The sequence below is a fragment of the Sulfoacidibacillus ferrooxidans genome (assembly GCF_022606465.1).
GTDB classification, from domain to species: Bacteria; Bacillota; Bacilli; order Alicyclobacillales; family SLC66; genus Sulfoacidibacillus; species Sulfoacidibacillus ferrooxidans.
This window is the reverse complement of record NZ_JALBUF010000007.1, coordinates 1-57,671: the sequence shown is the minus strand read 5'-3', so window position 1 is coordinate 57,671 and position 57,671 is coordinate 1. Positions and strand designations below refer to the sequence as shown.

General features: G+C 40.7%; 60 protein-coding genes, 1 pseudogene and 2 riboswitches (1 of these 63 running past the window's edge). Of the genes and pseudogenes, 15 read left to right on the top strand and 46 right to left on the bottom strand.

Annotated features, from left to right (window positions below; translation table 11 throughout):
• Positions 1-1,737 carry the 5' portion of an urease subunit alpha gene (ureC, locus tag MM817_RS11090; RefSeq protein WP_241714938.1) on the bottom strand. 321 nt of this gene lie to the left of the window's left edge, so only the first 1,737 of its 2,058 coding nucleotides appear in the window; it begins with the start codon at positions 1,735-1,737; its stop codon lies beyond the left edge, outside the window.
• Positions 1,737-2,072 carry an urease subunit gamma gene (locus MM817_RS11085; RefSeq protein ID WP_241715186.1) on the bottom strand — a complete coding sequence of 112 codons (336 nt, stop codon included), beginning with the start codon at positions 2,070-2,072 and terminating at the stop codon, positions 1,737-1,739. The genes ureC and MM817_RS11085 overlap by 1 nt, the downstream gene beginning before the upstream one ends.
• Before the next feature lie 250 nt (positions 2,073-2,322).
• Here MM817_RS11085 and MM817_RS11080 point away from each other — a divergent pair, with 250 nt between their 5' ends.
• Entirely contained in the window at positions 2,323-2,508 is a 186-nt protein-coding gene (locus tag MM817_RS11080; RefSeq protein ID WP_241714936.1) for a hypothetical protein, read from the top strand.
• A 200-nt stretch (positions 2,509-2,708) separates the two neighbouring features.
• Here MM817_RS11080 and MM817_RS11075 read toward each other — a convergent pair whose 3' ends face one another.
• The 4 genes from MM817_RS11075 to MM817_RS11060 all read right to left on the bottom strand — a co-directional run bounded on the left by MM817_RS11075 (position 2,709) and on the right by MM817_RS11060 (position 9,542).
• Positions 2,709-3,911: an MFS transporter gene (locus MM817_RS11075; RefSeq protein WP_241714934.1), complete on the bottom strand. Its 1,203-nt coding sequence runs from the start codon at positions 3,909-3,911 to the stop codon at positions 2,709-2,711.
• A 163-nt stretch (positions 3,912-4,074) separates the two neighbouring features.
• Positions 4,075-5,676: an APC family permease gene (locus MM817_RS11070; protein WP_241714932.1), complete on the bottom strand. Its 1,602-nt coding sequence runs from the start codon at positions 5,674-5,676 to the stop codon at positions 4,075-4,077.
• A 229-nt stretch (positions 5,677-5,905) separates the two neighbouring features.
• Positions 5,906-8,110, bottom strand: a complete 2,205-nt coding sequence (locus MM817_RS11065; protein ID WP_241714922.1) for an EAL domain-containing protein — start codon at positions 8,108-8,110, stop codon at positions 5,906-5,908.
• Between the two features lie 191 nt (positions 8,111-8,301).
• Positions 8,302-8,386: riboswitch (cyclic di-GMP riboswitch) on the bottom strand.
• Positions 8,387-8,624: 238 nt separating this feature from the next.
• Positions 8,625-9,542 carry a hypothetical protein gene (locus tag MM817_RS11060; RefSeq protein ID WP_241714921.1) on the bottom strand — a complete coding sequence of 306 codons (918 nt, stop codon included), beginning with the start codon at positions 9,540-9,542 and terminating at the stop codon, positions 8,625-8,627.
• A gap of 47 nt (positions 9,543-9,589) precedes the next feature.
• A riboswitch (cyclic di-GMP riboswitch) is annotated at positions 9,590-9,674 on the bottom strand.
• 182 nt (positions 9,675-9,856) lie between these two features.
• Between MM817_RS11060 and MM817_RS11055 the strand changes: the two genes are divergently transcribed.
• Positions 9,857-10,414 (top strand): hypothetical protein, encoded by a 558-nt coding sequence (locus MM817_RS11055; protein ID WP_241714919.1) that lies wholly within the window; start codon positions 9,857-9,859, stop codon positions 10,412-10,414.
• Between the two features lie 91 nt (positions 10,415-10,505).
• Here MM817_RS11055 and MM817_RS17410 read toward each other — a convergent pair whose 3' ends face one another.
• Entirely contained in the window at positions 10,506-10,730 is a 225-nt protein-coding gene (locus MM817_RS17410; protein WP_419723387.1) for a substrate-binding domain-containing protein, read from the bottom strand.
• Between MM817_RS17410 and MM817_RS11050 the strand changes: the two genes are divergently transcribed.
• Positions 10,720-10,938 (top strand): hypothetical protein, encoded by a 219-nt coding sequence (locus MM817_RS11050; RefSeq protein WP_241714917.1) that lies wholly within the window; start codon positions 10,720-10,722, stop codon positions 10,936-10,938. The genes MM817_RS17410 and MM817_RS11050 overlap by 11 nt on opposite strands.
• A 56-nt stretch (positions 10,939-10,994) precedes the next feature.
• Here MM817_RS11050 and MM817_RS11045 read toward each other — a convergent pair whose 3' ends face one another.
• The 14 genes from MM817_RS11045 to trhA form a co-directional block, all read right to left on the bottom strand.
• Complete coding sequence (locus MM817_RS11045; protein WP_241714915.1) at positions 10,995-12,326, bottom strand: MFS transporter; 1,332 nt, start codon at positions 12,324-12,326, stop codon at positions 10,995-10,997.
• On the bottom strand, positions 12,304-13,035 hold the full coding sequence (locus tag MM817_RS11040; RefSeq protein ID WP_241714913.1) for an ArsR/SmtB family transcription factor: 732 nt from the start codon (positions 13,033-13,035) through the stop codon (positions 12,304-12,306). The genes MM817_RS11045 and MM817_RS11040 overlap by 23 nt, the downstream gene beginning before the upstream one ends.
• A gap of 159 nt (positions 13,036-13,194) precedes the next feature.
• Positions 13,195-15,045, bottom strand: coding sequence for an ABC transporter ATP-binding protein (locus MM817_RS11035; RefSeq protein WP_241714911.1), 1,851 nt, complete (start codon positions 15,043-15,045; stop codon positions 13,195-13,197).
• Between the two features lie 109 nt (positions 15,046-15,154).
• A complete protein-coding gene (locus MM817_RS11030) occupies positions 15,155-16,381 on the bottom strand; it encodes an MFS transporter (RefSeq protein WP_241714909.1) in 1,227 nt (408 codons plus the stop codon).
• Between the two features lie 54 nt (positions 16,382-16,435).
• The gene (locus tag MM817_RS11025) at positions 16,436-16,819 is read right to left on the bottom strand and encodes a nuclear transport factor 2 family protein (protein ID WP_241714907.1); all 384 of its coding nucleotides are present in this window, start codon (positions 16,817-16,819) and stop codon (positions 16,436-16,438) included.
• A 16-nt stretch (positions 16,820-16,835) separates the two neighbouring features.
• Positions 16,836-17,084, bottom strand: coding sequence for a hypothetical protein (locus tag MM817_RS11020; RefSeq protein WP_241714905.1), 249 nt, complete (start codon positions 17,082-17,084; stop codon positions 16,836-16,838).
• 144 nt (positions 17,085-17,228) lie between these two features.
• Complete coding sequence (locus MM817_RS11015) at positions 17,229-18,749, bottom strand: class I adenylate-forming enzyme family protein (RefSeq protein WP_241714904.1); 1,521 nt, start codon at positions 18,747-18,749, stop codon at positions 17,229-17,231.
• Between the two features lie 122 nt (positions 18,750-18,871).
• The gene (locus MM817_RS11010; protein WP_241714902.1) at positions 18,872-19,726 is read right to left on the bottom strand and encodes a 3-hydroxyacyl-CoA dehydrogenase family protein; all 855 of its coding nucleotides are present in this window, start codon (positions 19,724-19,726) and stop codon (positions 18,872-18,874) included.
• Between the two features lie 46 nt (positions 19,727-19,772).
• Entirely contained in the window at positions 19,773-20,564 is a 792-nt protein-coding gene (locus MM817_RS11005) for an enoyl-CoA hydratase-related protein (protein WP_241714900.1), read from the bottom strand.
• Between the two features lie 32 nt (positions 20,565-20,596).
• Complete coding sequence (locus MM817_RS11000; protein ID WP_241714898.1) at positions 20,597-21,013, bottom strand: MerR family transcriptional regulator; 417 nt, start codon at positions 21,011-21,013, stop codon at positions 20,597-20,599.
• Positions 21,014-21,220: 207 nt separating this feature from the next.
• Positions 21,221-21,472 (bottom strand): AbrB/MazE/SpoVT family DNA-binding domain-containing protein, encoded by a 252-nt coding sequence (locus tag MM817_RS10995; RefSeq protein WP_241714888.1) that lies wholly within the window; start codon positions 21,470-21,472, stop codon positions 21,221-21,223.
• Between the two features lie 131 nt (positions 21,473-21,603).
• Positions 21,604-21,810, bottom strand: a complete 207-nt coding sequence (locus MM817_RS10990) for a copper ion binding protein (RefSeq protein WP_241714886.1) — start codon at positions 21,808-21,810, stop codon at positions 21,604-21,606.
• Positions 21,811-21,917: 107 nt separating this feature from the next.
• The gene (locus tag MM817_RS10985; RefSeq protein WP_241714884.1) at positions 21,918-22,349 is read right to left on the bottom strand and encodes a hypothetical protein; all 432 of its coding nucleotides are present in this window, start codon (positions 22,347-22,349) and stop codon (positions 21,918-21,920) included.
• A 391-nt stretch (positions 22,350-22,740) separates the two neighbouring features.
• Positions 22,741-23,388: a PAQR family membrane homeostasis protein TrhA gene (gene trhA, locus MM817_RS10980; RefSeq protein ID WP_241715184.1), complete on the bottom strand. Its 648-nt coding sequence runs from the start codon at positions 23,386-23,388 to the stop codon at positions 22,741-22,743.
• A 161-nt stretch (positions 23,389-23,549) separates the two neighbouring features.
• Here trhA and MM817_RS10975 point away from each other — a divergent pair, with 161 nt between their 5' ends.
• The 6 genes from MM817_RS10975 to MM817_RS10950 all read left to right on the top strand — a co-directional run bounded on the left by MM817_RS10975 (position 23,550) and on the right by MM817_RS10950 (position 28,944).
• Positions 23,550-24,515 carry a metal ABC transporter solute-binding protein, Zn/Mn family gene (locus MM817_RS10975; protein ID WP_241714882.1) on the top strand — a complete coding sequence of 322 codons (966 nt, stop codon included), beginning with the start codon at positions 23,550-23,552 and terminating at the stop codon, positions 24,513-24,515.
• Positions 24,516-24,520: 5 nt separating this feature from the next.
• Positions 24,521-25,327 (top strand): metal ABC transporter ATP-binding protein, encoded by an 807-nt coding sequence (locus tag MM817_RS10970; RefSeq protein WP_241714880.1) that lies wholly within the window; start codon positions 24,521-24,523, stop codon positions 25,325-25,327.
• A gap of 4 nt (positions 25,328-25,331) precedes the next feature.
• The gene (locus tag MM817_RS10965; RefSeq protein ID WP_241714879.1) at positions 25,332-26,225 is read left to right on the top strand and encodes a metal ABC transporter permease; all 894 of its coding nucleotides are present in this window, start codon (positions 25,332-25,334) and stop codon (positions 26,223-26,225) included.
• Between the two features lies 1 nt (position 26,226).
• Positions 26,227-27,111, top strand: coding sequence for a metal ABC transporter permease (locus MM817_RS10960; protein WP_241714877.1), 885 nt, complete (start codon positions 26,227-26,229; stop codon positions 27,109-27,111).
• 96 nt (positions 27,112-27,207) lie between these two features.
• Positions 27,208-27,807, top strand: coding sequence for a hypothetical protein (locus MM817_RS10955; RefSeq protein ID WP_241714875.1), 600 nt, complete (start codon positions 27,208-27,210; stop codon positions 27,805-27,807).
• Between the two features lie 153 nt (positions 27,808-27,960).
• Entirely contained in the window at positions 27,961-28,944 is a 984-nt protein-coding gene (locus MM817_RS10950) for an ABC transporter ATP-binding protein (protein ID WP_241714873.1), read from the top strand.
• Here MM817_RS10950 and MM817_RS10945 read toward each other — a convergent pair.
• From MM817_RS10945 to moaC, 11 genes and pseudogenes are all read right to left on the bottom strand, one after another.
• Complete coding sequence (locus MM817_RS10945) at positions 28,898-29,605, bottom strand: PIG-L family deacetylase (protein WP_241714870.1); 708 nt, start codon at positions 29,603-29,605, stop codon at positions 28,898-28,900. The genes MM817_RS10950 and MM817_RS10945 overlap by 47 nt on opposite strands.
• A gap of 49 nt (positions 29,606-29,654) precedes the next feature.
• Complete coding sequence (locus MM817_RS10940; RefSeq protein WP_241714868.1) at positions 29,655-29,969, bottom strand: DUF1806 family protein; 315 nt, start codon at positions 29,967-29,969, stop codon at positions 29,655-29,657.
• A 5-nt stretch (positions 29,970-29,974) separates the two neighbouring features.
• Positions 29,975-30,901, bottom strand: coding sequence for a lipoyl synthase (gene lipA / locus MM817_RS10935; RefSeq protein ID WP_241714866.1), 927 nt, complete (start codon positions 30,899-30,901; stop codon positions 29,975-29,977).
• 32 nt (positions 30,902-30,933) lie between these two features.
• Positions 30,934-32,277 carry a dihydrolipoamide acetyltransferase family protein gene (locus MM817_RS10930; protein ID WP_241714864.1) on the bottom strand — a complete coding sequence of 448 codons (1,344 nt, stop codon included), beginning with the start codon at positions 32,275-32,277 and terminating at the stop codon, positions 30,934-30,936.
• Positions 32,278-32,319: 42 nt separating this feature from the next.
• The gene (locus tag MM817_RS10925) at positions 32,320-33,303 is read right to left on the bottom strand and encodes an alpha-ketoacid dehydrogenase subunit beta (protein WP_241714862.1); all 984 of its coding nucleotides are present in this window, start codon (positions 33,301-33,303) and stop codon (positions 32,320-32,322) included.
• Positions 33,304-33,315: 12 nt separating this feature from the next.
• The gene (locus MM817_RS10920) at positions 33,316-34,308 is read right to left on the bottom strand and encodes a thiamine pyrophosphate-dependent dehydrogenase E1 component subunit alpha (protein ID WP_241715182.1); all 993 of its coding nucleotides are present in this window, start codon (positions 34,306-34,308) and stop codon (positions 33,316-33,318) included.
• 48 nt (positions 34,309-34,356) lie between these two features.
• Positions 34,357-35,778 (bottom strand): dihydrolipoyl dehydrogenase, encoded by a 1,422-nt coding sequence (gene lpdA / locus MM817_RS10915; protein ID WP_241714860.1) that lies wholly within the window; start codon positions 35,776-35,778, stop codon positions 34,357-34,359.
• Between the two features lie 23 nt (positions 35,779-35,801).
• Positions 35,802-36,896, bottom strand: a complete 1,095-nt coding sequence (locus MM817_RS10910) for a Leu/Phe/Val dehydrogenase (protein WP_241714858.1) — start codon at positions 36,894-36,896, stop codon at positions 35,802-35,804.
• Positions 36,897-37,150: 254 nt separating this feature from the next.
• Positions 37,151-38,536: pseudogene (locus MM817_RS10905) on the bottom strand (sigma-54 interaction domain-containing protein); the annotation flags it as partial.
• A gap of 5 nt (positions 38,537-38,541) precedes the next feature.
• Positions 38,542-39,048, bottom strand: coding sequence for a MogA/MoaB family molybdenum cofactor biosynthesis protein (locus MM817_RS10900; protein WP_241714856.1), 507 nt, complete (start codon positions 39,046-39,048; stop codon positions 38,542-38,544).
• A 58-nt stretch (positions 39,049-39,106) separates the two neighbouring features.
• Positions 39,107-39,610 carry a cyclic pyranopterin monophosphate synthase MoaC gene (gene moaC, locus MM817_RS10895; RefSeq protein ID WP_241714854.1) on the bottom strand — a complete coding sequence of 168 codons (504 nt, stop codon included), beginning with the start codon at positions 39,608-39,610 and terminating at the stop codon, positions 39,107-39,109.
• Between the two features lie 152 nt (positions 39,611-39,762).
• On the opposite strand from moaC, the gene MM817_RS10890 reads away from it, so the two are divergent.
• Positions 39,763-40,473 (top strand): molybdenum cofactor biosynthesis protein, encoded by a 711-nt coding sequence (locus tag MM817_RS10890; protein WP_241714853.1) that lies wholly within the window; start codon positions 39,763-39,765, stop codon positions 40,471-40,473.
• A gap of 45 nt (positions 40,474-40,518) precedes the next feature.
• Here the strand turns inward: MM817_RS10890 and MM817_RS10885 are convergent, their stop codons facing one another.
• Together MM817_RS10885 and MM817_RS10880 are read right to left on the bottom strand one after the other, a co-directional pair.
• Positions 40,519-40,698, bottom strand: a complete 180-nt coding sequence (locus MM817_RS10885) for a hypothetical protein (RefSeq protein ID WP_241714851.1) — start codon at positions 40,696-40,698, stop codon at positions 40,519-40,521.
• A gap of 68 nt (positions 40,699-40,766) precedes the next feature.
• On the bottom strand, positions 40,767-42,098 hold the full coding sequence (locus tag MM817_RS10880) for a hypothetical protein (RefSeq protein WP_241714842.1): 1,332 nt from the start codon (positions 42,096-42,098) through the stop codon (positions 40,767-40,769).
• 185 nt (positions 42,099-42,283) lie between these two features.
• On the opposite strand from MM817_RS10880, the gene MM817_RS10875 reads away from it, so the two are divergent.
• On the top strand, positions 42,284-43,612 hold the full coding sequence (locus MM817_RS10875) for a glycosyl hydrolase family 18 protein (protein ID WP_241714841.1): 1,329 nt from the start codon (positions 42,284-42,286) through the stop codon (positions 43,610-43,612).
• Here the strand turns inward: MM817_RS10875 and MM817_RS10870 are convergent.
• The 8 genes from MM817_RS10870 to MM817_RS10835 form a co-directional block, all read right to left on the bottom strand.
• Positions 43,598-44,932 carry a hypothetical protein gene (locus MM817_RS10870; RefSeq protein WP_241714830.1) on the bottom strand — a complete coding sequence of 445 codons (1,335 nt, stop codon included), beginning with the start codon at positions 44,930-44,932 and terminating at the stop codon, positions 43,598-43,600. The genes MM817_RS10875 and MM817_RS10870 overlap by 15 nt on opposite strands.
• Positions 44,933-44,985: 53 nt before the next feature.
• Positions 44,986-45,645 carry a metal-dependent transcriptional regulator gene (locus tag MM817_RS10865; RefSeq protein ID WP_241714828.1) on the bottom strand — a complete coding sequence of 220 codons (660 nt, stop codon included), beginning with the start codon at positions 45,643-45,645 and terminating at the stop codon, positions 44,986-44,988.
• 123 nt (positions 45,646-45,768) lie between these two features.
• The gene (locus MM817_RS10860; RefSeq protein WP_241714826.1) at positions 45,769-46,809 is read right to left on the bottom strand and encodes an iron-containing redox enzyme family protein; all 1,041 of its coding nucleotides are present in this window, start codon (positions 46,807-46,809) and stop codon (positions 45,769-45,771) included.
• Between the two features lie 55 nt (positions 46,810-46,864).
• The gene (locus tag MM817_RS10855; protein WP_272879928.1) at positions 46,865-47,827 is read right to left on the bottom strand and encodes an HAD family hydrolase; all 963 of its coding nucleotides are present in this window, start codon (positions 47,825-47,827) and stop codon (positions 46,865-46,867) included.
• Positions 47,828-47,865: 38 nt separating this feature from the next.
• Complete coding sequence (locus MM817_RS10850; protein WP_241714822.1) at positions 47,866-48,507, bottom strand: imidazoleglycerol-phosphate dehydratase; 642 nt, start codon at positions 48,505-48,507, stop codon at positions 47,866-47,868.
• Positions 48,508-48,563: 56 nt separating this feature from the next.
• Positions 48,564-49,883: a histidinol dehydrogenase gene (hisD, locus tag MM817_RS10845; RefSeq protein ID WP_241714820.1), complete on the bottom strand. Its 1,320-nt coding sequence runs from the start codon at positions 49,881-49,883 to the stop codon at positions 48,564-48,566.
• A 97-nt stretch (positions 49,884-49,980) separates the two neighbouring features.
• Positions 49,981-50,382, bottom strand: coding sequence for a hotdog fold thioesterase (locus tag MM817_RS10840; protein WP_241714818.1), 402 nt, complete (start codon positions 50,380-50,382; stop codon positions 49,981-49,983).
• Positions 50,379-51,266 (bottom strand): selenium metabolism-associated LysR family transcriptional regulator, encoded by an 888-nt coding sequence (locus MM817_RS10835; RefSeq protein WP_241714817.1) that lies wholly within the window; start codon positions 51,264-51,266, stop codon positions 50,379-50,381. The genes MM817_RS10840 and MM817_RS10835 overlap by 4 nt, the downstream gene beginning before the upstream one ends.
• A 141-nt stretch (positions 51,267-51,407) precedes the next feature.
• On the opposite strand from MM817_RS10835, the gene MM817_RS10830 reads away from it, so the two are divergent.
• Together MM817_RS10830 and MM817_RS10825 are read left to right on the top strand one after the other, a co-directional pair.
• Positions 51,408-52,166 (top strand): SDR family NAD(P)-dependent oxidoreductase, encoded by a 759-nt coding sequence (locus MM817_RS10830; RefSeq protein ID WP_241714815.1) that lies wholly within the window; start codon positions 51,408-51,410, stop codon positions 52,164-52,166.
• 63 nt (positions 52,167-52,229) lie between these two features.
• On the top strand, positions 52,230-53,507 hold the full coding sequence (locus MM817_RS10825) for a glycoside hydrolase family 18 protein (RefSeq protein WP_241714813.1): 1,278 nt from the start codon (positions 52,230-52,232) through the stop codon (positions 53,505-53,507).
• Positions 53,508-53,595: 88 nt separating this feature from the next.
• Here MM817_RS10825 and MM817_RS10820 read toward each other — a convergent pair whose 3' ends face one another.
• Positions 53,596-54,354, bottom strand: coding sequence for an anti-sigma factor (locus MM817_RS10820; RefSeq protein WP_241714811.1), 759 nt, complete (start codon positions 54,352-54,354; stop codon positions 53,596-53,598).
• Positions 54,351-54,914, bottom strand: coding sequence for an RNA polymerase sigma factor (locus MM817_RS10815; protein WP_241714808.1), 564 nt, complete (start codon positions 54,912-54,914; stop codon positions 54,351-54,353). The genes MM817_RS10820 and MM817_RS10815 overlap by 4 nt, the downstream gene beginning before the upstream one ends.
• A 163-nt stretch (positions 54,915-55,077) precedes the next feature.
• Between MM817_RS10815 and MM817_RS10810 the strand changes: the two genes are divergently transcribed.
• Together MM817_RS10810 and MM817_RS10805 are read left to right on the top strand one after the other, a co-directional pair.
• Positions 55,078-55,833 (top strand): ferritin-like domain-containing protein, encoded by a 756-nt coding sequence (locus tag MM817_RS10810; RefSeq protein ID WP_241712823.1) that lies wholly within the window; start codon positions 55,078-55,080, stop codon positions 55,831-55,833.
• Positions 55,834-55,875: 42 nt separating this feature from the next.
• A complete protein-coding gene (locus tag MM817_RS10805) occupies positions 55,876-56,175 on the top strand; it encodes a twin-arginine translocase TatA/TatE family subunit (RefSeq protein ID WP_419723386.1) in 300 nt (99 codons plus the stop codon).
• A 138-nt stretch (positions 56,176-56,313) separates the two neighbouring features.
• Here MM817_RS10805 and MM817_RS10800 read toward each other — a convergent pair whose 3' ends face one another.
• Together MM817_RS10800 and MM817_RS10795 are read right to left on the bottom strand one after the other, a co-directional pair.
• Positions 56,314-57,015, bottom strand: coding sequence for a Type 1 glutamine amidotransferase-like domain-containing protein (locus tag MM817_RS10800; RefSeq protein WP_241714806.1), 702 nt, complete (start codon positions 57,013-57,015; stop codon positions 56,314-56,316).
• Between the two features lie 84 nt (positions 57,016-57,099).
• Positions 57,100-57,540, bottom strand: a complete 441-nt coding sequence (locus MM817_RS10795) for a MaoC/PaaZ C-terminal domain-containing protein (RefSeq protein ID WP_241714804.1) — start codon at positions 57,538-57,540, stop codon at positions 57,100-57,102.
• Between the last annotated feature and the right edge of the window lie 131 nt (positions 57,541-57,671).

Below are 57,671 nucleotides of genomic sequence, written 5' to 3'. Positions count from 1 at the left end.
GGGATCACCCATGACAGAATGAGCGATAATCCCTCCTTTGAGAATCATTTCGGGTTTTACTCCGAAGAAGGCAGGCTTCCATAGTACAAGATCAGCCCATTTTCCAACTTCTAATGATCCCACATACTCTGAAATACCGTGCGTAATGGCTGGATTAATCGTGTATTTGGCTATGTAACGCTTTACTCGAAAGTTATCATGAGCCACGTTGTCTTGCTCTAAAAATCCTCTTTGTATTTTCATCTTGTGTGCAGTTTGCCACGTTCTTGTAATTACTTCACCTACACGTCCCATGGCTTGTGAATCAGAACTAATCATACTGAGTACACCAAGATCATGTAGAACATCTTCAGCGGCAATCGTCTCAGGACGGATACGAGAATCAGCAAATGCAACGTCTTCTGGAATGCGACTATCCAAATGATGGCATACCATTAACATATCCAAGTGCTCATCAATGGTGTTTACAGTGAGTGGCCTTGTTGGATTGGTGGAAGAGGGAAGAACATTCGCCTCTCCTGCAAGTCGCATGATATCAGGCGCATGTCCACCGCCTGCACCTTCCGTGTGATAGGTATGAATAACTCGTCCTCCGATTGCTCGTTTTGTCTCTTCAACAAAACCTGCTTCATTCAAAGTATCAGTATGAATAGCTACTTGAATGTCATATTGATCGGCTACCTGTAAGCACATATCAATGGTTGAAGGAGTCGTTCCCCAATCTTCATGAAGTTTTAACCCAATCGCACCAGCACGTATTTGTTCTACTAAAACTTCTTCGTTTGAAGCATTCCCCTTTCCTAAAAAACCAATATTCATCGGGAAAGCTTCCGCTGCTTCTAACATTCTTTCGATGTAAAACGCACCTGGTGTGCAGGTAGTTGCATTGGTACCAGTCGATGGCCCAGTACCTCCACCAATCATCGTAGTTATACCTGAAGTCAAAGCAGTTTCAATTTGTTGCGGACTAATAAAATGAATATGTGCATCAATTCCACCCGCCGTTACAATGAGACCTTCTCCAGCAATAATATCCGTTGCAGCACCAATAATTAGATGAGGAGAAACTCCGCTCATTGTATCAGGGTTACCAGCCTTACCAATCCCAATGATTTTCCCATCACGAATACCAATATCCGCCTTTATAATTCCCCAATGGTCGATGATGATCGCATTAGTAATGACGACATCTGGTGTTCCATCAGCTCGCTTAGCCCTCGCAGATTGTCCCATGCCATCACGAATGACTTTCCCTCCACCAAACTTGCATTCATCTCCATACACTGCATAATCTCGTTCAATTTGAATCCATAGTTCTGTATCGCCTAAACGAATGCGATCACCAGTAGTCGGACCATACATAGCAGCATATGTTTCTCGCGAAACGGAAACCCCATTTGAGATTGGGTTATTCGAACGGGACAATCTTTCTTTAACAGAATGATTGGTCATTCCCCTATGACCGAATATCAACTGCTCACCACCATATTCAGTGAGCGACACAGGTTTTTCCTCTCCAGGTTCAAACCTTATGGCAGTACCTGCAGGAATATTGAGGCGCATGCCGATAGCCATGTCACGTTCAAAAATGAGCATGGGGTTTACCTCATAAAAATGATAATGTGATCCTATCTGGACCGGACGATCTCCTGTATTCGTTACGTAAACTGTGGTTGTGTGTCGTCCTTGATTAATCAAAATTGGATCGGATCGCAAATCATAAGCACCTGGCTTCATCACTGATCCTCTCTTTCATCTGCATGTCTCTTCGGACGAATTGGATGATGCACTGTAACTAACTTAGTTCCATCTGCAAAAGTTGCTTCCACTTGAATCTCTTCGATCATATCCGAAATTCCTTCTTGTACATCTTCTTCATTAATAATAGTAGCTCCGTACTGCATTAACTCAACAACAGACTTTCCATCGCGTGCTCCTTCTAGTATTTCATAAGAAATCAACGCGATTGTTTCAGGATAATTTAGTTTCAATCCACGTTCTTTTCGACGACGACTAAGATCAGCTGCTACAACTAATAAGAGTTTGTCTTGTTCCCGTTCTGTAAGATGCATGTCATTCATCCATTCACTCATGAGCCATATGGAGGTTAGTCGTTAAGACTACTCATGTTGTATTGTTTATATTTTAACTATTTATAACAATCTTTTTAGTGTTCTGTCAACACGAAATGTAAAAAAACATTACATGAAAAGTCCTCAAACAATAAACGTCATACCTTGACCATCTCGCTAATTATTAACAGATCTATGTCATTATAGTTGACATGCTTAATTTTAAGTTTTATATGTGGTATGGTTATTTTTGAACGTCGGCATTGCACTAGGTCTTATGGAATTTGGAGTATTTGGATTTTTAAACATGATCCTTGGATTTTATTCTAACGTGGCAGTGGCGTGGGTTGGTTCCGTTGTAGCAGATCTTGTCATTAAATTAGCCCTTCTTATATTGAATTTAAAAGAGCACATCTCTATCGTTTTAATCCAGTAGGATTTGGATCTATGTTAATAGCTTCTTTGATTTCAATTATTGAAGAAACGATCACATGTTTCAGCTGTTGTTTTGCTTATGAAGTTCTTGATATGAGTAGCTGTCCGTTTCATCAGGGACATATTTGTTCCCTATGTTGCAGCCTAGATGTTCATTGTCATGATATGTGTAAGAGTAGCGACAAATAAAATTTCCTTATTTTATAAACCAGCGCCTACTCCGTATACTGCTTCATATTCAGCGATAGAACGAGTTTGAAAAAACGGTATAAGCAACATGGCTAAACTAGATAGAATGATCAACAACAGAAAAGCGCCATCCTTCACTTCATGCACATACAATGCTACTATTAGAACTGAACTTCGTGCAAGTACTAAAGGGATTTCCAACCACATGCCCATCTTAGTTCGCCATATGATATCTCCTTGCATAAGGACTCGATAGCGTTGACGACTAGAAGACGCGGAAAAAAACAGGCTACCTAACCTCATGAATAAAACCACCAATATCCCCAAAGTCAGTTGGTCATAAAGCGCCATTATATAACTAGAAAAAATAAGTAAAACACCTATAATTAACCATTTGTTTTGACTGATATGATATCGTCGATATAAGAATAATCCGCCTAAAGAAACAATCGAATAACCAACATTTAAAAGTGCTACCATACCAACCTGGTTAGTAATATTAAAAATAAATACCATTGAAAACAGGGCTAAAAATTGATTGATGAATCCAGATGAAAAGATGGCTCCGATTGACCATTTTGTTCCTGGCTTAGAAAAAGTCTTTTTAAATCCAATATCCTGATACAAAGACTGATGCATAGATACATTGGGTAACCTCAAAGTAGACAGTAACCCCAATATCACAAAAATAAGCATAAATAAAAACGCTACATGAAACGTAAGTTCAAAAATAATTAATGATGAAAATAAAGGGACAAGAATGGTTACGGCTTGAGCAATTACTGTGTTGACAGAGAAATAATCGGCATATTGCTCTGATTTTAAAAAACGGTACAATGCAGAGTTATTGGCTGACCAAAATAACCCTTGTGTGATCCCAGACATGGCTCCAACGAAAATAATCATCCATTCTTTTGCTTGACCGTGTGATAGATATAGAGCAAAGAAAGAGAAACCAGCAAATATGCAACTCATCACTAAGACAAAACGAATGCTTCGTTGATATAAAAAATAGGATCCAACGAGATAAGAAACAAATAATAGAGCTACACTGGAAAGATTAAATAAACTTACACTGAAAATATTTTGCCCTTGGTTCCACAAAAATAGGTTGATAAAAATACTAGTGAAATTAAAAATGATTGACATCATCATATTTATAATGATAAGAGCCCAGACTCCTTTCGGTAGAATAATACCTTTAAAACCAAACATGTGTACCCTCACTTTTCTTCAACATTTCCACGAATCATGAACTATAGTACATGCAATAGATAGTGTTGTCGAATCATTTAACGGATGTATGAATGACTTCATACAAAAATACCCGAGGTTATTACCCTCGGGTTGCAAAAGAAATGTTGTAAAAGATTACTTACTAAATAGCCCCAGCCTGTTTTGTTTGTTCGATATTTTCAAGTGCCTCCTCAACATCAGCTGTATGATAGCCACTATGCACTCCCCAATAATAAAATCCAAACGATACTATTGCTACAGTCACCATATCCCAAGGATAGTGAATCCAATTTTGCAATTCTCCTAGTTTTGTCGATCCTGCATAAGTAAATGCCAGCATTGCAAGTAAGTATATGATGAGCCAAATACCAGCTTTCATAGATTGCCCATCGGGCCTACGAATATGATCAGGCATGATGAGTGAGAAAATAGCGTACAAGATAACCCCAATGAGTATAGCAACCAAGAGCTTAGAATCAGTTGCCCAACCTGTCCAGTAAATAATTAAAGATCCAATCACAAAAGCCAAAGGAGCAATAATTGATGAACCTTTTAATCGATAAGGACGTTGTGCGGTAGGCGTAGTTTTCCTAAAAACAGCTAACGATACAGGACCAATGATATAAGTAAATACTGTGGCGGAGGAAACTAAACCGACAAGCGATTGCCATGATGGAAATGGAAGCAGGAAAATGAGCCCTAGTACAAAAGCAGTTACTAATGAAATAACAGGAATTCCTGTTTTGGCGTCAATTTTAGCCAATGGTTTCGGGAAATATCCATTGTTCGCTAACGCATAGAGAACTCGTGTAGTGGAAGCAATATAGACGTTACCCGTACCTGCAGGTGAAATAATAGCATCAGCATAAAGCAACACTGCAAGCCAGCCCAAATTCAAACTAACAGCTAACTGAGCAAAAGGCGCATTAAATGAAAGCGATGGCCAACCTTTCATTAAATCTTTAGGAGCAATACCTGCAATGAATACGAGTTGGAGCAACACATAAAGGCCAATTCCTATAAAAATAGAAATGAGAAGAGCTAGTGGAACATCGCGTTGGGGATTGCGAGCTTCTCCTGATAAATCAACTGCTTGCCTAAAGCCTAAATAAGCAAAAATAACTCCCGAAGTAGCCACGGCAACTAAAATTCCAGAAGTTCCTTCCGGTGAAAATCCTCCAACCTGTGAGAAATTGCCCCAATGAAGCCCGGAAAATAGAAAAATAATAATCGTAGCAGCAGGCATAATGAATTTCACAAAGGTAATCGATGTATTTACTTTAGCAAAATAGCGAACTCCAAAATAATTGACTAAGAAAAATCCAAACATGAGAATAGCCGCCAATAAAAGCCCCATAGATGTTAATAAACTAGTTTGCGCATTCCAAAGTCCTGGTAACCAGTGTGATGCGTACTGCATGACACCTTCAGCTTCAACTGCCGGAACGGAAGAGTAAGCAATCCAAGCAGCCCATCCCATGATAAAGCTAGTGACATGTCCATGACTATAATGCGGATAACGCGCTATAGACCCGGATTCCGGTAACATCCCTCCTAATTCTGCATAAACCAGACCAATTAAAAGAACTGCAATACCCCCAATAATCCATGAAACAATAGAGGCCGGACCTGCATCTTGCGCTGCATAGAGCGCACCAAAAAGCCACCCTGAACCAATAATGCCGCCAAGAGATGCCATAATTAAATCTAGTAATGATAAATCTTTTTTAAAACCAGCATTCATCCAATGTATTCCCCTTTCTATTATACATGTCATTATAACGTTATATTTAATGACATGTATATATTATATAACATAATAAGTTATGTAATATAACATAATGAAAATAAAATTTAATTTTTACTCCGTTATTTAATTTCAATAAAATACAACTACTTTTTGCATGAGACACTTCACATGCAAAAAGTAGTTGCTCTTCATTACCTATGCAATCAAAAGAAGATTACTTTGGTTACATATAAGACGTAAAAAATGTTTCAATATTTTCAGTAAAAAATTTCATCTCACCTATTTTGTCTTTCTTTATTTTTAATTGAATGGTTAATTCGTTTAAATCTTGTATTAAATGTTCACGACTACTTTCAGACATAATAAATTGAATACCATACTGAAAAATTCCTCCTGCTAATTCATTGCTCCACACAATTTTCCCATCGCAGTCCACGTACCTATTCACCACACAAACTTTAAATCGAAGAACAACTTCACTAATCGACGCAAAGCGTAAATTAGAGATAAAAGAAAGTCCTCCTGCACCAATATCGTGAATTAACACTTCTGAATAACCAATGTGCAATAAACGTCCTCTAATTGAGGATACTGTCATCGTTGCAATTATGGGATAATTCGGGGTCACTCTAAAATATTGTCTTCGATTCACTTGGTCATTGTAGTTGCTGACTTCTGTTACTTTCATCACTTCGTTGATTAAAAGTTGATCAAATTGATCCGCTGGCAATGGTCGACTAAACAGATAACCTTGAATTTCATCGCACTGTTCTTCACGCAATAAATCCCATTCATGAGATGATTCAACACCTTCTGCAATAACACTAAGATTTAATCCATGAGCAAGTTTAATAATGGAACGAACAATCTCTAACGTAGTCGAATTATCTGATATTTTTTGAATAAAAGACTTATCAATTTTTAATCCGTCTAATTCTAGTTGATTCAACCAACTTAATGATGAGTAACCTGTCCCAAAATCATCAAAAAGTACTTGAATTCCCATTGCCCGTAATTCCTTCACAGCATGGTATACAACTAACCCGCTTGGCAACAGACTAGATTCTGTAATTTCAATTTCCAAAAAATTCACATCAACTTTTGTTTCTTGTACAATTCGCTTGACTGTATCCACAATATCACTATGCAAAAACTGGTGAATAGAAAAGTTGACAGAGAGTCTTACATGCAATCCTTTATCCAACCATTCTTTTAATTTGAAACAAGCAGTTCTCAATACCCATTCACCAAGAGGAGTTATCAGTCCATTTTCTTCTGCAATAGATATGAAGTCGTCTGGGGATACAAGTCCCCATTCTTCATGCTCCCAACGAATCAATGCTTCTGCTCCTACAATACGACCATTTCGTCCATCGACACGTGGTTGATAATAGAGAACAAACTGGTTTTTTTGCATTGCATTACGAAAGTCATTTGATAGAAAAAACCGTTTATATGATTGTGTATTTAAAGACGCTGTATAAAAATTATACGTGTTTTTATTACTTTCTTTTGTTCTAGAGAGTGCCATTCCTGCATTTTTAAACAATGTGTCACTATCTTGTCCATCATCTGGATATAGAGAGATGCCAATGCTTGCTGTAACAAACAGATTGAACTCATCAATTTCAAATGATGATTTAAAGGATTCCGTAATCTTATCCGCTGTTTCTAAGACAAAAGTTGCATGGGTATAATCTATTAAAATAAATGAAAATTCATCCCCACTTAACCGATAAAAATAGATGTCATTTGAAACAGCAGCGCGTAGTCGATGAGTCAATGCCTTTAATAATTTATCTCCAATCATATGCCCCAATGTGTCATTAATCTTTTTGAAATGGTCTATATCTAAACGCATAACTGCCATATTGACATTTGTTTCTTTCACGCGATGAACCATAAGTTGTAAGTCTTCTACAAATTTTTTTCTGTTTGGCAAACCCGTTATATAATCATAGTAAGATTGATGCACCATCAAATTTTGTACACGTTTAATATCTGTTACATCTCGTAAAGTAGCGATAACCATCCCAGGTTCATCACTTAACTGTCTAAATGTAATGGAACAATGACACCATTCTCCGTTCTGGTGCTTCATACGTACATCGATGCTTACATATGTTTCAGATAATTGATGAACTTCACGCATCTTCTCTTGCAAACTCTCTACATCATCAGCATGTACGATATCCCACATTGAAAACCGCAAATCACTCAGCCGATAACCTAATACATTTCGAATCGAAGAACTAATGTAAGTGATTTCAAGGGTATTTGAAAAAATCGCAAATACATCAGATGAACTATCTATCATCTTCATTAATCTCTTTTCATCAAGAGAGGGTTCATTGATGATGTCAGATAAATCTTGAGTAGCTACTACCTGTTGTCCATTGACATGAGAAGCTTCATATTGGCTTGACATAAAGTACTCTTTTATTTTTTTAATCATGGAAAAAGTACACCTCCATTATGATCTTCTACTCAGTTTGACGATTAATGATATCTAAACTTACTTTGCACCCCCTTTTATACCTTGCTATCGTACCAATTAAATAGTATCGAAAAAGGCGATCTCTATTAATAAGAGAGTCGCCTTTGCACGATAAAAGTGTAAGTGGCAACCCGGCGATCATAGGTTTATACCCGTAGACCCGTAGCTTTGCGTCCCAGTGTTTCCACTGGTTTGCCTTGAGACACAATCATTTTATATATTCAGTGATATTTAAGAAGTAGTCAATGTGAATGCTTATCTAGCACTCTCCAATACATATATTTTAATTCGTTATTCGACATATTTCAAGGTTTTTCGACATATTTATGGAAGTAAGCCTAGAGATCCAACAAAAATACGAGGTAAAAGATTTTGTGAGACCTTCTCAACAAATTCTTTTACCTCGTATGAGAGTAAAGATTACAATGATCAATTCAGCAAATAATTAGGAGTTTGTATTTGCACTTGAACTTCCTGTTACTGTGACAGTTGCTGTGCCTGATGTACTTGACGTTCCCGTTGTATCACTAGTACCAGTAGAACCTGCTGCGCTTGTAGTACTAGCTGTAGATGTCCCGCTATCTGTTGAAGTACTGCTTGTAGATGTTGAAGTTTGATCTGCTTCGTTTAATTTTTGTGTCCAATGATCCAGCGTATCAATATAATGTTGTGCTTTTTGCTTGAATTGGTGAAGGCGACCATCTAATAAATGACTAAATGCGTGACTAGGGATAGGTAAGTTCACATTTAATTGCGAGAAAGAAGAAATGAATTGCTCCATTTGTCCATACTGTTCACCTGCACGAAAAGTTGCTTTTTCACTGAACCATATCATAGCGGATAAATGGTGCGACTGATCTTGATAATCTTTTTGATCATTTTTCATTTTTTTTGCATCATGCGAAATGTGATCTAATGCCTTTAACACTTGGGATGGAGAGGCCCCATTTTGCATAGATGTAATTAAACTTTGCAATGCAGCAATTATGCTGACATCTCCTTGCGACATACTTGTAGTGCTAGAACTATCTGTACTTTGATCATCACTTGTGGTGGTTGACGACGTTAATGAACCACTAGCCAATGCAGCTTTTGCCTGAGACAACGCTGTGTCATATTGCTGTTTAGCTGTAGCCACTTGAGCCTCATAGTTTGTCACCATCTGCAATGCAGTTGTTTCAGACATTTGATCTTGATTCTGATCATCAGATTTTGAAAATGAGAAAGAGGTTGAGAAGTGTCCATGATTATCTTGATTTCCATGTTGACCATGTGAATCAGCAAATGCGGCAATAGGACTCATCAGTAATCCAGTCATCGTTAATGCCATAAATGCAAACGTAGCTTTTTGCGGTTTTTTCATTTTAAAATCCCCCTTTTATCTTTTGAAACCAATATAAAACAAGCTCTTTCGGCGGTTCAGCCACCATAGTCTTGCGACTTTAGGTCTGGAACTTTGCGGCCCTGATTTTCATCAGGTGTGCCATTATCGTGATGCTTGTTATTTAAAATATACTTATCAAAATATGATAGATTTGTCTATTCATTTTTTTCACTCCTTTCCGATCTAAGATTCTCACTACTTTCTATCAAATAGTGAGTCTATTTTTGTTTTACAAGGAATATGTACCTATTACTAAGTTAATTCACTTTAAGTAGAAATGTAGGTGTAGTGAAATGCCCATCGGTTTTGCTCTTTTATTAACAAGTGTTCAACTTGTAGTTCAAGCGATGCTAGGACAGGTTTACCCAGATTGGACACTCACAAATACAGAGCACAGAATTACTCAAACCCTTGATGAAGAATTCTCCTCCTACCAACTTGGTCCAATCGCAGTAGATGTCCCCAAAACATGGGTAAAGACAGAAATGGGCGGTTACGGTGACTGGATTGGCACTACTTTTATCAATCCAAAACACCCGCTTGAAAGAGAAATTATTGTTGAATCTGATTGTGTAGGTTGCATTACTCATATGCAACAGCATCCTGAGTGGCTAATAAATTTACTGCCCAGTCAGAATCTAACACATATTCATAGATTACGAGACAAACATGCTGTGACGTTTGCTTTAGTTGCTTCTAACATAGACCCTTATACAGGTGCCGGAATTCTTGCCTTGACGACTAATAATACAGGATATGGGTATGTGGAAATCTTTCTGCCCACTACAGACCACAAAACCATGTCACAAGTGATTACTAGTTTCCATATAACTTCAAGCTCTTTCGTCTAAAAAGAAAAATTGCTTTCACAATATCATATATTCGAAGGTTATCTTCATTTTATGGGGGGATTCTCAACTTTTTTTGTGTGTAAATCGCAAATTAGTTAGGTGATGTACATGTTCCCCTTTTAATCAAGGTAGTATCTACTATAATAACTTGTGGAGCATAGGTTTTATCTTTAATCATATGTAACAACTCTTCTGCCGCTCGCTCCCCCATCACTTCCATGTCCTGTTTAACTGTCGTTAATGGGGGATTTTGAGAAGATGCTACATTTACAAATACCTCCGCATTAGGATATTTAAATAACGGTATGCTTGACATGGAGGTGCATAATGCAGACAATGCAAAAGTTGGTCAGCAATCCTTTCAAACGAGTCTTGCACCAGGTCAATCAATTACAGAAACATATCAATGGATTGCACCTAGTACACCTGGCACATACTCAGTACAACTAGGTGTATTTAGCGGAGGCTATTCGACTAATTATTATTGGAATTCTACAGCAGGAACAATTACCGTAAATAGTTGAAAAGCACCTCTGTTGATCTTCGCTTTACATGTAGAATCGTCCTGAGCCCTGTTGGTTCAGGACGATTCTACATCGTTTTGAAGATATTTATTTTTCCAAACAGGGTGTTCTTCCATATTCCGAAAATCACGAATTAGATAGAGTGAGCAAAATAAGAGAGTGATAAGTATTCCGCTACCCAACAACAACTCTCTTACATTTATCCATTTTGCTTCTATGATAAAAGAAGATACCGTATAGCTAACCGGAACAAGCCCCATTGACATGAGAGTCAATACTGACATCGTACGTCCCAATTTATTTGCTGGTACGATTGTTTGAATATAGTTGATCAATGGGATATTTACGATAGCAATGGCTATACCCATCAAAATCATAAGCAAAATCCCACCCCACGGTGCATAAACAAACCCAATTCCAGCCATCGCACTTCCCATGAATGCACCTAACCCAGCTAACCAAATGAACTTCCCGCGAAAACCTTTCATCATAACAACAAGTAAGCCACCCAAAACAGCTCCCAAGCCAAAACCTGATTCGTACAGACCATACGTACCTCCAGACCACCCAAAACTTTTGATCAATATGGGGATACCAATATTGATCGGTCCCATAAATAACAAGTTAATCATCAGTGAGATCAACATGAGTGTGGCAAGAATACGTGAAGACCAAACAAAGAGTGTGCCCTCTCTAATTTCTGACCACATAGATGAAGGTGACTCTATTATTTGATTTTCTAATGAAGATACATGGTCTACATATCTACGTAGTTTTAAAAAAGAAAGTAATGTAGTGCTAAGTAGATAGATCATTGAGATTCCAACAAACATCATCTGATAATCCAGGAACAATAAGAGTCCGGCAGCAAGTAATGGACCTAGCACAGTGCTCAGTTGTTGTACCGTCTGAATGAGACTATTTGCTTTTTCAAATACTTGTGTAGGAACAGCACTCGGTACAATCGAACTACTTGCAGGGTAGAAAAACGCATCAATTATACCAAAAGACACAGCGATCCAATCGATCAGCCAAAGTTCTGGTTTTCGATGTACACCTACGATTAAAAACGCAAAGAGAATAAGGAGTACAGCTCGTATAAACAATGACATCATCAAGATCCGTTTGCGATCGATACGATCAGCCAGTGCACCACCGACTAGCATAAATATGATGCGAGGGATAGATGCTGCAGTCAAAGTCGTACCCAAAGCCACTTCAGAACCTGTTATATTTAAAACATACCACCCCAAGATGATGAAATAGGCGCCATCACCAATTGTAGAGAACCACGTTCCAAACATAAGACTCAAAAAGTTTTTATCCTTAAACAGATAAAATCGTTTATGTAATACTTCAACAGCATCATGACTCGTCTCTTGAATCACTCGGTGTAGCCTCCAGTATTATAGTCGTGTCATCTTTCGTATGATGCACATGTTGTGTATCAGCTTGTTCTGCACTAGCATTATCTACAGGAATCTGCGGTACATCTGATAAAAACCCAACAGATGTCATGAAGAAACACTTTTCTGTACCGGTGTTCTCATCTCTCCTATCGCCATTTTGTATTTCATTTTGACTATCCAGAAGACTCAGCTCATGCATAACCGACATATATTTTTTATGCCATGCAAGTAAGTCTTCCTTTTTGGCATTAATTTCCCATATACCATGGATCAGGGGTTGATCGTTTACATGATTACCAGATGGATCTATAGAAAAAAATTGCTCACTCGTCTCATATACTCTAGAAAGTGCAATTCTCAGTTGATTAGCCATGACTTCTTGTATCAGAGATGGATCAAACTGAATCGAAGGAAGTAATTCTTCACTCACTTCGTAATCAATTGCAATAGCGCGATAAAATTTTTGTATAATTCCATTTTTCTCTTCCGTATACTCCACTTTTATAAATCCATTGTCTTCTAACTCATGCAGGTGATAATGAATTTTAGATGCTGCAATTTGAAGTTGATCACCTAATTGTTTTCCTGTTGCCGCTTGAGAAATTAACATTGTTAGCAATCGAATACGAAGAGGATCACTAATTGCTTTTAATTGTTCAAGAGTTTCAATAATAAAATATCGTTTCATATGCTATTCTCCTATTAAACATCTATCGATGTTATAATTTAAATAAACGTTCAAATAAATTTAAACATAATTATATACTATACCCACATGAATGAAATAACAACTACAAAGCGAAAAAGCGATCGTTATCATGATTTCATAGATATAAAAATGTACACATCAGGTGTTTGCAAATTGCGCTTCGTAAAGTGAGCGATACAGCAAGCTATTTTCAAGTAGTGCGGCATGTGTCCCTTGTGCAACAATAGTTCCTTCATCAATTACGATAATATAGTTAGCTGAGAGCACTGTTGAAAGACGATGTGCAATGACAATCGATGTTCTTCCACGCAATAGCTCCAAAAGTGCTGTCTGGATTTTTCGCTCCACAAGAGTATCCAGTGCGCTAGTCGCTTCATCTAAAAGCACAATTTTGGGTTCTCGTAAAAGCACACGTGCAATCGCTAAGCGTTGCCTTTCACCACCAGAAAGTCGATATCCACGTTCACCAACAACCGTATCATATCCCTCAGGTAAGTTATCAATAGTCTCGTGAATCTGAGCCGCCATACATGCGGTAATCATTTCCGCACGCGTGGCATTTGGCTTAGCAATTAATAAATTTTCATGAATGGTATCATGAAAGAAAAAAGGATCTTGAGGCACAAGTCCCATGTGTGCTCGTAGCGATGTCAGTGTGAATTCTCGAATATCTATCCCATCAATCATCACTTCACCACATAATGGATCATAAAAACGAGAGATGAGGTTTAAAATCGTTGTTTTTCCTGCACCACTAGGTCCAACTAGCGCGACCATTTGTCCAGGGTCTACAGTAAAATCAATATTTTTTAATACAAGAAGTCCTGTTTCAGTTTGAGTAGAATATCGATGTGACACACCATGCAATTCGATTTTTCCGGAAATAAATGCAGGATTCAATTGATTGGATCCATCGTGAATTTCAGGTTCAATATCAAGCAATCCAAAAATGCGGCGATAGAGGGCAATAGAGGAAAGTATGCTCACATGCAGTTGTGCCAATTGACTCAGTGGATTATATAATCGACCTAAAAGTGTTGTAAATGCAACAACTGTTCCTAGTGCAATGAGGTGGTGAATGACAAGCCATCCCCCGTATCCAAACAATAAAGCAGGTCCGATGGCTGAAAACATCCCTAGCCACATAAATAACCAACGTCCAACTAAGATTCTTCTCACTTGTAAATCACGTAATTCTTGGCTTGTTTGATGAAAGCGTGTAGCTTCTGCTTGTTCCCTGGTAAAAATACGAGTCAATAACGCACCACTCACACCAAATTGTTCGGTTAGTTGAATGGTTAATTGTGATAATTTATGCTGAATATTGCCTTGTATGTTTTGTCGTAACCGACCTACTCGTTGTGTTGGGAAAACAAATGCAGGAACAACAACGAGCGACAACACAGCCATTTGCCAATTCATACTAAACATGAGTAATAACGTGGCAGTTATAACGAGCACATTGCTGACTAAGCCAACAAGTGTTGTTGTAATTACATTTTGAATTGCAGTGACATCGTTCATCACTCTCGAAACTAGATCTCCTGATTGTCGAGTTGAAAAAAAACTGATTGATTGGCGTTGAATATGATTGAAAAGCATAAGTCGATAATCTGCCATGACATCTTGAGCTATAACATTAGATAACCAAGTTTGCCATACACCAAGCAGTCCTGTTACAACTGTTGTCAATATAAGCATGAGTGTATATAAAATTAGCAAGTGCACATTGGCGTGAGCAATGCCAACATCAATCATTTGTTCTGTGAGCCAAGCAGGAAGAACACTACCTGCGGCAATTGCCAATAAAAGTAGAGAAACAAATACAGCTTGTAATCGATAAGGTGTTAGTGCAAATAGAGCTCTTCGAACAATAGCCCAATCTAAATGTTCGTTCTTTGCAAGTTCATGCATTTTAGATCGGTTATGTCCACCACCAGATCCATTGCCGGACATTGGACCTAGACCTCCACCTACATGCATTCCCATATATGCGCGCTCCCCCTCAATTCATTGACATAACACATGTATGTTAAGACTAATGACTTACGTTCTACTGAGGGGGGAGTAGATAATTTTTAAAAATCATTCGTAACCATCATTCTAACTCCATACCTTTTGTCTCTTTGTAAAGTAGTGCAAATACACTAATTAAAACAGATGCTATAGCTACTGAATAAGTCATAGACCAAGCTAATCCACCTACATAAGGAGCTACGGAGGAAACTATTAATGGTACAATGGCTCCCCCAAGTGCCGCTCCAAAATGATAAGTAGTTCCTTGACCAGTTGATCGAACACTTGTACGAAAGTGTTCTGCAATATAAGTAGGAATTGCCGCCCATACTCCCCCGATAGAAAATAAACCTATGAGAAAAGTAAACACAATACGCAATGTATCATTTGTAATATCTAAAAATAAAAATGAACAAAAAAGTGTAGCAATTCCTGAAATCACAATGACCCATTTACGTCCAATCAAATCAGAAACATAGCCACCTATTACGTTACCAATAATGCCTGCTACGTTTAATAAAATAATGGTATCTGCTACTACTGCGGTATCAAAATGACCATTTTTCGTTAATAATGTAGCATAAAAAACATTAATAGGATATGTAACTGAAAATGCAAGTACAGAAATAATAGCTGCATGAATTGTACTCCATGTATGGCCTTGATTAAATAGTTGTGAAATAGGTACTTTTTTGCTTGTTTGCTCTGCCCTTTCATTTTTCCAACGAGTAGATTCTGGAAGCTGCCACCAAATATAAATGGCGACTAAAACCGCTGGAATACACGCTACATAGAATAAGCCGTGCCATCCGAGAAACCCATACCAATTGCGATAAATAAGAGCTGCAAAAATAAAACCAAATGAGAAACCAGACTGCATGATACCAGATGCAATCCCTCGCCATTTTGTAGGCATTAATTCCATTAACATAGGCGTTCCATTTGCATACATTGCGCCCATACCAATACCGTAAAAAATTCGAACGACATACAATAGAGTAAAATCAATCGAAAATCCAGTTAAAAATTCGAAAACCGCAAACCAAAATATTGATAAAACTAGACTGGCTTTACGACCCCAATAATCGCCAAGGAGGCCCCCAAAAAATCCACCTCCCAAACGCGCAAAAGTTGTTGCTGATGCAACGCCTGCAGCCAATGTTAAAGGAACATGGTAGTCTTTCATAATATCTACGAGTACAAAAGTAAGAATAGAGAAGTCCATAGCATCAAATGCCCATGCTAAGCCAATACTAATTAACGCCTTAATCCCATTGCGGGAAGCTTCTAAATCACGTTTAGTTTCCACCGCGTCTTTCAATTCCTTCCTATATTAATATTATTGAACTTTTAGCAGGAATTTTTATACTTCTGTTCCATCAAAAAAAGTATATCTTTGTTGCACCTTGTCCCCAGACATGATAAATATATCAGAAAATTTCGTGCTTACATTCCTTCCATTCTTTAATTGCCCATTAAATATTCCACGTACAGCCACCCCGTGATCATCTGCGATCACATCCAACAACGTGTGTTGACCGATCAAAATTTGACGTTCTGATTCGTAAAATTTTTTAAATTCAATAATTCCAGCAATTACAGGTGACCCAGCACGTTCATAGACGATATCATCAGAAAACAACGAATAGATCGTATCTAGATCATGTGCATCCACTGCTTGATAATACCTGCGGATATTCTGCTCTTTATTTGACTGTATAAGACTTAAATGAGAATTCCGTTTCATATGTAGTACCTCCAAATCAAGATTTACTAATATTGATTGTCCCTGGTATTGGTATTCCCATAGCAGCAAGCAAAAAAAATAAAGATGCACCCATGGTAATCCACATAAAAATGCGATCACTACTTTGTAATCCTTGTTTGTTTCGAGTCATGCTAACAAGAGATGAAGCTGAGATGATAATAAAGAAAACGGAGGCAAACGGTAATATAATTGAAGAGATAAAAGCACAAATACTAGCAATGCGAAAAATTCTTCTTGCCCACATACAGATTTCCTCCTTAGCACATCACCAAACATATAGTGATACCTACTCACTGTAAAACATACGCGAGTTAGTAGCATTGTACAAGACGTTTAGTCACCTAGTTAAGGTTTAAGCTACAGGAGTCATTAAAATTTAATCCATACTTTATGATATCTGTATAGTTGTATCTCCCCAATATGGTTTTCTTAATTCCCTTTTTAAGATCTTACCGGTGGGAGTCCGTGGTATTTGTAAAACAAAATCTACAGATTTGGGCACTTTGAATCCAGCCAGATGATTTTTACAGTATGAAATAATGTCTTGTTCTGTTAACTCGTATCCTGCTTTTACAACAACGATCGCTTTCAGTGACTCCCCCCACTTGGGATCAGGGACACCAATTACTGCTACATCTGCAATTTCGCTGATATCCATGATTACACTTTCAACTTCTGTTGGATAGACGTTTACACCCCCCGTAATCACCAAATCCTTTGCTCTATCTACTATGTAAAAGTAACCTTCATTATCTTGACGAGCTATATCGCCAACTGTAGCCCATTCTTCATCTGTAAAAGCATCTTTTGTAGCTTGATCATCTCTCCAATAACCACGAAACCCACATAAACCTCGAGAGTAAAGAATACCTAATTCTCCATTTTGAATTTGATTACCAGATGGATCTAAAAGACGTAATTCTACATCTTGAAGTGCTTTACCCACACATCGTTCTTTACGTAATTGATCCTCATCGCGTAATACAGTGGATATGCCAAGTTCTGTACTTCCATAAAATTCATACAATGAAATGGCTGGTAGCCATTTTTTTAATTTGATTTTTGTAATTGTATGTAATGGTGCTCCTCCTGAGACAAAGAGTCGCAAATTTTTTAACTGATAGCGTAACAACTCTTCGTCTGTAAGCATAAGTAACCGATCATACATCACTGGCACCATCATCGACCAAGTCACATCGCGACTTGCAATCGCTTCCAGGAAATCTGTTGGTGTAAATTTCGGTAAAATAATAACTGTTCCACCTGTAATAAATGTAGTCAGTAACCATGCACACGACGCTGCATGATAAAGCGGTGTTACCGCTAAATAGCGATCACCTACATGTAACCCCCATTCTATGGCAGCTGCTATGCCCGTGTGGTAATTCTCATCATAACCACGAATAGCTCCTTTGGGTCGACCAGTTGTTCCAGAAGTATACATAATCATATGAATATCTTCAGGAAAGACTAGTGTTTCTAGCTCATTTGAGTCAGCTTGATCTATAAGATCCTCATAAAGTAATGTATGATCAAGTTTTTCTGTTCCAACAATCATAATAAAAGAAACACTTGGTACTTGCATTCGGATCATCATTAATTTTTCTGCATGATTGCTATTTGTAATTACACAGCGTACCTCTGCGTGGTTTAATTGATAGGCTAATTCTTCTGTTCCTAAGTGTATATTGATAGGTGTAATGATCACTCCCAATTTCATTAATGCTACAAAGCTCTCTACGAACTCAACACAATTTTCGAGCATTACACCGACACGATCTGATTTTTGTATACCAAGGTTATGTAAGGCATGTCCTAAACGGTTTGTACGCTCCCACATCTGCTCCCAAGTTTCACTTCTATTTTCACAAACGATTGCCTCCATCGTTGGGTTTTTAGCTACATGCATCTTCATACTACTTATAATATTGGCACAGTATCTAGTTTTTTGTTTCCCCTCATAAGAAAATAGATTCATCTGTCACGCGCAAGAGATCATAAAAGCTAATGAATCTTGCGCGCTTCACCTCCTTACTCATATGTATAAAATCCCTTACCGGTTTTTCGTCCCAGATCCCCTGCACGCATTTTGCTTCGAATCCCAGTTCCTAGCAAGAAACGTTCACCCAGCGCATCGCGTAAACCATCTGCAGCCCGCACCATAGTATCAATCCCGCTAAAATCAAATAATTCATAAGGCCCCATAGGATGACCTAATCCTAACTTGATAGCACGATCGATATCTTCTATACTAGCAACTTGCTCATCATACATGCGAGTAGCCTCTACCATCATCCCTGCAAGTAAACGATTCACTATAAATCCAGGTGAGTCCTTGCAAACAATAGGACTTTTACCCATATTTTTAGCTATGTTTACAATCGAATCTCGTGTCTCTTGCGAAGTATGCTCACCAAGTGGTATCTCTACAAGTTGCATGATTTGTGCTGGGTAAAAAAAATGCATACCAATTACTTGGTTTACACGTTGTGTTGCTGATGCAATTTCAGAAATGCTCAATTGACTCGTATTCGTGGCAAGAATTGTTGATGGCTTGCATATTTTATCCAGCAAGGAGAACGCATCTTTTTTTAATGTTAGAACTTCCGGAATAGCCTCTATCACCACATCACAGAATTGCAAATCTTCAACTTGTGAAGATAGTGTGATACAGTTACTGATATTCTCAGCGATTGTTTCTGTTATTTTATTGGAATTTACTTCATGCCGCAAATTTTTTTTGATGATTTGCATAGCTTTTTCTACTATTTCTTCACTTTGATCTACCATGGTTGTTTTATAACCAGCCTTTGCGGCAAGAAGAGTTATTCCATGTCCCATGAGTCCTGCACCTAAAACCCCAATCGTTTTTTCTTGACTCAACATATAGTAACCTCCGAGATGGATTGTACTTCTGATTCAAATATCTATATTAGTCTAACTCTGAAGTTTTACGATTTTTGAAACGTTTTACTCCGTCACGAATCTCAGTACTACGCACCTGTGTCATGCCTAATTGAGTCTCAATGCGCAAACCTTCTTCTATTGAAAGACCCCATCCTCTAACAGCCGCTTGCTTATCTGTGCGAAGAGCCCCCTGCGGGTACGCTGCTATTTGTGAAGCGAGATCACGAGCACGAGATAGCAATTGATCTCGTTCGACAAGCTCTGTGACAAGTCCCCATTCTAATGCAGTTTGTGAATTGATTTCTCTCCCTGTGAGGATGAGATCCATGCCGCGCCCCCATCCGACAATACGCGGCAAACGCTGTGTTCCCCCATCCACTAACGGAACATTGTATCGACGCTCAAGACACCCAAATGTTGCATCATAACTAGCAATTCGAATATCACACCAAGCTGCCATCTCAAGACCACCTGCATAACAGTATCCGTGCACTGCAGCAATCGTTGGTTTAAAAATATTTGTAAGGCGCGTAAATCCTAAATATCCTGATCCGTCATATATGAAGTCTGGATGATCATATATATCTATTGGACCAAGGGTATCAATTGCTTTTAAATCTGCACCAGAACTAAAAGACGATCCACTTCCAGTTAAAATGGCCACATTCATGGCAGGATTATCGCGAAAACGGGAAAATGCCTGATAGAGCTCATCTGCCGTTTCACCATCAATACAGTTATGTACTTGTGGTCTATTGATCGTGATGAGCGCAATAGCCCCATCTTCTTGATATAATACTTTTGGATCTGGATTCACTTCAATACTCCCTCCCTCTAATCACCTTTTACTTACTCCACTTGTAATTGCTTTAACCGTTTCTGAGCATCTTCTAATGCAGCAGTCAAATCTGTCTCCAATATTCGCATCTCTGACATACGGCTGTGAATATCTTCAAGATGTTTTTTTGCAAGCTCGATACCACGTTTCAGTTGTTCTTTTTCACTAGGATCTGCATCATATAATTGAAATAATTCTTTCATTTCATCCAATGAAAACCCTAACATTCTACCTCGCAAAATCATCCGCAAGCGAGCATAATCTTTACGATGATAGATGCGATGGTTGCCTGCCGTGCGATACGGATGAATAAATCCAAGCTCTTCATAATATCGAATCGTTCTCGCACTAATTCCTAGCATTTCTATTAAATCAGAGATGCCTAATAATCGTTGATTCTCTCCATCTTCTACATTTGATTTGTTCATGTTCAACATCCTTATGTTTATTTTGATTATACAGATAAATAACACTATCGTCAATTATGTACTTTTTGATCATCTGCTGATATCACTCATAAAAACAAAAAAAACGCATACCCGACAATCACTAACTATCGAGCATGCGTTTATTTCTATTCCATGTGCACTACTTCTATGATTGTAAGCTATGATCGTTACACCTATAGCAAAAAACTATTGATCTTGGCTTACAATACTTTCTGCACATGATTTACAAACTTTTTTCCCGTGTAGATCCATGAGAAGGTCATCGCTTCCACAAAATTCGCAATGAATGTGAAATTTACGTAAAATAACTTGTCCTATCTCATCATAAAACACTTCGATCGGATCACCCGGTTCTAGACCTAATGTTTTACGCAATTCTTTCGGTATCACAACACGTCCTAGCGCGTCTAATGGTCGACTCATACCAGTAATTTTCACAGATACACCCTCTCAAACCTATTTTAACTATCATACCATGAAACGTTGTTTACGTGAACACCAAACACACTTCTCGAAAGACTATAACGACAAGTGTGTTTGGTCATGTCTATAGTAAATCGTTTATTACTCTATTCAATCAGTTCATAACCTGCATCATCAATGGCAGCCCGAAGCACGTCTTTACTCACATCTTTTTTAAATTCTACAACTACTTGACCTTTATCAAGCTCAACAGTTGCTTTTGAAATGCCGTCAATATCGACTAATGCAGTTTCAACAGCATGTTTACAGTGATTGCATGTCATTCCTTTAACTTTTAACGTTTCTACCTTCATCGATGTGCCAACTCCTTATCAATCTGCTATGTTTAAGAGCAACATATCATCCTCTTTTATTATACCATACCCCCCTTAGGTATAGGAAGCGCGTAGAAATATCTCTTTTAATCGCGAGAGATGGATGATTTTTCTCGTAAAACACCACTTGCCATCAGCAGCATCAAACATTCAACAACTAAAAGAGCTACTTGAATCATGAACACTGCAACCATATTGACCATTCCTAACAACATAACCCCCATTGCAGCGCTCATAATCGCTGATAATACTACTTCTATCATATCAATCAGCTTATTTGGTTTATATAACAAATAAGCTGCAATACTGATTACGATGAGGGTTACGCTAACGCTAATCCATTTACTTCCTGTCACCATGTTGAGGAACATAGATAAAGTAAATGCGAAAGCCATACTATTCCCCATGACCAGCCTCATCTTTAATTCTAATCCAATATGATCAATCATTTCTGATAATAACTGATAAAATACGAGTAACCCAACAATCGTCCCCAAGAGACTGGTCATGAATAACAAAGAATACACTCTCCCACTATGCAAAATGACCTTGCACACAATACCATGTGTGCAAACACTTTTATCATGGACAAATTCTTTAGATCATGAACCATATCTATGCAAAAAAATCATGCATAGGACATAAACATCACGGCACTTATCTATTAATGCGCTGCAATCACCATAATCATACTTGCAAACACAGAAAATAGCGTAAATGCTCGCCACATAAAACGCATCGCTTTTTCATCATTCATGAGATTACCTCCATTCATTTGTAGTTACATGTTTAGCAGAGTGTATCATGAAATCATGTTACTATGATGACGAACCAATCGTTTCAATTACTTTTTATAAAATCTTCACATTTGGAGTGATGACATCTTGAAATTCGACAACATTTCACATCTTACTCAATCGTCAATACGTATTTATAAATGAGAATAAAATGACAAATGCTGCCGGCCAATACAAATAAGTGCCAAACAGTGTGATGATAAGTAAACTTCCTCCAAATATAAAAAACAGTACCGATTGTGTAGAATAATCCTCCAGCAACTAATAAAATCAAACCAGGGAGGGGTAATTTTAGTAACATAGGATGAATCATAAATACTGCCATCCACCCCAATAAAATATACCCAATCGTAGATAAAAGCATATATTCCTTTACAAAAAAAGCTTTAAAAACAATACCGCCGATGGCAATAATCCATATGATACTAAGCAGGATCCACGATTCTCGCCCTCCTACAATAATAAGCAAGAGGGGAGTGTAACTACCCGCAATAAACAAGTAAATAGCTGAATGATCTAATACTTCAAAGACATCTTTAGCTCGACCAGGTGGAAGACTGTGTAAAAGTGTCGAGCAACTATATAACAGGAGCATTGTTGCTCCAAAAATAATGCCGCTGACAATGTGTAACATATTGCCTTGTACAACAGTGGAGTAAATGAGCATCAGTAAGGCAACTACACTAAATGCAATACCCAAACCATGGCTTACTGCATTTCCAAGTTCCTGTTTTCGCGTAAATACATGTGTTCTCGCGATAATTCCTCCATTAGCACTACATTTTCATTCAAGATTTAGTATATCCTTTATACTCCGCTTTGCCTACCACTCAAATAATCGTATTTATTACTATATACAAAACGTAATTATTTCGATATAATTCATTCAGATTCATATATAGGTAAAAGTGAGGGATCAACGTGCTACAACATAAAAAGAAAACTATTGGGGTTATTAGTATTATGGGAGGTCTCTCCTTACTTAGTCTAACAGGCTGTGGATCAAATATGGCAGCGCCAGTAAACCCATCTAGTGGTTCAGTGGGTACGACCCAACATGGTGTCCTTCTTGGAGTGGGAGCAGAAAATGAATATGCGAACGTTATGCAACAAATTGGTGGGAAGTATCTTTCTGTTTCAGCCATTATGAGCGATCCCAATACTGATCCTCATGAATACGAAGCTAGTCCGCAAACATCATCTATGATTGCTCATGCAAATTTAATTGTACAAAATGGCCTTGGTTATGATGATTTCATGAATAAATTAGAATCGGCATCCGGAAATCCTCATCGCAAAATTATTGAAGTTCAAACCAGTCTTGGGTACTCTAATTCAACACCGAATCCACATCTGTGGTACGCACCAAGCACTATGCCACGCGTAGCGCAACTCATTGCTGATGATTTATCTGCACTTTTGCCTGCCCATAAAGCCTACTTTAATCACAATGTCGCTATATTCGATGCCTCATTACAACCTTACGATAGAGAGTTAGAACATGTACAAAAAGAGTTCAAGAATGCTCCAGTAGCGACAACAGAACCTGTTTGCGACTATATGTTAGAAGCAGCGGGAATGGCTAATAAAACACCTTGGTCATTTCAAGCAGCTATTATGAACGGAATAGATCCCTCTCCCCAAGATGTTAATACTGAGGAACAACTTCTTTCAAATCATCAGGTTGATGTATTTTTATATAATCAACAAGTAGTAGATTCACTTACTACATCCTTGCTTCAAATTGCCAAACAACATCATATACCGGTTGTTGGAGTGTATGAAACGATGCCACCTAATTACTCTTATCAGTCGTGGATGCAAGACGAAGTCATTGATTTACAAAAAGCCCTTCAATATCATACATCTACACAAACACTATCATGAGGTCTATGACGAGTCCAATAGATCATCATGCTGAAGTTCTCTCACTATCTAATATTAAAGTACAATACGGTCATCGCACTGTGCTCGATCAGATTGAATTTTCCATTCATGCCGGAGAATTTATCGGTCTTATTGGAGCCAATGGAGCAGGAAAAACCACTTTATTACATGTCATTCTTGGCCTCTTAAAGCCAAATGAAGGCACAATACACGTCAATGGGCAATTAATGAGTCATTCTTCAAAGCAAATTGGATATGTTCCGCAAAGAATTCATCTTGATCCTGACACACCACTTAGAGCTCGGGATCTCGTTGCACTTGGTATCGATGGCACTCGTTTCGGATTTCCGCTACCTAGTCGTGAAAAACGACAGGTTGTCGATGAAATTTTACATGCAGTGGGTGCGTATAGCTTTGCAGATTCACCTGTCGGTAAACTTTCATTAGGAGAACAACAACGACTATTGATCGCTCAAGCTCTATTGACGAATCCACGTATCTTGCTTCTCGATGAACCTTTATCGAGCTTAGATATTCGCAGTACTCATGAAGTCGTTCAGTTAGTCTCACATGTAGCGAAAAGTCGCGGTATTGCTGTTCTGTTTGTCGCACATGATATGAACCCACTTCTTGGCGTTATGGATAAAATTATCTATGTCGCCAATGGTAAAACGGCGATTGGTACAGTAGATGAAGTGATACGAAAAGATGTGCTCAGTCAGTTATATGGTTATGAAGTTGAGGTTCTTACCATTTTGGATCGAATCCTTATCGTAGGTGGTAAGGAAGATGCTATTCACACGGAGGTATAGCACGGTGAGAACATTACTTAACGTCATTTTTGCACCAGGATTTTTCCAAAGTTCAGAAGTTTTTAATGCGCTCGTACTAGGGACTGTCGTCGCAGTCATTTCAGGTGTTGTAGGTGTATTTGCGGTCATTCGTGGACAATCTTTTGCAGGTCATGCACTAGCTGACTTTGGAGCGACAGGCGCTTCAGGCGCTTTTCTAATAGGAGTGAACGCCTTATGGGGATTTCTAAGTGTTGGTATATTAGGCGGAGCGGGAATGGATTTACTAGGAAAGCGCCCGCGCGAACGTGATGTAGCTACAGGTATTATCCTTTCTTTTATGCTTGGTATCGGTGCACTTTTTCTTTATTTCACAACCACTGAAAAAAATATTTCTGGTGCGCCTATTACTATTTTGTTTGGTTCGATTTTTCTTGTCGATGCGCGCATGATTCCCATTATTGTAATTCTTGGAATCATTACTTTACTTGTTGTGTTATTTCTTTATCGTCCTCTTATTTTAAGCTCTATTCATCCTGATCTAGCACGGTCTAGAGGAGTAAATGTCCGCTTGCTTAGCATGTTATTTATGAGTGCTCTTGCCATGACTGTCGAACAATCCGCGATTGTTATCGGAGCACTTCTTAGCACAGCATTATTGATAGGTCCAGCTGCCACTGCAATTCGACTGACTTCAAGCATTAGTCATGCGATAGTATTGTCTGTATTCATCGGATTAACTGTTACTTGGGGAGGAATTTTACTTGCTTACGACAGCTACTATTTTCCCCCTGTTGGTCGAGGATGGCCTGTTAGTTTTTTTGTCGCAAGCCTCATTCTTGTTTTTTATATGCTAGCACAGTTATATACAGCTAAAAACATTAGAAAAAAAGACATGATAGCTAAGGAGTCTTCTTGATATGAGCAATGTATTACAGTTCATTTTTGCACCTGGAATGTTTACGCAAAGCTATATGATCAATGCTTGGCTTGGGGCAACTATCGTGGCTATCATTGCAGGATTCGTGGGATTTTTTGTAGTATTACGGGGCACTGCTTTTGTTGCACATGCACTACCAAAAGGAGGTTTTGCAGGTGCAGCGGGTACAGCATTACTCAATCAAAACACAGAACTTGGACTAATCCTCTTTACAGTTGGTGGTGCGATGAGCATTGGTTGGCTTGGTCGTAAAGGAAGCCATGGTGTGGTTACAGCCTTGATACTTGTTTTTTTACTTGGCTTAGGTTCTTTATTTCTTGATCTAAATAACGTGTATGCACCAGAAATCTTTTCACTTTTATTTGGTGAAATTTTGGGTGTCAATAATGCTGAAGTTGCTTTCACCGGTTGGATAGGCTTTCTTGTTGTCATATCTCTTCTGTTCATGTTTCGCCCTTTGCTATTTTCTTCGATATCGGGAAACGTTGCTCGTGCACGTGGAATTCATGTAAACCAGTTAGACATGCTCTTTCTTATCATTGTTGGTCTTGCAACAGCCATCACCGTTCCTATTGTTGGAGCCCTTTTAACCTTTAGTTTAATGATTGCTCCAGCGGCAGCCGCGGGCTATATCACTCATCACCCTATTCGCAATATTGCTGTGTCCATAGCTTTTGCTCTTCTCACCGTGTGGCTTGCTCTTTTGATCGCGTATGATACCGGATGGCCCGTCGGCTTTTTTGTGGCATCGTTTTCTACGATATGCTATGGTATGGCACGGTTTTCTTACTCTCTTAGAAAGCATAAAGATGCCCATCTTTTTGCGAGTAAGAGCAGTACATCCTATATGGATGAGCTTCAATAGCTATAGAAAGTAGATGTCTGTCCTGACATGTGTCCATTGCAAAGTCTCCGTCTCTCGCATGTATTACTATATGCATGTGAGAGGGGAAATACTGTGATGATTATGGACATAATAAAAGGGTTTCTTAGCCCCACTTCCACCGATGAAGATGCAGAACAGGATAGTAACGCTAATGCACAACATCATGTACAAAGACAAATGATGCCCAATCAATGGATGGATCCATACGCTCCAATGGAAATGCAACCCTTCCCGTCATTTGGACCCAATGGGCCACAAACAAGACAACAACAAAACACGCAACCAGATGAAGAAACAAGCACTAAAAAAGGGCTATTTTCTTTCTTTGAAAAGGCACGATCAGGTCTTGAAAACTTTCAAGGGAAAGCACAAAATTCATTACAAAAAAATAAAATCCCGAATCAACCCACTCGTCAAATGCAACCTACACGTCCAAATGGAATGCAAAATCAGCAAATGAATCCTTATGGCATGATGCCACCCCATGAGCCATATCCACGTAACCCATATGGCGCACAACAGCAACATCCGATGACTTATGGAATGCAATCTTCACGTCAGCCTCATATGCGGTATCCTCAAGCTTTGCGACCAATGCAGCAAAATCGTCAACAACTACATCATCCTACACAGAACATGCGCAAGCCTGGATCAGGTCCACACTATTTTAATTAGCCAGCTTATGTTCTACTTCATATTCGACAATACAGAAATCGCGTGCTACCATTTATCGTGTGATATACACCATGCCACTATTGCACAGGCATGGTGTATATCACACTCACTTGACAACTTACATGTAAATCGTAACCGAAAGGATGGACCTATTTGCTACAAATAGACATAGAGCTGCAGAGAAGTTCCTTTACTATAGAAGTACATTTACGACTTCCTCTAGGTGGGATCTATGGTTTGTTTGGACCATCTGCTGCAGGTAAATCAAGCATTCTTAATGCTATGGCAGGTTTTGAAACAGAGGCTAAAGGCATCATTACACTAGAAGATCAGATCTACATGGACACCTTTTCTAAAACTCCTAACCATCTCCCACCATGGGAGCGACAGATAGGATATGTGGAGCAAACCGCTAATTTATTTCCACATTTAACGGTCTTTCAAAATATCTTTTTTAGTGTACAATCAAAACCCACAAAATGGCATGAAGAATTAATCGATCGCTTATCTTTACGACCCTATCTTTTAGCTCGACCTGCTGTTTTATCTGGAGGTCTTGCACAACGAGTGGCCTTAGCACGTGCACTTGCACGTCGGCCTAAACTATTGCTACTTGATGAACCTCTATCTGCACTTGACTTTGAAGCACGCAGTGAACTGCAAGATGTGATCCTTACCATTCAGCATGAAGTAAAATGTACTACATTACTGGTTACGCATCAGTTAGACGAAGCACAAAAAATGTGTGATCAAATTGGTATTATGGATAGAGGGCATGTACTACAAATAGGAACTCCTGCGGAATTAATGGATCACCCAAGCTCACCACGAGTTGCTCAACTACTTGGATATGATCAATTTTTACATATAAAGAATGGAAATTCACCTTCAAATCATATTGCCGTTCATCCAGATCATGTCGTTTTAGGTAGCTTTCCTTCACAAGGAATTTGTTTAGATGGACATGTGCTAAGCCTATCTCTTCACGGTGGTAAACGCAGAATCGTTGTGTCGCTAATACAGCATACAGCGAGTATTACTGCGACTCTAGCGCCTACACAAAGTGTTAATGTGGGACAAGCAGTGGTTATTACAGTAATTCATCCTCCACAGTTTGTGTTGGATCGTGTGCAATAAAGTATTCAACCTGTTCTAGATTGGCAATGGCTTGTCGATCCGTTTTCCACAGCCATTGGTGCAATTGTGATTGTGTGCGGTGAGCACGAAAAGCAGCAAGTTTTGCTTTAGCATACGGCAGTACGTTTATTGCAATATAACGCTGCTCAGACAGTGGATCCTCATTTGCTCGTTCAAACATAGCTTTCCATGCTACAAAATATAAAGATGTCGTAAAACCAAGCTTATGATGTCCCTGTTTATCTATATATGCCATAAAAGCATCTGTCGTGGCACCACCTATGGTGCAATGATCTGGGTGTCCACCGAGCTCTTCATGAAAAGTAATAATCGCGTCAGGTTCAACCCGTTCTATTTCAGCAAGGACACGCTCTGCAAGCCGTTTACGTGGATAAATTTCAAGTGTTTTATCTCTCATTCCAAGTAAACGTAAGTCATCAATACCCAGCGCCTCGCATGCTGCCATTAATTCTAAATGGCGCAAGTTACCTAGACTTTCCCGTGTTGTGATCGCTGGTATGCCCATGCGTCGTCCCATTTCCCCAAGTGTTGCACAGACTAAGGTCACTTGATGTCCAGCACTCGCATACTTTGCAAGAGTTCCCGCACAAATAAAGGTTTCATCATCAGGATGTGCAAATACAGCAAGTAACCTGCCCATGTTCATTCCCCTATCGTCTGTCGTTATATATGTATAGTACGTAGAATGGCTACATTTTAAATGGTGTAAGGCTCACCTCTAGTGTCCTAGATAAACGACTTTGCTGATCATACCCAATGCAAATAACCTGATCATCAGTCAGTTGCATATGTGTTAGTTGATCCACTTGAATCAAACCTTGTTCACCATCTAATTGGAGAAATACACGAAAAGTACCTGAACCGCGAACAAAGGCCGCATCAAGTACGGCCTTACCATTTCTCCAGTATGCGCCAGGGTTCACTTCTAGATGCACATATACAAGTTGTCCACCCCATCGTGTGAGCGCCTCTTGTAATTCTGCAGGATCAATATTTTGTATCACCTGATTCACCTGGCCTCTGATGTTTTACCCATGACATCACTCGCCTGTTCATGCGCATGATATGAGCTGCGAACAAGTGGTCCAGACTCGACATGTTTAAAACCGCGTCTTAGTCCCTCTTGTTTTAACTCGGCAAATTCCTCTGGAGTGTAATATTTTTCCACACGTAAGTGTTTTCGCGTAGGTTGAAGATACTGACCAATCGTAACGATTGATACACCTACTTTACGTAGATCGTCGAGTGTGGCCAAAATTTCATCCCATGTCTCACCCACACCAAGCATAATACTTGATTTGGTTGGCACAGTCGGTTGCATCGCTAACGCACGTTCGAGTAACTCGAGTGTCCTTGCATATTTTGCTTTCGAGCGCACACGATCGGATAATCGTTCTACGGTTTCAATATTATGATTTAAAATATCTGGACGTGCATCCATAACTGCTTGTAGCGCATCGCGATTACCCATGAAATCCGGTATCAATACTTCAACTGCACAATCAGGACTGGCTTTACGTACTTCTTTAATGCATGCTGCAAATATAGCAGCTCCACCATCTTGTAAATCGTCCCTTGCAACTGAAGTGATTACGACATGGCGTAACCCCATCTGCACGACTGCCTCTGCAAGACGCTTTGGCTCTTCCAGATCAAGTTCCGTTGGTTTACCAGAATTGACAGCACAAAATCGACATGCACGCGTGCATATATCGCCAAGAATCATAAAAGTCGCTGTGCGATGGAACCAACACTCATAAATGTTGGGACATTTTGCTTCTTCACATACAGTATGAAGCTTACCCTGACGCATGATATTTTTTAATTCTTTAAAATCACCACTTGTTTTTAATTGAACTTTAAGCCACTCGGGACGACGAAGTGGTCGCTGCTCACTGTTTTGTATTTCATTTATTTGGAGATCAGATTGTGTCATCTGCGATCCTTCTCTCTCTAGTCCAAGCATCTTTAGTACAGACTAGTTGACTCATTCAATCCTTCAAGGTGCTTTTTGATCGTGCGTAGAAATTGTCCTGCTACCCATCCATCAAGTATGCGATGATCTAAGCTTAAACACAAGTTTACCATTGAACGAATAGCAATACTATCATCATCGCGAACAACAGGACGCCTAACAATGGATTCAACTGATAAAATAGCAGCTTGAGGAGCATTAATAATTGGCTGCGAAAGAATCGAGCCAAATGCACCTGTGTTATTGACTGTAAAAGTACCATCTTGAACATCTGCTAGCGTCAATTTTCCGGCACGTGCACGTCGTGCTAAATCTGCTACTGAGCTTGCAATCCCAAGAATATTGAGACGATCCGCATGATGAATAACTGGAACTACAAGTGCTTGATCCGTAGCTACTGCAATGGAGATATGAACATCTTTTTTAATAATAATTTTATCTTCAGCCCATGTAGAGTTGATGACAGGAAATTCCTTAATGGCTTCTACAGCGGATTTTATGAAGAACGGAAGGTATGTCAAATCCACGCCCTCGCGTTGTTTGAACTCTGCTTTATGCCGCTCGCGCAAACGGACAAGTGGCGTCACATCTACTTCTATCATCATCCATGCATGTGGTGCTTGGTGCTTACTTTGCACCATGCGAGAAGCAATTGTTTTACGCATCGCTGTCACAGGTACCCACTCTTCATTGGTAGGAGACTGTGCAGACGTCTGAACAAGAGATTGTACTGGTTGCTCATTTTGTTTTATCGATGGTTGTATATGATCTGTTGTTGGACCCTGAGTGGCAGAAGCGGAAGCTACAAGAGATGGTGTCGCAGTTGGCACATAAGCTAAAACGTCCTTACGTGTAACGCGTCCTTCCATTCCAGTACCGATTATTTTATCAAGATCAATCCCTCGTTCTTGGGCGATCTTTAGTACTGCTGGCGAATAACGTGGTGCATCACTCGATTCAGAACGTCTACCTACTCCATTCGTAAATGTTGTATTGGTACCATTAGCGCTAGTTGTAGATGCCGATGGCGCTACGCTCTCCATATTTTCAGATTGCGCAACACGTTCTGATGCAACCGTCTCTGATGCACTATTGGAACTCACTGCTTCCTCAATCGTAGCTATTCGTGTTCCTACCTGCACCGTCTCATTCTCTTGAACGAGAATAGCAGTTAAAACACCTTCAAAATCAGATGGAATTTCTGCATTTACTTTGTCTGTAACCACTTCAACAAGCGGTTCGTACTTATAGACACTATCCCCGACCTGTTTTAACCACTTTCCAAGTGTTCCTTCTGTGACGCTCTCGCCAAGTTTGGGCATTTTTACGTCGGCCATGTGTTCGATGAACCTCCTTTGGTGCTTGCACGTAACGTGCTATTAAAATGTAGCTAAATGGCGCATCGACTGAGCAATTTTATCACTATTTAACATATAAAAGCGCTCTTGTGGTGGATTAAATGGCATTGCAGGGATGTCCGGTCCGCAAAGACGTGCGATAGGCGCATCCAGATCAAACAAAGCCTCTTCTGCGATGATCGCCGCTACTTCCGCGCCAACACCGCCTGTTTTGTTGTCTTCGTGAACGATCAATACTTTACCTGTTTTGCGCACAGCTTCAAGAATCGCATCGCGATCTAAGGGCGCAACTGTCCGTAAGTCGATGAGTTCTGTAGAAATACCCTCTTTTTCGAGTTCCTTAGCCGCTTCAGTCGCATGATGAACCATGAGTCCATAAGTAATCACCGTAATATCATCGCCTTCGCGTACGCGACGTGCTTTGCCAATCGGCACAGTGTATTCCCCATCTGGTACCTCATCTTTAATCCACCTGTACAAAGCTTTATGTTCAAAAAACAGTACTGGGTCGGGATCTCGAATGGCGCTTAACAAGAGTCCTTTAGCATCTGCAGCAGTGGCTGGCATCACAATTTTCAACCCAGGAACATGATGAAAAAGTGCCTCAAGGCTTTGTGAATGATACAGCGCTCCATGTACACCGCCACCATAAGGTGCCCGGACCACAAGTGGACAACTCCAATCGTTATTCGTGCGATAGCGCATCTTTGCAGCTTCGCTAATGAGTTGATTGACAGCAGGTAAGATAAAATCAGCAAATTGAATCTCAGCTACAGGTTTGAGCCCATAAGCAGCAGCGCCAATGGCTACACCTACAATCGCAGATTCAGCTAATGGTGCATCTATCACGCGTGCTTCACCAAACTCTTCGATCAAACCTTGCGTAACGCGAAATACGCCCCCACGCACACCTACATCTTCACCTACTACAAATACTCCATCATCTCTTCGCATTTCCTCTTGTAGTGCATCGTGAATAGAATCGATATATAATTTGACCGCCATTGTGCTGTCCCCCTATTCTGCAAAAACATAGCGCAGTGCTTGCTCAGGTTGAGGATACGGGGCCTTTTCCGCATATGCGGTTGCCGCATTAATGTCTGCCGTCACTTCATCACGCAATGCTTGTTCACTTGCTTGCGTTAACACACCACACTCAAGCAAATAATCCCGAAAACTAATGATTGGATCATGACGTTTAGCCTCGTCTAGCTCGTCTTTTGAACGATATGTGCGATCGTCGTCATCACTCGAATGAGGGTTGAGTCGATCCATCATCGCTTCGATTAATGTCGGTCCTTGCCCATCTAACCCACGTGCTACAGCTTCTTTCATGGCTGCATAAACAGCAAGCGGATCATTACCATCAATGGTTACACCAGGGAATCCATAGCCAATGGCGCGATCAGATACGCGTTCACAAGCTAATTCTTTGCTCAGCGGCACTGAAATGGCGTACTTATTATTTTCACAGAAAAACACGACAGGCAGACGATGAACACCAGCAAAATTGGCAGCTTCATGGAAATCGCCTTGATTGCTAGACCCTTCACCAAATGATGTATAAGCTACAAGTCTGTCTCCCTTCATCCGTGCGGCAAGCGCAATGCCTACGGCATGCGGAATTTGGGTAGAAACTGGACTGGATCCACTGACAATATGGTGCTCACGAGATCCAAAATGACCGGGCATTTGACGGCCGCCACTGTTTGGATCTTCCTCTTTCGCAAATGCACTTAGCATCACATCTTTAGCGGTTTGACCAAATACAAGTACAACTCCCAAATCGCGATAATAGGGTAAAACATAGTCACGCATCGGATTGAGAGCAAAAGCTGCACCGATTTGAGCAGCTTCCTGCCCTTTACACGATACGACAAAAGGAACTTTGCCTGCGCGATTTAGTAGCCACATTCTCTCATCCAGTCCTCGTGTCAACAGCATATAACGGTACATCTTAATGACATCGTCATCTGTTAGATTCAGACTGTCATGTCGATTAGCGATCATCGTTTTGCCCTCCAAACTTTGTGTCTTCATCGTCCTGACCTCCTCGCTTTAACTGTGAATAGCGTTCCCGTCAACGGCAAGTGCAGCTTCCCCAAGTGCTTCTGAAAGTGTTGGATGCGGATGAATCGTATGACCGATCTCAAACGGTGTTGCATCAAGGACATGAGCTAGTGCAGCTTCAGAAATCAAATCTGTCACGTGTGGTCCAATCATATGAACACCCAGCAGATCATTCGTTTCTTTATCTCCAATAACTTTTACAAACCCATCTGCTTCACCGTAGACTAATGCCTTACCGATTGCTTTAAATGAAAACTTTGCTGACTTAATGGCATATCCTTTTTCCTTTGCTTGCGCTTCAGTCAACCCGACACTTGCTACTTCAGGACGACCATAGGTGCAACGAGCAATATTTGCATAAATCAAAGGTTCTGGAGTGTTTCCTGCAATTGCCTCCATGGCAATGATGCCTTCATGCGCTGCAACGTGTGCAAGTTGCATACCACCGATAACATCGCCTATAGCATAAATATTTTTTTCAATCGTCCTCATCTGTTGATCCACAACGATAGCGCCGCGTTCTAATTGTATCTGCGTTGCTTCTAACCCGATATCCTCCGTGCGCGGAGACCGTCCAATGGCTACCAAAATGAGATCTGCATTCAATGAATGCTCAGTTGCATCACTTTTAGCCATGATGGCAACATGCCCATCTTCCACACGATATGATGTAGCATCAATCGCGGCGCCTGTCAACACAGTAACTTTGCGTTTTTTTAGTAATCGCGTCATCTCTGCCGAGATGTCCTCATCCTCTTGAACAAGAATTCTCGGTAATGCTTCAACAATGGTCACCTGTACTCCAAAATCAGCAAACATCGATGCCCATTCAACCCCAATCGCCCCACCACCGATAATGATCACGGAGGACGGAAGACTTGACAACGTCAAGGCCTCATCTGATGAAATGACGAATTGACCATCAAAGGATAGACCTGGCAAAGCGCGCGGTTGAGATCCTGTAGCAATAATTGTTGCCTTTGGAGAAATAATTTCAGAATCTCCATCCGGGCGCTCTACGCGAACAGCACCTGCCATCGGTGAAAAAATAGATGGTCCCATAATGCGACCGTACCCTTGCATTACAGTGATCTTGTTCTTTTTCATTAAGAACTCAATCCCTTTATACAATTGAGTTACCACTTGGTCTTTGCGAGCCATGGCCTTCTGTATGTCAAAATGCAAATCACTCACTTCAATACCAAATGTTGCGCCATCTTTCATAGCAGCATACAATTCGGCAGAACGCAAAAGCGCTTTGGATGGAATGCAACCTTGGTGCAGACACGTACCACCCAATTTACCTTGCTCTACAACTGCTACATGTAGTCCAAGTTGAGCGCCGCGAATGGCTGCAACATATCCACCTGTTCCTCCGCCAAGAACAACGACGTCATATGAATCAACCATGCATACCTACCCCTTTTTAACTACTAGTCGCGATGAATGAGCGAGCGAGAAACCGGCAAAAAAGTGCTTCTTACTTGTTGCATCGCAGAGATCCGTGCTTCTGCCATATGATTAGCTGCTGCATACGTTGGGATGTTACGTTCTTTAGAAATGCGGTAAATTGCAAGCATAATATCGTAGATGTTTTCTACTTTTTTCTGTGCACGCTCTGCTTGATATCCTTCCAATTCGTCCGCTACATTAATAAGTCCACCAGAATTAATCACATAGTCCGGTGCGTACAAAATACCCAATTCATGCAATTTATCTCCGTGACGATCTTCTGCCAACTGATTATTGGCCGATCCCGCAATGATTTGACACTTTAAATGAGGGATGCTTTCATCAGAAATTACTGCGCCAAGCGCACAAGGAGCGAAAATATCACATGAAACACTGGTAATATCTTGCGGAGCTACAGCTGTTGCACCAAGCTCACTCATCGCTTGTTTCACTCGATCTTCTGAAATATCCGTGACTATGAGATTTGCACCCACTGCTTTTAAACGAGCAGCTACATCATAACCGACGCTACCAAGGCCCTGAATAGCAACAGTTTTTCCTTCAAGACTATCCGTTCCATATACTTGTCGAACAGAAGCCTGAATGCCCCGAAATACACCAAGTGCAGTAACCGGACTTGGATCTCCAGAACTTCCGTAAGCTTTTGATACGCCCGTCACATAACGAGTTTCCTGGTGAATGATATCCATATCAGCGACTGACGTTCCAACATCTTCTGCGGTGATATATCGCCCATGCAAACTCTCAATGTATCGACCTAGTGCCCGAAATAATGCTTCACTTTTATCCGTCTTTGCATTACCAATGACAACTGTCTTACCACCGCCTAGATTAAGACCTGCAGCAGCAGCCTTATATGTCATGCCCCGTGCTAGGCGAAGAGCATCTGTAATGGCAGCCTCTTCGTTTTCATATGACCACATTCTGCATCCACCTAATGCAGGTCCAAGTGTTGTATCATGAATCGCAATAATTGCTTTTAAGCCAGAAGTACGCTCTTGGCAAAAGACAAGTTGTTCATAATCATATTGTTCAAGTGTCTCGAAAACTGCCATTATATAATCCCCCTAAGTATGCATGAATCCTCATCGTCTCACGTAGTATATAGCAAGATTCTTGCCATGCTAATTAGACAGATAGAATCATGCATGATGTCATGAATATTCTACGGTTTTTCCTAAACAATCATTAAAAGCGTGCAATACATTGCGTTGTCATGCAAATTATTGCATGAAATTATTTGCACGCATTAATAATATTGCGCTATATACTCGTATTCACCTTTACCATTTTTATCATGTTCCATGCATTACATGGTCGATTGATCCGAAATTCCAAGGCGTTCTAGTTTATAATATAGTGTACGAATGGAAATGCCTAAGCGTTTAGCAGCTTGTGTCTTATTGTCATTCGATTCATTAAGTGCCTCAAGAAGTGCATGTCGTTCCGCTTCTCGCACGATTTCCTCAAGAGAAACGATAGTAGGAAAAGGAGTGATTGCATGGGTAGATGCTTTTACAGAGTGCTCTGGCAAATCAATTTGAGCACTTTCTATCGTACTATCTTGATATTTAGCTTGAATCATTGCACGACCAATAACATTTTCTAATTCTCGTACATTGCCTGGCCATGCATATTCTGATAAACGAGTTAATGCTTCTTCACTAATCCGCTTGACACTTCGTCCAAAATCAAGATTAAATCGATCTATCATCATATGTGTGAGTATAGGGATATCCTCTATCCGATGGCGTAATGGCGGAATCATGATCGGTAACACATTTAAACGATAGTATAGATCTTCTCGAAACTTACCTTGTGCAATGGCTTGCTCTAAATGTACATGAGTAGCCGCAATCACACGGACATTTACAGCAATTGGCATTGCACCGCCAACACGCAAAATTTCACGCTCTTGCAAAACACGCAGTAGTTTTGCTTGAGTACTTAAGGAAAGTTCTGCAATTTCATCAAGAAAGATGGATCCATCGTTGGCTTCTTCAAAAAGGCCCTTCTTCCCTCCTTTTCGCGCACCACTAAAAGCTCCCTCAACGTATCCAAAAAGCTCACTTTCCAGCAACCCTTCAGCAATAGCTGCACAATTGACACGAACAAATTGGTTGTATTTGCGATCACTCGCATTATGTATGGCATGTGCAAACAGTTCTTTTCCACACCCAGACTCCCCACGTAGCAGAACAGTTGCCTTTGTTTCTGCAGCTCGTTTTGCAGCTTCTACAGCAGCGGTCATAGCAATACTAGTCCCCAGAATATCTTCAAATGTGTACTTTGCTTCTAATTTTCTAATGCGTTTACGTGCTCTTTCTAATTCCTCAGACAACGCGCGCATCTCCGAAATATCATGAATTACAGCTACGCTTCCCTTAAGTTCATCCCCCACAAGGATTGGTGCAACATTAACGATCACGTCACGACCTTTAGGACCGACTTTCATTTTGACGTTACGTACTGCAAGACGTGTTTGAAGTACTTTTAAGTGCACACTTTCGCCTTCTGCAATATCCACATCTGCGGATTTCCCAATCACTTGCTCTTCCTCTAACCCCGTAAGACGTGTATACGCAGGATTTATGAGGATACCAATACCATCTGAGTCTACGACTGAAATAGCATCTTGTGTTGAATGAATAATCGCTTCTAATAATGTCTGGATTTCACTTGTCACAATCAGTTCGCCCCTCATGCGTCGTGCGTGAATGTAGGGCCTGTGAGTACACTAAGAGCATGTACAAGCGTCCCGCTAATGGATTGCAACGAGTCAACAGCACCGGCTGGATTGCCGGGAAGATTGATAATAAGGGATTCCTCACAAATACCACACACTGAACGTGATAAGATCGAGTACTTTGTTTGCAATAGACCTTTCCTTCTCATCTCTTCCGCCATACCTGGGACCTCTCTTGTAATCACGTTACGCGTAGCCTCAGGAGTCACATCGCGAGGTCCAAGACCTGTACCACCTGTCGTTACAATGAGTGCAATGCGTTTAGCGATAAACATGCGTAAAGCCTGTTCAATCATCACCTGTTCATCGGGAACAATATGTTGTGTATCAATATGAAATCCAATGAATTCTAACTCTTTAGCTATAGCCGGTCCCCCGCGATCTTCCCGTTCACCCCGAAACGAACGATCACTAATCGTCAAGATGGCAACTGAAAAGTCTTCAGGTCTTTTTGTGGACATCGTTATTCTCCCTTCGTTTATATCCGTAGCTTTCCTTTCATCTCTTCCTCTATCCTGGTCATACATGATCTCGCACAAATACCCCACTTTTCCCCCCACTCTTTTCAAGTAGGCCAATAAAAACAATCGTCATCGCTCGATCAATAGCTTTACACATATCATATACAGTCAGTGCAGCAACAGAAACCGCAGTCAGTGCTTCCATCTCTACGCCTGTTGCGCCTAATGTATGCACACGTGAAATCACGCGAAGCGTTGTTGGATTGGGATATGAAAACTCAAGATCAATACCGGTTAATGCTAATGGATGGCATAAGGGAATAATGTCTGATGTTTTTTTTGCTGCCATGATACCAGCTATTTGAGCTACTGCTAGCACATCTCCCTTCTTTATTCCACCCTCTTGAATACGCAAAAGTGTGGTTTCTGACATTTCAATATCTGCTTTTGCTAAGGCAATCCTGTCCGTTGCTTCTTTTCCCATCACGTCTACCATCTGTGCACGACCTTGCGCGTTAACATGTGTAAGTTCAAATTGATTATCACCATCTGATTGACTCATAAGTCACCTCGTACATAAGTGTACCGAAAGATTTGTTTTACACGCAAATCGAGTTACATCGGCTATATGTTATAATGATCCATAGTGAAGCATTGTACAAGATTGAGTTTGTCCCTTGACTTATAAAAGCTGTTGGAAATGAGGTATAGATCGTGAAGATTGACGTTAAGTTATTTGCAGCTGTCGCCGAAAAAGCAGGTGCGTCTTCGGTTACAGTGGAATTTCAACATTCTTCTGAAGTAACGATTAGGGAAATAAAAAAAGCATTAGTAGAGAAAATACCTCAGTTACATGAGATGCTTGAGCACTGTTTTTTTGCACGCGGAGATGACTATGCTACACCAGAGACGGTAGTATTTGAAGGAGATACCATCGCCATCATCCCACCCGTAAGCGGGGGTGAGTTAGCTGCTTTTGCAGATGCAACTGTGCGGATTGTTCGAGAACCATTATCTTCTGAAGCTATGTATCAGGCAGTCGTGCGTAAAGAAGCGGGTGCAGTTGTTGTTTTTGCAGGGACTGTACGAGAATTTACAAAAGGTCGGCAAACAAAGTACTTACAATATGAGGCGTATGACGAGATGGCTATTCGACAAATGCAGCAGATTGTCAATGATAGCGAAGCGCGTTTTAAAGACTCTAAAATGTCTATTTGGCATCGTGTGGGAGATTTACAATTGGAAGACATCAGCGTGTTGATAGGTGTTTCAACACCACACCGTAAAGATGCATTTCGGGCTGCCGAGGAGGCTATCACCACTTTAAAACGCACTGTGCCTATTTGGAAAAAAGAGTTTTATGCTGACGGTGAGGTAGAATGGGTAGGACCAGATGGAGTTTGGGATCCAACAAAACATGAGTAAGCGATTTCACAAACTATGCAGGCAAAAACTTGCCTGCTATTTTTTTCACCGCTCATCATCATCTTCGAGCAGGCGAGGAGAAAGCTTGTGTGCACTGCCCTTTTCACGGACGGAATGAGAAATGGCGACGAACGGATCTTCATTGCAATGTGCGGTTTTACGCAGTAATTCTTCCGCTTCTCTCTTAATGGAGGTTTGCGATAAAGACTTATGTCCTTCGGCCACAAAATACACTCCTTATTCAATCAGATGAGGACGATGGTGTATTTCTTATTAGTATAATCTTTATTTTACTACGTAGATAGGCCAAGTTCTAGTCCTTCAGATGGGATTTCATTTAAAATCTCAACATCATCATCGACTTGTTTCTGTGCGCGCATAGAAGTGCGTAATGACCAATCCACGATATGCCACATACGCTCTGTATACGCTGCTAATAATCGATCAAGTTCTGCGCTTGGTAACACTAATATGCCCAGTTGATCTGCATACTGTAAAAAGCGTGCGTCTACTTTCCCTAACGACAAAACCATGGCCCGGACAGTTTGTTCCAATGCCATACGGACGTACACGTGATCTAAAATAGAAAGAGCAACACTCCCATCTTCATCAGCTACACCGATCTGAAATAAAATTCTCTGATTGCCCGTATGTGTGACAAAGTAACCATCATGCTCTGCTTCACAACGCGTGGCCAATGACGCTTTATCCTGTATAAACACTTCTTGAATCAGATGGATACAAGCAACCATATTTTCAGTGGCCAGTTGATTTAATGAATCCACTGTTAATAGTTCATTCTCAACTTCTAAGTCGACATCTTCATGTACGCCATCTGATCGTTCTTTATTGAATAACCGCGACTCAAGAATAATTGCGCGTCGATTTTTAACAACTGCCTCTTGAGCTATTGCAATTCCCGTATTAACGATAGTTAGTACAGGAGTTAAACGAGTAGCTTTAACAAATTGCCTCATTTGTTGCACCGACCAAAATTCTTCCAAAAGAGTAGCAAACAACTCTCGATATAGAAATGTCGGTGCGCCATTTTCTCTTTCGCACTCCCGTTCCCATATAGAAAAACGCAGACATGCAGATGCAAAATCTTCGGCCGTTTCTAGTTGTTTTTTTTGTAGTACTTCTATTTCTATGCGACTTCTGTAGAACTTACATACTTCGCGATTTGCTATCAGTACAAGTAATAATACATCAACCGAAAATCCTATCTGTCGTTTAGCAACGACTGCAAGATCATTCCATGGAGCTGGGAATTCTTTGATTGACACATGGTGTGCATATACGATGGGAAGTTTAGCTAAACGAACTTCATTGGACTCGCCAAATTGATACGGCACACGAAGATATCTTGGGTACTTTTGTGCAAAACGACGACACAACCCAACAATCTCTTCATGTTCATGAATCAGTTTACGCAACTTCCACTGTATGCTCCACTTATATAGACAACGTTTACTCCATGTAATCACTGGAGACCCCTGTACTTCATCAATTATAGTAAACCAACTAACAGTGAATAAACCACTGCCAATAATTAAAGCCGAATCATTGTGTAGCCATAGTCCAACACCACACAGAATGAGGCTAATTCCCCATAACTGCGTCATTGTTTTCCCCCCATTTCTATCTTTTTTAGTATTCCACTCTTTTTGAATTTCAATCAGTCAAAGTGCACTTTCTATTTGCATGTGGGATTTTGTAATTTATCCAAGTCATTTTTGAGGTCTTTCAGCGCTCATAGAATCATAGACTGAGAGAAAAACAGAGATTTGTTTTAGAGAGGAATGGGTTCATGCGAAAAGTATTATTTGCACATCTTATCGAACAACTTTCTACTCGGATTCTCTTTATTGCGACGACGATATTAGGTTTAATCGTAGCTATATCACTATATGGTAGCTCTCAGTTTTTTCAGTTGGCTAGCGCAAGTGAAGCTGCTATCTCGATCATGCTAACTGATAATGCGATCACACAAATCGCGCCCTCACCACTTCCATCTCCTGTAAATATGGCTTATGCTTTTAGCTGGCTTTCCTTAGCTGGCGTCAATCCAAATCTACACTTTACGCTGCCTATTTCTAAAAAGATAGTGTTCCCTACATCCTTGCCAACGATCTCTTGGAATAGCCTTATTCAAAAAGTTCTAACTAGTGGTGCTGCTTCTTCACGTTTAACGATTGGATGGACGATCGATAGTAGTGAGCAAACGATATCCAATGCGATTGCTGCAAGTCCAGGATTACGAGTAATCGCTCCTAAAAGTTTTGATGTCGATGGATTAGATGGAGCTCTATCCGGTTCCATATCCAGATCGGCTGTGGCTTATGCTCATCAACATGGTGTTCAAGTGTGGGCTGTAGTTGATAATGGCTTTAACGGACCACTGAGTCACCAAATATTGGCGTATCGCGATCAACAAAATATGTTGATCACACATATTGTTCAAGAAGCAGTAAATGCCCATATTAATGGTATTAATTTAGATTTTGAAGGATTATTACCTGAGGATCGATGGAATTTTACAGACTTTGTACAAAAGCTAGCTACTGCACTACATGCACACCATATGGATTTATCTGTAGATCTCCCACCGGATATTGTTCCTGATGACAATACGGGGGCCTATAATCACAGTGCGCTTGCCAAAGCAGCAAATTATATTATCCTCATGGGATATGATGAATACTGGGGAGGAGAGCAAATCGCGGGGCCAACTGCGTCTTACCCGTGGGTTAAACAATCCATCAACGATATGTTGAATACCGGTGTACCATCGTCTAAACTGATTCTTGGCCTTCCTTTCTATACCCAAGATTGGACTGTAGGTAAAAATGATAGCGCACTTGCTAGTGAAGCCCTATCGCTATGGCAAACTCGTACGTTACTTGCATCAACACACGCTAAGGAGACATGGAACGCCAAACTTGGGTTGCATGTCGCCTCATTTGTTCAAAATGGTGTAAAACACGAGATATGGATTGAAGATAAGCGTTCATTATTACTCTTTGCAGATCTCGTCAGTGAGCAACATTTAGCAGGTGCAGCTGCCTGGTATTTAGGATTAGAAACAAAAACTACGTGGGAAGCTTTGGTCGATACAGTACGTTCAACAATCGCTTGATTCAAGTGAAACAGGGGCATCATAAATCTCTGTCGTTACATTTTTGGATAGCCACTCAAATATTTTATCTCGATTCCAGCACTTCGCCCCTAGACCTGTTAAAAACGATGTTCCAAGGCTCACAGCATCACATGAACGAACACAAACGGGTAGGTTAGCGTAAGTAGCCTGAAGTGAAAACAGTCCTGGTATGCCAAATCCATAGGTGTCTGTATACAATTGATATATATGTTGGCCAGTTAATCGTTCCATGTCCAAAAGGGCTGTAGTAACCGCCATCGCCATCGCCCGAAGTGCAGCAGCATAGATCTCTTCTGAGGTTGTTGAAAGACTAATACCATCAATCATAGCGTGGTGCGGGGATCGTTGTGATGATGAAATCACTATCGATTCGTTATTAAGATGTGCCTCGATCAATCCTTCTAACAAATTCTTGTTTTTAGGCAGTGTAAATGGACTCCCTAAGAGCCATTCCAAAATCAATTGGGGCGCCTGAAAATTAGCTGATAGTATCCACTCTATGGGTGTCAATAGAGGTGCATGTAAACGAAATTTTTCTACCGATCGTGACAATGTTTCAACTGTGTCCATTCTGTGAGAAAATGCGCCAAGAGCGACTACTAGTCCTTCCCGATCGTAGCTAATAAATGCATCATGTTGATCCATCAACCCTGCACCAAAGAAGGCGCTAACAGATGTTGATGTAACACATGTGATAGCAACTGGAAAACCAGATAAGTATGGTGATGCGACGTGACCCACTTGTTCTGCACATGAAACAGGCTGAGGAAAAATGAAAGATTGAAGAGATTTTTCTGCGCGCAACGCTACAAGACTATGGCTAGTAGCCATCACACAATGTTTGCTTTGCGATAAATTCCATATCAACCAGCTCTCAATACCACCAATAAAAATGGTACCTTCTTTGATTTGATGGGTATGATCTCTGTTTAACTCAGACTCAATTCCCTCTAAAAATAAACTCCGATTCGCAAAATTTAACGGATCTAAATGCATAAATTTGATAGGTCCAAGAGGACTTCCAGAGTTTAGCTCCCACAAAACAATAGCATTTTCAGGAGCTGATATACCCATTCCCGACAATTGATCCGCAGAAACATGCGCCTTACGTAAGGTACTATCGAGCAATAAAATAACACTACTCAATAGTTCATCAGGATCAACTAGTACTTCTTTATCCTCGTCCAATGAAAAAGTTCGTGTAGCAGTTGCCACAGTACACCCATCGCCGTCACATACAGTAACCGTTGCTGATGATCCCCGATAGATAATCGATAACACATATTCAATTGAGTCCAACCCGGTTGACTCCCTTCACTACTGGTTAATAGAGGTTGTCCTAAAAATAATCTTTATAATTCACGAACCATGAGTCGCTTAGCCACATCGTATGTCAAATCCATGATTTTACCCTGTAGCATGACTGACATATCATCATCCTGTTGATGATATGTCACGATGGATAGTTCTTGTCCAGGAGCAAAGCCATTGTTCTCTAAACTTCTGAGTAGTTCAACTTCCTCTTCTGCCTGCTCAAAAATCCTAACAATTTCAAGCGGAACACCTACTGGCATATCAGACAATGGAACTGCCTTCACTACAGGTACATCTGATCCAGGGATTGCATTGCCATGTGGACAAGTAGTAGGGAACCCCAACCATTCATCTAGTTTTTTCTCAACAGTAGGAGTTAAACAGCGTTCTAGATGACTCGCTTCAATGTGAGCCGTACCCCAATCTAATTGTAGTGTATCACATAAAAAACGTTCTAAAATACGATGTCTACGTAATGAAGCGTTTGCTTGTTGTTCACCAATCGATGACAGTGAAATTTCTTTCTTATTATTTAACTCTACAAGTCCCATGGCTACAAGCCGTTTCATCATTTGGGTGACAGTAGGACGAGAAACTTTAAGATATTCTGCTATACGCGCTGCGATGACCACCACACCTTCTGTTTGTAAGATCGAAATGGCTTCTAGATATGTGTCTGCCGCATAAGTGATCTTCATAGAAACCCTCCATTCTTAGTTTGCAAAAGGCAAACGATATTCTCACTATCATATTATCATTTTGTTATCGAAAATCCGCGCCTATCGCGATAGGCGCGGATCCTAGACTGTGCATGTAATGTTCTATGAATGGGCCAAAAATCCCCGCAATAAAGTATCGCAATACTCTGTAGATGTTTGCAAACGCAATAAAAATCCTTGTGCAATCTCAAGAGGTGCTAGACGGTCTGAAGCTGCGAGAGGTTTAATAATGTCATCAAATAACCCCTCCGCATGACCAATATCTGCATCAATATGTTCCGTTAGATAATCTAATTGAGCACGATCCATTCCTTGACGCACACACGCCCGCACCAGTTGATCGCATCTTTTAGGTGCATTGAGTTCAAACGCTGCAAGATAACCTGCTAAACGCCAAGCATGACGTCTATCATGAGCCATACCAAGCTGAATATTACTACAAGCCAGTGCTTCTGTCGATGGTTGTTCTAGGATATTATCTGTCTTCCCTTGAAACTGTGCCACGTATCGACTTGTTCGGTTAAACAGAGTAGTATGCACACGATCAGATTGTCCGTGCCCCATTTCATCAGCAAAATTTTCAGCGTATTCCTCTTTAACTGATCCGTCCATTCCGATTTGAGCGAGTGCAATCAGATCATCAAAACGCGCATCGACACTCCCTTCTTGATAAAAAAATGATTTGACATCCGTTAATGATGCTTCATCACATAAATAAGAAAAGATGGGATGATGGGATGCAATGTGATCTTCATTGATCTCTTTTAAATAGTTAACAAGCGCATCAGGATGTTCAGGAACAGGAGCGACATCTAATTCGCTAAGATGTGCAAGCTCGTGACCAAAGAAACGTTCCCACAATAACTTGCGCACTTCAAAAGCAACACGCGATTGTTGATTTCGTGCGCCCCATGTATGAGGTGCTGCACTATGCATGGCAAATAAATCAGATAAAGTCATGTGAAACTCTGCGCGTAGATCCTCATGTTGCCTAGAGAATGCAAGATCACAAAGCGTGTGAGCACGCGCGAAAATATTCCATGTGCTTGCTGCATCGGTTGCATCCAATTCTGCAATTGCATGCAGCTGAGTATAGAGTGGTCGGTGATCCTCTGCCATTGCTGATGTACGCTCCAAACGCAACCCCCGCTTTCCTCCCTACTGTTTTTCAGGAAATTTTATGCGACAGTACTTGCGATTAGCACGTTTTATGTCGAAACTGTTCTAAAATGGCCGAAATTTCCGTTGCTTCAGGTATGACGATGAAATCTTCGGTTAACTTTGCTTGAAAAGCTTCGCGATTTGGACCGATGCCAACAAAGTGAAATCCTGCTGCTTGTGCAGCAAGTAAATCTGCAGGAGAATCACCAATGACAACAACTTGATGTGCTCTATATGAAAAGGCAATACTTGCATACGTATGTGGATGGGGTTTTGCAAGAGAGTAGGCAGGAAGCCCGTATTGTTGCTCATAATCTACTATATCATCAAATGTACAAATTCTATTTTCATCAAAAAATTCAAGAAGTCCAAAGGAGTTTAGAGGTTTTATGACCTCGCTGCGAGGTCGGCCAGTCCCAATCCCTAAAACAATATCTTTATCACGTAAACTGCGGAAACATTGGATCAATGCATCATGGTTACACAATAAGGTTTCATGTGCAATCATTCCATCTTGTAAAAAAAGATTGTCTGTTTTAATAGTGCCCAGATAAAATTGTTGGAATCTCCGCTTAACCTCTTCAAATAACTGAGTTGGATATTCGCTAATGGGATATAAGCAAAGCTTACTCTCCATGTCTCGTAATCTCATCACCAACTCTTGCCCAGTACCAGAAAGAGTTTGAAATTGATCGTATAACATATCGCCTATATTCTCTGAAAATCTGTGGTCACGCGCACAAAGGCCAAGTAAAACTGTACCAGCGTAAGCTTTATCCCAGTTACTATTTAATGCCTTCATGCGCATCGCATTCATTAATTTGTCAGGGAAAATAGTTTGCCGCAAGACTTCAACTGCTTGCAGATTATCGATCGATTCATGACCAGAAAGAGAGCTTTTGTGATTATGTGTTTGTGAAAAAAATTGCGCAATAAACGAATGCATGGTCAGTGCTACTGAACGTAAGTATCCTTCTTCAGACAATATTACGCCATCCATATCAAATAACAATAAAAGTCTATCATCTATCTCTTTCATCATACTTCAATCAAAAATTCAATATTTCCCGCGACACCAGCGGTCATTTGTGCACGCCATGGCCGCTCTGCTAACGCCTCATAAAGAGCCATCCCAAACGAACGAAAAGTAGCTTCCCAGATATGATGTCCATGACCTACTCGTCCCTTGAGTAAATCAAGATGCAATGTACATTGCGCACCTTGTACAAACCCTTCAAAAAATGCCACCAAATCTTCACTACACATGCCTTCCATTTGTTCTGGGAGTTCCACGGCGGTTCTATTAAAATCTAGATACGCGCGACTTTCAAAAGAAATCACTGCACGTGTCAATGCTTCATCAATCGTTCCATACGCAGAACCATATCCAACAAGTCCTTTTTGAGCATGGTAATCCACATACTCTTTTACAGCACGTCCAAACGTAATACCCACATCTTCAGTAATGACATGTATAAGGTCAAAATGATCAAGCTCCACAGTTAGTCCAATATTCATTTGTCCACGCCATGCTACATGTTCTAACATATGATTAAAAAATGGCAATGGAGATTTCAACCTTTGCTTTGCTTCTGGGTCGCGCGGACCGCGATCTATGGTCACTTCGATACTTGATTCTTGTGTACGGCGCACTACTCTTATTGGTTTTTCATTCAACATATGTTTTGACACCCCTCACTAAGAAATTCATACCCACGCTTACCAAATAACACATGTCATGAACTCTTATTAATAAATCGTTTGCGGATCGCATCACCATGAGTTTCAAAACCTTCCACATCGGCCATAGCCACAGCGTAGGGAGCCATACGTTGTAGTGCCTTTTCAGTCACATAGCCGATCGATGACCGTTTGAGAAAATCATGCAAAGAGACGGAAGAAACCGTACGAGCATGACGGCCTGTAGGCAAAATGGCGTTTGGACCCAGTAGAAAATTACATAGTGTAATAGGCGTGTGTTCGCCAAGCAAGATCTCACCTGCGTTTACAATACTTTGAAGGTAAGAAAAAGGATCTTGTATCATCACCTCTAAGTGTTCCGGTGCATATTCATTGACAAAAGCAATGGAGTCAGAAACACTTTTTGTTACTATAATACCGCCATAGCGGCGTAGAACTTCTAGCACATATGCTCTGCGCATGGGATTCTTAATGGTGGCTATCAATTGTTCCAAATCATGTAGGACCGCATCAGCAAGTGATTCGCTATCAGTCACCAAAAGAGAAGCACTATCAGGACCGTGCTCTGCTTCAATTAAAAGATCTAATGCAACTTTATAGGGAGTAGCCAATCCATCCGCAACAATGATCGCTTCACTTGGCCCTGCTGGAATTCCTGGATCGATCACACCCATGAGCAATCGCTTAGCAGCAGTAACATATGGATTACCTGGACCAAGAATCTTGGCGCACTTTGGTATAGTTTCTGTTCCATAAGCAGCAGCTGCCACAGCCTGCGCTCCACCTACTTTATACATTTCGGTAATCCCAAGTAAATCCGCCACAAATAAAATAGCTGGATCTACCTTGCCTTCCGGATTAGGCGGGGTTAAAACGACAATTCGTTCAACGCCAGCCACGACTGCAGGTGTTCCAAGCATCAGCAAAACAGATGGAAAACTGCCTTTTCCGCGTGGAACATAGAGCGCTACATCCGTTATCGGAGTGACTTTCTCGCCTGCCAAGATACCATCATCAACCTCCATCATCCACATAGGTTGAGGTTTTTGTGCTTCATGAAAAGCGCGAATATTTTTGGCTGCATAGCGAAGTGCTGCCGCTACTTCAGGATCTACTTGTGCCTTTCCTAGTGCATATTCTTCTGGTGTAACTCGCATCTCTATGGCAGTAAGGTTGACTCCGTCAAATTGTTTTGTGTATTCTAACACAGCTTGATCACCACGTGCAGATACATTTGCACAAATCTCCGATACAACAGGTATCTGATCGGAGATATCCATACTCGCTCTCGTGAGTATGCGTTTTTTTGTCTCTTCGTCCGCAGTAGACCAATTGATTCGATTCACTTCCATCATGATCGCACCTCAACTCCACTTTAGCATATTAGCATACTAAAGCATTTTTGTATTTCTGTCTACCTAGTCATCACATGTTTCAGCAAGAGTCATGTTTTTATGATTGTTTAGCCACAATCGCTACTGTGCAACGCGAAATACAGACTAAACGATCTGTTTCATCGGTAATTCGAATATTCCAAATATGTGTCGTGCGTCCCCTATGTAAAGGTACTGCAGTGGCGATCACATATCCAGAACTCACGGAACGAACATGATTGGCATTTATCTCAAGTCCAACAGCGACATGAGTATCTTGATTGATCTGATTCCATGAACCGACACTCGCTACGGTTTCAGCGAGTACAACGGACGCACCACCGTGCAAAATGCCTGCAGGTTGATGGGTGCGATGATCGACAGGCATACGTGCAATCACTATTTCCGGTTCTAATGTCTCAATTTCTATGCCTAACCATTCAATCATGGTATTTTGTGTCATACGTTGTTGTTCTGTCATTTTTCACCATCCCTTTCAATATGAAAATGATCCATCATTAATGTCCAAAACGCATGGATCAGTCGATCTTTTTGATTGGACTTTGCAATCACTAAATAAAACGTGCGCACAACAGGGAGAACAAATATCTTTTTAACCTGTGCGCGATTGATTGCAAGCGATGAAACAAATGCAAATCCAAGGCCGCCTTCTACCATCGCAATTTGCGTATGGGTATCTTCTACATGCGCGATATAGCGCAACTCACGCGCCTGAATATGATAATAATCTAATAGTGCATTTTCTACTGCACGCTTAGTTCCTGAGCTTTGTGTTCGGGCAATTAAAGGCAATGTTACAAGATCTTGCGGCCCTATTGCACGGTCTGTATCTGGTGGACCTATCAAATACATTTCATCGTGTTGCAACGGTTCGATCTTCCATTCTGGTCCTTCTGGTAAGATGCCAACGATGGCAACGTCAACACTTCCTTGACCTAAAGAAGCAAGCACATCTGCTGAAGACTGTACATGAACAGAAAGGTCCACATGCGGATATTGTGTCCGAAATGCTACTAAACCTTGTGGCAACAGATGTGCACCTGGTATGGTACTCACACCAATATGTAATAGCCCAGTTATTTCCGTGCCAAAAGACTGACAAGAGTGAACTAACTCCTCCCATTCCCTGATGAGGCGCTTCCCTGTCTGATACGCAATAACACCGGCTTCTGTTAGCTGTGCATTCGCTTGTTCGCGATAAAATAAGGTGACACCTAACTCCTGCTCAAGTGTTTTAATCTGCTTGCTGACCGCAGGTTGAGTCAGTCCTAGTTTAATGGCGGCTTCAGAAAAACTACTGCGATCTGCAACCTCCATGAGAGCGATAAAACGCTTAAGATTCACAAGCTGATCTCCTCATGAGACGATTGTACACCTCTAATTTCTACAATTCTTATGTTATCATAAAATGGAACGATTTTAATGACAAAGCCATACAACCTGTTAAAATGATTTGTTGCATGGATAAGAAAAGGGTGAAATATATTGAAAAAAGTAGCCATGGTTACTGGAGCTAGTAATGGTATTGGAAAAGCTACAGCCTTGCAATTAGCCGATGCTGGATTTGATTTAGTACTTGGTGCGCGCAATCGAGATCGTTTATCGGAAGTGGCTACAGCCGCACAAGCAAAAGGTGCGGCTGTATGGATAGAAGTTCTAGATGTGCGCTCACTAGATAGCGCTACACATTTTGTAGAAGCTGCAAAAAATCATTTTGGACATATTGATATTTTAGTCAATAATGCGGGACTAGCTATTGGAACGACCAAAATTGCTGAACAAACGGATGAAACAGAATGGGAAACCATGATTGACACCAATGTCATGGGATTATTGCGGATGACCCGTCTTGTCGTGCCACTCATGATTGAACATGGATATGGGCACGTGGTCAATCTTGGATCAACAGCTGGCCACGATGCATATGCAGGTGGTTCTGTATATTGCGCAACTAAATTCAGTGAACGCGCCATTTCGACCGCTCTTCGACACGAATTATTAGGTCATCCTATTCGTGTCACCTCTGTTGATCCTGGGATGGTAGAAACAGATTTTAGTGTAACCCGTTTTCATGGTGATCAACATAAAGCTGATCAAGTCTATCAGGGAATGACTCCTCTAACTGCAGAAGATATTGCAGACATTATCGTCTTCGCTGTCACGCGAAAAGCGCATGTAGATCTTGATACCATCATTGTTCGACCTACGGATCAGGCTGGCAATGGTTTAGTCCATCGAAGATAAGAACTATTTTCTCTTAGTCGCGCATAGGCTGTATCAGCCTATGCGCGACAAGGAGGATTACCTTTGTATGTATATAGTGTAAAAAAAGGAGATACCACTGCTACAGTCGCAAAGATGCACTTTATTCGCGAGCAAGAACTACGTCAAATCAATGGACTAACTAGCTCAAAACTCACCCCTGGCCTCAATTTAATCATTCCCGGTAAACCAAGTACACTTGTACATCACACAGTAGGCGCCGGTGAAAGTTTAACATCTATCGCTCGCCAATATGATGTGACTGTGGCAGCTGTGGCTGGTACAAATGGTCTATCAGACCATGCAAAACTGGAAATGGGCCAAATTCTCTTTGTACCTGTGCCCATGAAAACAAAACGGGAGATTGAAGTGAACGGCTATCTCATCCCATCTGGAACAAGTGCAGATCGGAGCACGGTGGCAACGTCTGGTCAATTAACCTATGCAACGATATTTAGCTACCATGCGAACTTTAAAGGGGACTTAATACCCCTATCCGCTAATGATGCACTTAGTGCTCTCGATCAACATGGTGTGCTACCTTTGTTGTCCGTCACAAATTATGACGGTACGGCATTTAGTCCTGATTTGGCTCATACAATTATCCATTCATCTGACCTTTCCACGAAATTATTTGAGTCTATTGAAAAAAGTTTGGAAAAAGAAACATATCGCGGTGTCAATATTGACTTTGAACATTTGCAACCTGACGATCGTTCAGCATATAACGCGTTTATTCGAAAACTCGCTGATCGTATGCATCAAAAAGGCTATAGTGTATCGATCGCCTTGGGCCCCAAAACAAAAAATGAGCCTAATGCAGCGTGGATGGGAGCTTTTGATTACGAGACACTCGGATCACTGGTCGACTTTATAATGTTGATGACTTATGAGTGGGGTTGGGTAGGCGGACCTCCCATGGCAATAGCCCCACTTAACCAAGTACGTGCAGTGCTAGAATATGCAATATCAGTCATTCCACGAGAAAAAATATTAATGGGGATTCCTACTTATGGTTATGATTGGGACATACCAGATACTAAAAATAATCTGGCGACAGGCATTTCTCCATTAGGTGCTCAAAATCTAGCCATTGATAACGAAGCAACCATTCGCTTTGATATCATGTCCGCAAGTCCAATGTTCCGTTATCGAGTAGGGGATCAAGAACATGAGGTATGGTATGAGGATGCTAAATCGATTCTAGCTAAATTTCATCTTGTATACGACATGCAGTTACGTGGCATTAGTTTCTGGGTTCTTGGTCAACCATTCCCCCAACTCTATGATTTAGTTACTGAGACCTTTCATGTAAAAAAATGATGGCCTATCGAGTTACCTTTTTGTTCAAATTACGTTTGTACAACAAAGAGGCTGAAGTGATCAAAAGATCACTTCAGCCTTCATGCTACTACACGTTCACGGCACCAACTAATACTTTTGGACCAAGCGGAGTGACATCTGTTGATCGCGGTTCCAATGTAACTGCGATTACTGAGTAGTGAGATTGGGGGATCTTTGAAGCAAAAATAGCTTCCCCTTTTGAGTTTGGTTTAAATATTCCACACGAATAAATAGAAGCTCCTGATTTTGTAGGTTCAACTAACCAAACCTGATAGACTTGTGAACCTACCACGGGCGCAAGACCAGAAAATTTCATATACAAATCTTTCGCTGTCGTTGCAGAGCCAGTAATCCACAGCTTAGCTGACGCTTGGTTCATCACTGCAGTCGGTGAAAGAGCTTCACTTTGCATGACTGTACCTAAAGGAGAACTGGGTACTACTGTGCGATCATGAATTTGTGAAATGCCAACTACAAGTAGTGCGATCACAGCGACTGCAGCCACTGACGGCCAAGTTGATATTTTAAAACGACTTCTAGAACTTGATTGATGATGAAAAATTGGCGTTGTCTGTACATCTTTAATAGGTGCTGGCTCATCATTTGCAAACACATGTTGTAAAACTCTCGAACGCATGCCCTCTGGTACTTCTACATTTTGATAGTATACTAAGAGCTGATCGCTCAAACCTTCGATATCTCTCACTCGATCTTGACACTCTTTACAATCTGATAAGTGCTCCTCAAACGAGCGCTTCTCATCTGATTCAAGGCCGCCAAGTACGTATAGTTCACACAATGAGCACCAGTTGTCCTCTTGCGTCAAGGCGTATCCCCCCATCCTTTCGACGAAAGCCTCTCCCGTAAGTGAGCCAGCGCAAGCCGAATTCTGCCTTTGACCGTTCCTAGTGGCACACCAAGTTCTTCAGCAATTTCCCTTTGAGTCTGCCCTAAATAGTACATACGCTCAATTGTTACTCTTTGATCATTCGAAAGTGACCCCATTGCATCAAAAACTGCATTTCGCAAATCTGATTCTTCTGTCCTTACGTCTGGCCCTTTATCCGTAGCAGCTAATTGAAGCCAATCATCAGACTGTAAGTGAAGATGATCTCCGCGACGTGTTGATTTGCGATAATAGTCAATCGCCACGCGGCGTGTAATAGTTAACATCCATGTAGTTACTTTAGCCTGATTGGAATGATACGATTCTGCACCTTTCCATATTTTCGTAAAAACATCTTGAACCACTTCTTCAGCTATATGACGGTCATTGACACAGCGTAACGCAAAGCTAAATACCATTCGCTCATACCGATCATATAGCGTTTCTAGAGCAGTTCGGTCATTTAGCGCAATTTGCGCGAGTAAATGTTCATCCGCCAAAGGATCCCCCATTGAAACCTCACAATCTGCCCATGACCTCGCGGACTGAACGAGAGAGAGCTATCTATTAAAAAATTTATGTAGTACTGGTGATCCAAGATACACACCACCACGTACTAGAGAGTGACTATGCATTTCATCCTAAAGAAGAGGTGAAGTTTTCGTGGAAGACCAAAACAAACGCACATCACGTAGACATTTTTTAAAGCAAGCCGGTTTCGTCAGTGCTTCTGTAGCTCTTGGAGGTTTTGGATTACTGGATGGTGACGCCTTTGCTGCAACATCGACGGACACCGTCCAGAGTATTATTGATGCTGCTTTGACTGCTGAACTGTTAGCTACTACATTTTATTATACCGGTTTGCATTCTCCAATAGGTGTTTTACTCAATAGTAATAACAAACCCTATCTTCAAGGTGCTCTCGGTGCTGAATATTACCACGTTGAACTTTTAAAAGGGGCGGGCGCTCAATCGTCTTTTACCAACTTTTATTTCCCTAGTGGTACCTTTGCTTCTAGCGAAACCTTCTTAACGATCCTCGAAGCATTAGAAGGCACTTTCATTAAAGCCTATCTTGCTGCCGTCTATCAATTTGGAGGGCCTTTAAAACAACCTGCCCTCGCTCAATTGGCTGCTGAAATTATGGGGGTCGAGTGTGAGCATCGCGTCTTAGGCCACGAAATTGCCGGTCTGAACGTACCTAACGACTTTTACCTTGAAGAATCAGGTGGTACTTCTGTTGCCGCCATTGCCGCTGGGTTAGCTCCCTTTGTTACACCCAACCAATTCCCTGGTGGTTCAGATGGTCCTTATGCTCTCCCCTCCTCTTGGCAAGTCAAAGAGGCTGTCGGTTCTAACGGCGGGTGGAATCCCAATAACAAAAAACCACTCACACAACAACAAATTCACAACGGATAATTCATCGGTCCCGCAATCCATCGCTTCATCCAGGGTACGGTTGTGAGAACGTCCGTACTCTGGCAGTCCTATCATACTGGGGAGGTCATTCATGTGTTTTCTAATATCGGTATACCAGGCGTTATTCTCATCGTCGTTTTTGCACTGATCTTATTTGGCCCAGCCAAGCTCCCTGAATTAGGAAGAGCCATGGGTAAAACACTCAAAGAATTTAAATCAGCCACCCACGAATTAACCAGTGAAGCACCAGTCACCATGGCCACCGTGGTCCCGGTCGAGATCGCCAAAACTCCCGTACACAGTGGGGTCGAAACGCCTGCCCAAGATGTGACAGAAGGATGAAATTTAATTTATCACAGTGGAAACGCAATGTACACAACGATCAAACCGTGATTTTTAATCCAACTGGCAAGTGGCAATTTTCAGATGCTGATTACTGCTGACAACTACTTTTCGTTCATGGTCAACTTATTGCTTCCATTATGGTGTACCTAAAAATAAAGTATCTAATCGAACTTCCACAGCATGTCCATTTTCTTGTTGCAAAGAGTATGCACTAGCTGCTTGTCGTGAGCTGACTATCGAGTGCAGGTTACGATCGATAAAATGAAGAGCAACTCCATCATCCGCTGCGATCCCTGGAGCAATCTCACCACTTGCTATGAATCGCTGATAGGTGGGTCTACGCATTGCTTCCCCATCATAGTGAGGACAATTACTTCCTGATAAAAGTCCAAGACATGTCAAAGGTTGCAGTTCAGAACCAAACGAATCTGTTAAACCTTCTTCAAACCAACAGATAGAACCTGCGCTAACACCTGATAATACAATTCCTTGCTCCCACGCTTGTACCATGATCTGATCAAGATGCCATTCGCGCCATAAGGCAAGTAAATTTTTTGTATTCCCACCACCAACAAATATAATATCTTTTTCCAATATGTAAGATTCTAAGTCAGTTGTCGGGGGTTTAAACAAAGATAAGTGAGATGGCTGACACTCGTATTTTTCAAAAGATGTATAAAATTTATGTATATAATGTTCACTATCACCACTTGCAGTACCTACAAAGCAGATTCTAGGGCGCGGTTTCTTACTCTGAGATAATATATAGTGATCGAGTAATGAATTTTCCGGTTCCATTGAAAATCCACCACCACCTAAAGCTATAATTTGTTTCAAATGAAAATCCCCCTTTTTGAACAGGCTCTTTATATAACATTGCATATCTATACAGGGATCAAACGACCCCTGTATAGATACGTATTATGCATAGTTTACACGGTTTAATAACAGTTTCAAATTTCCAGTAATAACAATTTCCCCGGTTTGCTTGATAATCTCATGTAAAATAGTAACTACACCCTGATTCTCTCGACGGTCTTGCAAATCAGTAATGGTTGCCTTGACGTGAACAGTATCACCAATAAATGTAGGTCCTGTAAATCGCAAGTGATCAATCCCATAAAATGCAGCAATGATCCCAGGTTCAAAGTGCAGTAATCCTGTAGAAATAGAAAGAATGAGCATTCCATGAGCAATCCGGCGTCCAAACTGGGTTGTTCGAGCATACTCATCATCTATATGCAATGAAAAGAAATCACCACTTAGTCCTGCAAACGAAACAACATCTGTTTCAGTAATGGTCCTCCCAAAGGAAGTCCACGTCTCACCTACTTGATAGTCTCCATAAGGTTTATAAAACACTTTATATTCCTCCTAGTATATTAATGTCACGTACTCCAAAGAGTTTTGAGATAAAATTCTCGTAGTGGTCGGGGTACTACGAATTCCTCCTTGGGACCATTGGTTCTCGATCTTGAGAGTGTAGTCCCCGC

Coding starts and splice junctions, on each gene's coding strand:
- MM817_RS11085 (WP_241715186.1), bottom strand. CDS start 2,072: ATGCATCTTACAGAACGGGAACAAGACAAACTCTTATTAGTTGTAGCA.
- MM817_RS11075 (WP_241714934.1), bottom strand. CDS start 3,911: ATGTTTGGTTTTAAAGGTATTATTCTACCGAAAGGAGTCTGGGCTCTT.
- MM817_RS11070 (WP_241714932.1), bottom strand. CDS start 5,676: ATGAATGCTGGTTTTAAAAAAGATTTATCATTACTAGATTTAATTATG.
- MM817_RS11065 (WP_241714922.1), bottom strand. CDS start 8,110: ATGTCAAGCCAATATGAAGCTTCTCATGTCAATGGACAACAGGTAGTA.
- MM817_RS11060 (WP_241714921.1), bottom strand. CDS start 9,542: ATGAAAAAACCGCAAAAAGCTACGTTTGCATTTATGGCATTAACGATG.
- MM817_RS11055 (WP_241714919.1), top strand. CDS start 9,857: ATGCCCATCGGTTTTGCTCTTTTATTAACAAGTGTTCAACTTGTAGTT.
- MM817_RS11050 (WP_241714917.1), top strand. CDS start 10,720: ATGCTTGACATGGAGGTGCATAATGCAGACAATGCAAAAGTTGGTCAG.
- MM817_RS17410 (WP_419723387.1), bottom strand. CDS start 10,730: ATGTCAAGCATACCGTTATTTAAATATCCTAATGCGGAGGTATTTGTA.
- MM817_RS11040 (WP_241714913.1), bottom strand. CDS start 13,035: ATGAAACGATATTTTATTATTGAAACTCTTGAACAATTAAAAGCAATT.
- MM817_RS11035 (WP_241714911.1), bottom strand. CDS start 15,045: ATGGGAATGCATGTAGGTGGAGGTCTAGGTCCAATGTCCGGCAATGGA.
- MM817_RS11025 (WP_241714907.1), bottom strand. CDS start 16,819: ATGAAACGGAATTCTCATTTAAGTCTTATACAGTCAAATAAAGAGCAG.
- MM817_RS11020 (WP_241714905.1), bottom strand. CDS start 17,084: ATGTGGGCAAGAAGAATTTTTCGCATTGCTAGTATTTGTGCTTTTATC.
- MM817_RS11015 (WP_241714904.1), bottom strand. CDS start 18,749: ATGCATGTAGCTAAAAACCCAACGATGGAGGCAATCGTTTGTGAAAAT.
- MM817_RS11010 (WP_241714902.1), bottom strand. CDS start 19,726: ATGTTGAGTCAAGAAAAAACGATTGGGGTTTTAGGTGCAGGACTCATG.
- MM817_RS11000 (WP_241714898.1), bottom strand. CDS start 21,013: ATGAACAAATCAAATGTAGAAGATGGAGAGAATCAACGATTATTAGGC.
- MM817_RS10990 (WP_241714886.1), bottom strand. CDS start 21,810: ATGAAGGTAGAAACGTTAAAAGTTAAAGGAATGACATGCAATCACTGT.
- MM817_RS10970 (WP_241714880.1), top strand. CDS start 24,521: ATGACGAGTCCAATAGATCATCATGCTGAAGTTCTCTCACTATCTAAT.
- MM817_RS10960 (WP_241714877.1), top strand. CDS start 26,227: ATGAGCAATGTATTACAGTTCATTTTTGCACCTGGAATGTTTACGCAA.
- MM817_RS10955 (WP_241714875.1), top strand. CDS start 27,208: ATGATTATGGACATAATAAAAGGGTTTCTTAGCCCCACTTCCACCGAT.
- MM817_RS10945 (WP_241714870.1), bottom strand. CDS start 29,605: ATGGGCAGGTTACTTGCTGTATTTGCACATCCTGATGATGAAACCTTT.
- lipA (WP_241714866.1), bottom strand. CDS start 30,901: ATGACACAATCTGATCTCCAAATAAATGAAATACAAAACAGTGAGCAG.
- MM817_RS10930 (WP_241714864.1), bottom strand. CDS start 32,277: ATGGCCGACGTAAAAATGCCCAAACTTGGCGAGAGCGTCACAGAAGGA.
- MM817_RS10925 (WP_241714862.1), bottom strand. CDS start 33,303: ATGGCGGTCAAATTATATATCGATTCTATTCACGATGCACTACAAGAG.
- MM817_RS10920 (WP_241715182.1), bottom strand. CDS start 34,308: ATGATCGCTAATCGACATGACAGTCTGAATCTAACAGATGACGATGTC.
- lpdA (WP_241714860.1), bottom strand. CDS start 35,778: ATGGTTGATTCATATGACGTCGTTGTTCTTGGCGGAGGAACAGGTGGA.
- MM817_RS10910 (WP_241714858.1), bottom strand. CDS start 36,896: ATGGCAGTTTTCGAGACACTTGAACAATATGATTATGAACAACTTGTC.
- MM817_RS10900 (WP_241714856.1), bottom strand. CDS start 39,048: ATGTCCACAAAAAGACCTGAAGACTTTTCAGTTGCCATCTTGACGATT.
- moaC (WP_241714854.1), bottom strand. CDS start 39,610: ATGAGTCAATCAGATGGTGATAATCAATTTGAACTTACACATGTTAAC.
- MM817_RS10880 (WP_241714842.1), bottom strand. CDS start 42,098: ATGACGCAGTTATGGGGAATTAGCCTCATTCTGTGTGGTGTTGGACTA.
- MM817_RS10875 (WP_241714841.1), top strand. CDS start 42,284: ATGCGAAAAGTATTATTTGCACATCTTATCGAACAACTTTCTACTCGG.
- MM817_RS10865 (WP_241714828.1), bottom strand. CDS start 45,645: ATGAAGATCACTTATGCGGCAGACACATATCTAGAAGCCATTTCGATC.
- MM817_RS10855 (WP_272879928.1), bottom strand. CDS start 47,827: ATGGATGGCGTAATATTGTCTGAAGAAGGATACTTACGTTCAGTAGCA.
- MM817_RS10850 (WP_241714822.1), bottom strand. CDS start 48,507: ATGTTGAATGAAAAACCAATAAGAGTAGTGCGCCGTACACAAGAATCA.
- hisD (WP_241714820.1), bottom strand. CDS start 49,883: ATGATGGAAGTGAATCGAATCAATTGGTCTACTGCGGACGAAGAGACA.
- MM817_RS10840 (WP_241714818.1), bottom strand. CDS start 50,382: ATGACAGAACAACAACGTATGACACAAAATACCATGATTGAATGGTTA.